This window comes from Ruegeria sp. BB1 (assembly GCF_056539465.1).
Window position 1 is genome coordinate 1 of the sequence record NZ_JBQFVB010000001.1, and the last position, 56,387, is coordinate 56,387.

Annotated in this window: 53 protein-coding genes and 1 pseudogene (1 of these 54 running past the window's edge); 20 read left to right on the forward strand and 34 right to left on the reverse strand. The window is 58.8% G+C overall.

The window, feature by feature from the left end:
- Window positions 1-307 (reverse strand): annotated as a pseudogene (gene glyA / locus ACR0AL_RS00005) (serine hydroxymethyltransferase); the annotation flags it as partial.
- A 168-nt stretch (window positions 308-475) separates the two neighbouring features.
- Here glyA and ACR0AL_RS00010 point away from each other — a divergent pair.
- Window positions 476-1,237 (forward strand): NAD kinase, encoded by a 762-nt coding sequence (locus tag ACR0AL_RS00010; protein WP_254438711.1) that lies wholly within the window; start codon window positions 476-478, stop codon window positions 1,235-1,237.
- A 258-nt stretch (window positions 1,238-1,495) separates the two neighbouring features.
- Here the strand turns inward: ACR0AL_RS00010 and ACR0AL_RS00015 are convergent, their stop codons facing one another.
- The 3 genes from ACR0AL_RS00015 to ACR0AL_RS00025 all read right to left on the reverse strand — a co-directional run bounded on the left by ACR0AL_RS00015 (window position 1,496) and on the right by ACR0AL_RS00025 (window position 7,626).
- The gene (locus ACR0AL_RS00015) at window positions 1,496-2,935 is read right to left on the reverse strand and encodes an amidase family protein (protein WP_480647204.1); all 1,440 of its coding nucleotides are present in this window, start codon (window positions 2,933-2,935) and stop codon (window positions 1,496-1,498) included.
- A gap of 94 nt (window positions 2,936-3,029) precedes the next feature.
- Window positions 3,030-4,919 carry a propionate-CoA ligase PrpE gene (gene prpE / locus ACR0AL_RS00020; protein WP_480661514.1) on the reverse strand — a complete coding sequence of 630 codons (1,890 nt, stop codon included), beginning with the start codon at window positions 4,917-4,919 and terminating at the stop codon, window positions 3,030-3,032.
- A 433-nt stretch (window positions 4,920-5,352) separates the two neighbouring features.
- Complete coding sequence (locus ACR0AL_RS00025) at window positions 5,353-7,626, reverse strand: NADP-dependent malic enzyme (RefSeq protein ID WP_480661516.1); 2,274 nt, start codon at window positions 7,624-7,626, stop codon at window positions 5,353-5,355.
- Between the two features lie 180 nt (window positions 7,627-7,806).
- On the opposite strand from ACR0AL_RS00025, the gene ACR0AL_RS00030 reads away from it, so the two are divergent.
- The 7 genes from ACR0AL_RS00030 to upp all read left to right on the forward strand — a co-directional run bounded on the left by ACR0AL_RS00030 (window position 7,807) and on the right by upp (window position 14,200).
- Window positions 7,807-8,505, forward strand: a complete 699-nt coding sequence (locus ACR0AL_RS00030; protein WP_480661518.1) for a hypothetical protein — start codon at window positions 7,807-7,809, stop codon at window positions 8,503-8,505.
- Window positions 8,474-9,571: a cupin domain-containing protein gene (locus tag ACR0AL_RS00035; protein ID WP_480647198.1), complete on the forward strand. Its 1,098-nt coding sequence runs from the start codon at window positions 8,474-8,476 to the stop codon at window positions 9,569-9,571. Before ACR0AL_RS00030 ends, ACR0AL_RS00035 begins: the two co-directional genes overlap by 32 nt.
- Window positions 9,572-9,675: 104 nt before the next feature.
- On the forward strand, window positions 9,676-10,068 hold the full coding sequence (locus tag ACR0AL_RS00040; protein ID WP_170349317.1) for a cytidine deaminase: 393 nt from the start codon (window positions 9,676-9,678) through the stop codon (window positions 10,066-10,068).
- A 4-nt stretch (window positions 10,069-10,072) separates the two neighbouring features.
- Window positions 10,073-11,380 (forward strand): thymidine phosphorylase, encoded by a 1,308-nt coding sequence (locus ACR0AL_RS00045; protein WP_480662523.1) that lies wholly within the window; start codon window positions 10,073-10,075, stop codon window positions 11,378-11,380.
- Window positions 11,377-12,588 (forward strand): phosphopentomutase, encoded by a 1,212-nt coding sequence (locus ACR0AL_RS00050; protein WP_480661520.1) that lies wholly within the window; start codon window positions 11,377-11,379, stop codon window positions 12,586-12,588. Before ACR0AL_RS00045 ends, ACR0AL_RS00050 begins: the two co-directional genes overlap by 4 nt.
- Complete coding sequence (locus ACR0AL_RS00055; protein WP_480661522.1) at window positions 12,585-13,571, forward strand: adenosine deaminase; 987 nt, start codon at window positions 12,585-12,587, stop codon at window positions 13,569-13,571. Before ACR0AL_RS00050 ends, ACR0AL_RS00055 begins: the two co-directional genes overlap by 4 nt.
- A complete protein-coding gene (upp, locus tag ACR0AL_RS00060) occupies window positions 13,568-14,200 on the forward strand; it encodes a uracil phosphoribosyltransferase (RefSeq protein WP_170349314.1) in 633 nt (210 codons plus the stop codon). Before ACR0AL_RS00055 ends, upp begins: the two co-directional genes overlap by 4 nt.
- Before the next feature lies 1 nt (window position 14,201).
- Here the strand turns inward: upp and ACR0AL_RS00065 are convergent, their stop codons facing one another.
- Window positions 14,202-15,218 carry a hypothetical protein gene (locus ACR0AL_RS00065; RefSeq protein ID WP_480661524.1) on the reverse strand — a complete coding sequence of 339 codons (1,017 nt, stop codon included), beginning with the start codon at window positions 15,216-15,218 and terminating at the stop codon, window positions 14,202-14,204.
- Between the two features lie 150 nt (window positions 15,219-15,368).
- Between ACR0AL_RS00065 and ACR0AL_RS00070 the strand changes: the two genes are divergently transcribed.
- From ACR0AL_RS00070 to ACR0AL_RS00080, 3 genes are all read left to right on the forward strand, one after another.
- Window positions 15,369-16,295 carry a DMT family transporter gene (locus tag ACR0AL_RS00070; protein ID WP_480661526.1) on the forward strand — a complete coding sequence of 309 codons (927 nt, stop codon included), beginning with the start codon at window positions 15,369-15,371 and terminating at the stop codon, window positions 16,293-16,295.
- A complete protein-coding gene (locus ACR0AL_RS00075) occupies window positions 16,292-16,954 on the forward strand; it encodes a sulfotransferase family 2 domain-containing protein (RefSeq protein ID WP_480661528.1) in 663 nt (220 codons plus the stop codon). Before ACR0AL_RS00070 ends, ACR0AL_RS00075 begins: the two co-directional genes overlap by 4 nt.
- A 173-nt stretch (window positions 16,955-17,127) precedes the next feature.
- Window positions 17,128-17,886 carry a Hint domain-containing protein gene (locus ACR0AL_RS00080; protein ID WP_254437403.1) on the forward strand — a complete coding sequence of 253 codons (759 nt, stop codon included), beginning with the start codon at window positions 17,128-17,130 and terminating at the stop codon, window positions 17,884-17,886.
- A gap of 66 nt (window positions 17,887-17,952) precedes the next feature.
- On the opposite strand, the gene ACR0AL_RS00085 is transcribed toward ACR0AL_RS00080, so the two are convergent.
- From ACR0AL_RS00085 to ACR0AL_RS00120, 8 genes are all read right to left on the reverse strand, one after another.
- Window positions 17,953-20,154, reverse strand: a complete 2,202-nt coding sequence (locus tag ACR0AL_RS00085) for a 3-hydroxyacyl-CoA dehydrogenase NAD-binding domain-containing protein (protein ID WP_480661530.1) — start codon at window positions 20,152-20,154, stop codon at window positions 17,953-17,955.
- A complete protein-coding gene (locus ACR0AL_RS00090; protein WP_480647185.1) occupies window positions 20,147-20,635 on the reverse strand; it encodes a cupin domain-containing protein in 489 nt (162 codons plus the stop codon). The genes ACR0AL_RS00085 and ACR0AL_RS00090 overlap by 8 nt, the downstream gene beginning before the upstream one ends.
- Window positions 20,635-21,846, reverse strand: coding sequence for an acetyl-CoA C-acetyltransferase (locus ACR0AL_RS00095; RefSeq protein ID WP_170549710.1), 1,212 nt, complete (start codon window positions 21,844-21,846; stop codon window positions 20,635-20,637). The genes ACR0AL_RS00090 and ACR0AL_RS00095 overlap by 1 nt, the downstream gene beginning before the upstream one ends.
- 11 nt (window positions 21,847-21,857) lie before the next feature.
- Window positions 21,858-22,496 (reverse strand): glutathione S-transferase family protein, encoded by a 639-nt coding sequence (locus tag ACR0AL_RS00100; protein ID WP_170410522.1) that lies wholly within the window; start codon window positions 22,494-22,496, stop codon window positions 21,858-21,860.
- Window positions 22,497-22,773: 277 nt separating this feature from the next.
- Window positions 22,774-22,986 (reverse strand): hypothetical protein, encoded by a 213-nt coding sequence (locus ACR0AL_RS00105; RefSeq protein WP_170349301.1) that lies wholly within the window; start codon window positions 22,984-22,986, stop codon window positions 22,774-22,776.
- A 55-nt stretch (window positions 22,987-23,041) separates the two neighbouring features.
- Window positions 23,042-24,823: an acyl-CoA dehydrogenase C-terminal domain-containing protein gene (locus tag ACR0AL_RS00110; RefSeq protein WP_480661532.1), complete on the reverse strand. Its 1,782-nt coding sequence runs from the start codon at window positions 24,821-24,823 to the stop codon at window positions 23,042-23,044.
- 46 nt (window positions 24,824-24,869) lie between these two features.
- Window positions 24,870-25,271, reverse strand: coding sequence for a MerR family transcriptional regulator (locus ACR0AL_RS00115; RefSeq protein ID WP_170349298.1), 402 nt, complete (start codon window positions 25,269-25,271; stop codon window positions 24,870-24,872).
- A gap of 289 nt (window positions 25,272-25,560) precedes the next feature.
- Entirely contained in the window at window positions 25,561-25,929 is a 369-nt protein-coding gene (locus ACR0AL_RS00120; RefSeq protein WP_170349296.1) for a MerR family transcriptional regulator, read from the reverse strand.
- Between the two features lie 113 nt (window positions 25,930-26,042).
- Here ACR0AL_RS00120 and ACR0AL_RS00125 point away from each other — a divergent pair, with 113 nt between their 5' ends.
- The 3 genes from ACR0AL_RS00125 to ACR0AL_RS00135 are packed head-to-tail and all read left to right on the forward strand — an operon-like array spanning window position 26,043 to window position 28,303.
- Window positions 26,043-26,462, forward strand: coding sequence for a PaaI family thioesterase (locus ACR0AL_RS00125; RefSeq protein ID WP_480661534.1), 420 nt, complete (start codon window positions 26,043-26,045; stop codon window positions 26,460-26,462).
- Entirely contained in the window at window positions 26,462-26,980 is a 519-nt protein-coding gene (locus tag ACR0AL_RS00130) for a PaaI family thioesterase (RefSeq protein ID WP_170349293.1), read from the forward strand. The genes ACR0AL_RS00125 and ACR0AL_RS00130 overlap by 1 nt, the downstream gene beginning before the upstream one ends.
- Window positions 26,981-26,983: 3 nt before the next feature.
- A complete protein-coding gene (locus ACR0AL_RS00135) occupies window positions 26,984-28,303 on the forward strand; it encodes an MATE family efflux transporter (RefSeq protein WP_480661536.1) in 1,320 nt (439 codons plus the stop codon).
- Here ACR0AL_RS00135 and arsC read toward each other — a convergent pair.
- The 4 genes from arsC to ACR0AL_RS00155 are packed head-to-tail and all read right to left on the reverse strand — an operon-like array spanning window position 28,300 to window position 30,459.
- Entirely contained in the window at window positions 28,300-28,641 is a 342-nt protein-coding gene (gene arsC, locus ACR0AL_RS00140; RefSeq protein WP_480662525.1) for an arsenate reductase (glutaredoxin), read from the reverse strand. The genes ACR0AL_RS00135 and arsC overlap by 4 nt on opposite strands.
- The gene (locus tag ACR0AL_RS00145) at window positions 28,638-29,696 is read right to left on the reverse strand and encodes a quinone-dependent dihydroorotate dehydrogenase (protein ID WP_480661538.1); all 1,059 of its coding nucleotides are present in this window, start codon (window positions 29,694-29,696) and stop codon (window positions 28,638-28,640) included. Before ACR0AL_RS00145 ends, arsC begins: the two co-directional genes overlap by 4 nt.
- On the reverse strand, window positions 29,693-30,124 hold the full coding sequence (locus tag ACR0AL_RS00150) for a DUF1330 domain-containing protein (protein WP_170359255.1): 432 nt from the start codon (window positions 30,122-30,124) through the stop codon (window positions 29,693-29,695). The genes ACR0AL_RS00145 and ACR0AL_RS00150 overlap by 4 nt, the downstream gene beginning before the upstream one ends.
- Window positions 30,121-30,459 (reverse strand): DUF952 domain-containing protein, encoded by a 339-nt coding sequence (locus tag ACR0AL_RS00155; RefSeq protein WP_170517292.1) that lies wholly within the window; start codon window positions 30,457-30,459, stop codon window positions 30,121-30,123. The genes ACR0AL_RS00150 and ACR0AL_RS00155 overlap by 4 nt, the downstream gene beginning before the upstream one ends.
- Before the next feature lie 109 nt (window positions 30,460-30,568).
- Between ACR0AL_RS00155 and ACR0AL_RS00160 the strand changes: the two genes are divergently transcribed.
- Window positions 30,569-32,146, forward strand: coding sequence for a bifunctional metallophosphatase/5'-nucleotidase (locus ACR0AL_RS00160; RefSeq protein ID WP_480661540.1), 1,578 nt, complete (start codon window positions 30,569-30,571; stop codon window positions 32,144-32,146).
- Window positions 32,147-32,209: 63 nt separating this feature from the next.
- Here ACR0AL_RS00160 and ACR0AL_RS00165 read toward each other — a convergent pair whose 3' ends face one another.
- A complete protein-coding gene (locus ACR0AL_RS00165; RefSeq protein WP_480661542.1) occupies window positions 32,210-33,862 on the reverse strand; it encodes a tetratricopeptide repeat-containing sulfotransferase family protein in 1,653 nt (550 codons plus the stop codon).
- A gap of 55 nt (window positions 33,863-33,917) precedes the next feature.
- On the opposite strand from ACR0AL_RS00165, the gene ACR0AL_RS00170 reads away from it, so the two are divergent.
- Together ACR0AL_RS00170 and mnmH are read left to right on the forward strand one after the other, a co-directional pair.
- Complete coding sequence (locus ACR0AL_RS00170; RefSeq protein WP_480661544.1) at window positions 33,918-34,583, forward strand: SOS response-associated peptidase; 666 nt, start codon at window positions 33,918-33,920, stop codon at window positions 34,581-34,583.
- A 44-nt stretch (window positions 34,584-34,627) separates the two neighbouring features.
- Window positions 34,628-35,680 (forward strand): tRNA 2-selenouridine(34) synthase MnmH, encoded by a 1,053-nt coding sequence (gene mnmH, locus ACR0AL_RS00175; protein ID WP_480661546.1) that lies wholly within the window; start codon window positions 34,628-34,630, stop codon window positions 35,678-35,680.
- On the opposite strand, the gene selD is transcribed toward mnmH, so the two are convergent.
- The 7 genes from selD to ACR0AL_RS00210 are packed head-to-tail and all read right to left on the reverse strand — an operon-like array spanning window position 35,671 to window position 43,760.
- Complete coding sequence (gene selD / locus ACR0AL_RS00180; RefSeq protein WP_480661548.1) at window positions 35,671-37,830, reverse strand: selenide, water dikinase SelD; 2,160 nt, start codon at window positions 37,828-37,830, stop codon at window positions 35,671-35,673. The genes mnmH and selD overlap by 10 nt on opposite strands.
- A gap of 5 nt (window positions 37,831-37,835) precedes the next feature.
- A complete protein-coding gene (locus ACR0AL_RS00185) occupies window positions 37,836-38,219 on the reverse strand; it encodes a Na+/H+ antiporter subunit G (RefSeq protein WP_170349275.1) in 384 nt (127 codons plus the stop codon).
- A gap of 10 nt (window positions 38,220-38,229) precedes the next feature.
- Window positions 38,230-38,499 carry a K+/H+ antiporter subunit F gene (locus ACR0AL_RS00190; protein ID WP_058282485.1) on the reverse strand — a complete coding sequence of 90 codons (270 nt, stop codon included), beginning with the start codon at window positions 38,497-38,499 and terminating at the stop codon, window positions 38,230-38,232.
- Entirely contained in the window at window positions 38,496-38,993 is a 498-nt protein-coding gene (locus ACR0AL_RS00195) for a Na+/H+ antiporter subunit E (protein ID WP_170349274.1), read from the reverse strand. The genes ACR0AL_RS00190 and ACR0AL_RS00195 overlap by 4 nt, the downstream gene beginning before the upstream one ends.
- Window positions 38,993-40,537, reverse strand: a complete 1,545-nt coding sequence (locus tag ACR0AL_RS00200) for a monovalent cation/H+ antiporter subunit D (protein ID WP_170549680.1) — start codon at window positions 40,535-40,537, stop codon at window positions 38,993-38,995. The genes ACR0AL_RS00195 and ACR0AL_RS00200 overlap by 1 nt, the downstream gene beginning before the upstream one ends.
- A complete protein-coding gene (locus ACR0AL_RS00205; protein WP_170349272.1) occupies window positions 40,534-40,893 on the reverse strand; it encodes a Na+/H+ antiporter subunit C in 360 nt (119 codons plus the stop codon). The genes ACR0AL_RS00200 and ACR0AL_RS00205 overlap by 4 nt, the downstream gene beginning before the upstream one ends.
- On the reverse strand, window positions 40,893-43,760 hold the full coding sequence (locus tag ACR0AL_RS00210) for a monovalent cation/H+ antiporter subunit A (protein WP_425080346.1): 2,868 nt from the start codon (window positions 43,758-43,760) through the stop codon (window positions 40,893-40,895). Before ACR0AL_RS00210 ends, ACR0AL_RS00205 begins: the two co-directional genes overlap by 1 nt.
- Window positions 43,761-43,972: 212 nt before the next feature.
- Here ACR0AL_RS00210 and ACR0AL_RS00215 point away from each other — a divergent pair, with 212 nt between their 5' ends.
- The gene (locus ACR0AL_RS00215) at window positions 43,973-44,446 is read left to right on the forward strand and encodes a rhodanese-like domain-containing protein (RefSeq protein WP_170396413.1); all 474 of its coding nucleotides are present in this window, start codon (window positions 43,973-43,975) and stop codon (window positions 44,444-44,446) included.
- Window positions 44,443-45,258 (forward strand): CE1 family esterase, encoded by an 816-nt coding sequence (locus ACR0AL_RS00220; protein WP_480661551.1) that lies wholly within the window; start codon window positions 44,443-44,445, stop codon window positions 45,256-45,258. The genes ACR0AL_RS00215 and ACR0AL_RS00220 overlap by 4 nt, the downstream gene beginning before the upstream one ends.
- Here ACR0AL_RS00220 and mdoH read toward each other — a convergent pair whose 3' ends face one another.
- From mdoH to ACR0AL_RS00255, 7 genes are all read right to left on the reverse strand, one after another.
- Window positions 45,259-47,127, reverse strand: a complete 1,869-nt coding sequence (mdoH, locus tag ACR0AL_RS00225; protein WP_480647169.1) for a glucans biosynthesis glucosyltransferase MdoH — start codon at window positions 47,125-47,127, stop codon at window positions 45,259-45,261.
- Complete coding sequence (locus ACR0AL_RS00230; protein WP_226688252.1) at window positions 47,124-48,623, reverse strand: OpgD/OpgG family glucan biosynthesis protein; 1,500 nt, start codon at window positions 48,621-48,623, stop codon at window positions 47,124-47,126. The genes mdoH and ACR0AL_RS00230 overlap by 4 nt, the downstream gene beginning before the upstream one ends.
- A complete protein-coding gene (locus tag ACR0AL_RS00235) occupies window positions 48,620-49,837 on the reverse strand; it encodes an OpgC family protein (protein ID WP_170376005.1) in 1,218 nt (405 codons plus the stop codon). The genes ACR0AL_RS00230 and ACR0AL_RS00235 overlap by 4 nt, the downstream gene beginning before the upstream one ends.
- Before the next feature lie 32 nt (window positions 49,838-49,869).
- Window positions 49,870-51,240 carry a tetratricopeptide repeat protein gene (locus tag ACR0AL_RS00240; protein ID WP_170349265.1) on the reverse strand — a complete coding sequence of 457 codons (1,371 nt, stop codon included), beginning with the start codon at window positions 51,238-51,240 and terminating at the stop codon, window positions 49,870-49,872.
- 181 nt (window positions 51,241-51,421) lie between these two features.
- A complete protein-coding gene (locus tag ACR0AL_RS00245; RefSeq protein WP_480661553.1) occupies window positions 51,422-52,606 on the reverse strand; it encodes a CaiB/BaiF CoA transferase family protein in 1,185 nt (394 codons plus the stop codon).
- Window positions 52,593-54,212 carry a thiamine pyrophosphate-binding protein gene (locus ACR0AL_RS00250; RefSeq protein ID WP_170359226.1) on the reverse strand — a complete coding sequence of 540 codons (1,620 nt, stop codon included), beginning with the start codon at window positions 54,210-54,212 and terminating at the stop codon, window positions 52,593-52,595. Before ACR0AL_RS00250 ends, ACR0AL_RS00245 begins: the two co-directional genes overlap by 14 nt.
- Before the next feature lie 79 nt (window positions 54,213-54,291).
- Window positions 54,292-54,750 carry a DUF302 domain-containing protein gene (locus ACR0AL_RS00255; RefSeq protein WP_170376000.1) on the reverse strand — a complete coding sequence of 153 codons (459 nt, stop codon included), beginning with the start codon at window positions 54,748-54,750 and terminating at the stop codon, window positions 54,292-54,294.
- 141 nt (window positions 54,751-54,891) lie between these two features.
- Here ACR0AL_RS00255 and ACR0AL_RS00260 point away from each other — a divergent pair, with 141 nt between their 5' ends.
- Window positions 54,892-55,236 carry a DUF1636 family protein gene (locus ACR0AL_RS00260; protein ID WP_170349261.1) on the forward strand — a complete coding sequence of 115 codons (345 nt, stop codon included), beginning with the start codon at window positions 54,892-54,894 and terminating at the stop codon, window positions 55,234-55,236.
- Here the strand turns inward: ACR0AL_RS00260 and ACR0AL_RS00265 are convergent.
- Window positions 55,233-55,727 (reverse strand): hypothetical protein, encoded by a 495-nt coding sequence (locus ACR0AL_RS00265; protein WP_170349260.1) that lies wholly within the window; start codon window positions 55,725-55,727, stop codon window positions 55,233-55,235. The genes ACR0AL_RS00260 and ACR0AL_RS00265 overlap by 4 nt on opposite strands.
- 66 nt (window positions 55,728-55,793) lie before the next feature.
- Window positions 55,794-56,387 carry the 3' portion of a CbtA family protein gene (locus ACR0AL_RS00270; protein ID WP_170349259.1) on the reverse strand. It continues 105 nt past the right edge of the window, so 594 of the gene's 699 nt are visible here — the last part of the coding sequence; the start codon falls outside the window, past its right edge; the stop codon is at window positions 55,794-55,796.

Sequence of the window (56,387 nt, forward strand, 5' to 3'; positions counted from 1 at the left end):
TCGGCTGCACGTTGGCGAAGTCGCAGCCGAACAGCTGCTTGGCGCGGTCGATGGCCAGGTTTTCAGCGATATCAACGAATTGGCAGCCGCCATAGTAGCGCCGCCCGGGATAGCCTTCGGCGTATTTGTTGGTCATCACCGAGCCCTGCGCCTCCATCACGGCGGCAGAGACGATGTTCTCGGACGCAATCAGCTCGATCTCATCGCGCTGGCGGCCCAGCTCAGATGTGATCGAACCAAAAAGCTCAGGGTCACGGTCGGATAGGGATTGGGTGAAAAAACCGGTATCACGAAGATTAGCGTTCATGGGGGCTCCACAGGGCTGGGTAAGAATCTTGCGGATTTCCTATCGGAAACGATTCATATGCAAAAGCTGTAAAGCGACGATTTGGCCCGCTACGGCGTCAAGTCTGGCCTATTGGGGAAAGGTATGTTTGTTTCGGAACCAAATGTACAACACCGGAAACCGGAAAAGATGACAAAGAGAATCGCCTTTCTCGCAAGCGACGTCAAAGTGGCGCAATCTGCACGGGAAAGCCTTGTGAAACGGTATGGCAATGCAGCGCCCCGAGATGCGGATGTAGTGGTCGCGTTGGGGGGCGATGGATTCATGTTGCACACGCTGCACAACATGCAGCATCTGGACACGCCCGTTTATGGCATGAATCGCGGCACCATCGGGTTCTTGATGAATGAATTCCACAAGGACGACTTGTTGGACCGTTTGGCCGCGGCTGAAGAAGAGGTGATCAATCCGCTGGCGATGAAGGCCATGGATCAATCCGGCAAAATGCACGAAGCGCTTGCGATCAACGAGGTATCGCTGCTGCGGGCCGGTCCGCAGGCCGCGCGGTTGAAGATCAGTGTCGATGGTCGGGTGCGGATGGATGAGTTGGTCTGCGATGGGGCCTTGCTATCTACGCCCGCCGGATCAACGGCTTACAACTATTCGGCGCACGGGCCGATATTGCCTATTGGGTCGGATGTTCTGGCCTTGACGGCGATTGCCGCGTTCCGTCCACGCCGTTGGCGTGGGGCCCTGTTGCCCAAGATCGCGAAGGTTCGTTTCGACGTGCTGGACGCGGATAAACGTCCAGTCATGGCTGACGCGGATTCTGTTTCCTTTCCGGATATAGACTGGGTTGAGATTCGCTCGGAACCCACGATCCAACACCGTATTCTTTTCGATCCCGGGCACGGATTAGAAGAGCGTTTGATCTCGGAGCAGTTCACCTGATCTCTCAAAAGTGAACTTTTTCGAACTTGTGTGATCCAGTTCACAGGCGTTTGACTCACCCTTTGGTAATCTTAACTTGCCCGGAGAACACGCCAAGGTGGGAGTGAGTGGCCACCAGACGGCGTTTTCGAATGATTGCGCAGTTTTCGCGCCGGCGAGGGTAGGTGGTGCTACGCTCGTTGTCAGATTTCCGGGCTTATTTAAGCAAGCGGACCTCGGGTACAAGAACCCGGGGTCTATTTTTGTGATTGAGCGTATTCAAGTGCGCTCTTCCATATTTTGCCATAGCGGCAGGCACATATGACCCACGCGCGCTTCGATCGCGGCGGCGGCGTCAACTGCCATGTCCTCGCGCCACTGACGCGCAGCGATCTGGATATTGATCGGTTGCGGCCCTTGCGGCAATTCGGCCAGACGCGCGGGCACACTAGCGGCAGGAAGCCCCAGGAAGTTCATTGCGTAGGAATAGACCGCACAACCCAGAACCTCATGCACGCCTTCTGGCCCTTCGGTGTCCCGGTCAGGTTTGAAGAAGGGCTGCGGCAGGAAGGGTGACAGGACCAAAGGGTAATCCTGCATGAACAACGACCATTCCCGCGCATAGTGGCTGCGTTTTGCCATTACTTGCAGCAGTTCGGTGCCGAGAATGGGCGGAAACTCCTGAAAATAAACGTCAAAGATATTACGTATGGTTTCAGATCCGGCGGCCTCGATATCGCTTTTCAAAAGGGTCAAAACTTCGCCCATCAGCGCACGGTACCCGGTTCGGCCGCAGTCGAATACGTCCGGCGGCGAGACCTCTTCCACCTGATAGCCCGCGTCATTCAGCGCATCGCGCGCGGTGTCAAGGGCCCTGTCGACCTCGGGATGCAGCGCATAGCCAAAGGTGTCTTTGGTGAAGGCTACCTTGATAGGGCCATCCATCGGCGCACCGCGCCAAGGCATCGGGACGTGAAACGGATCACGCGGGTCTGCTGCAATCAGGCTGGGCATCGACAGGTGAAGGTCGGCAGCAGAGCGAGTGATCAGCCCTTGTACTGACATGGATTGCGCCAATAATCCGCGCTCGGTTTGTTGGCTTGGGTTCCAGGCAGGCACGCGGCCCAGGCCGGGCTTTACGGTAACTGCACCGTTGGCGGCGGCTGGAAACCGCAAGCTGCCGCCAATGTCGTTGCCATGCGCCAACGCCCCGATCCCGGCCATTACGGCAGCCCCTGCGCCCCCTGACGAGCCGCCGGGCGAGATGTGCCGACCCCAGGGGTTCTGCGTGCGCCCATGCAGCGGGTTGTCTGTGTCAGCGCGAAACGAGAACTCGGGCGTGTTGGTGCGCCCGATCACCACCGCCCCGGCGTTTTGCAGGTTACGGACAATCGGCGCATCATCAGGCGCAATCACGTCTTTCAAGGCCACAACGCCATTTGAGGTGGCATGGCCTTTTTGATCGACATTGATTTTTATTGTGACTGGCACCCCGTGCAGCGGACCGGTTTGTGCGCCCTGTGTCCGCTTCTGATCAAGGGCGCGTGCGCGCTCCAACGCCTCGGCGCTCAAGTCCTCGACCACTGCGTTCAGGCCGGGGTTGGCCTGATGCATTCTGTCAACGGAGCTTTGCACCGCGTCCTCGGCGCTCAGATCCCCACTGCGGGTCAGGGCGGTCAGGTCGGTGGCGGTCAGACGCCAGATGTCTGTATGTGTCATGGGGCCTCACTGTCTTGAGCAGACAGTAGGGGCCTTGTGTCCGGTTGCAAGGGAAAGCCGTGCAGCGGGCGACCAAAGGCCGCCCGAGGCTTGTCTACTGCGCAAAGCCGATGGATTTCAAAGCCACGGTGATTTCGTCCAGAATGGCCGGATCATCGATAGTTGCGGGCATTTTGAATTCCTTGCTGTCGGCAATCGACACCATAGTCCCGCGCAGAATTTTTCCGGATCGGGTCTTGGGCAGGCGATCCACCACAACGGCTTGTTTAAATGCAGCCACCGGGCCGATCTTTTCGCGCACCAGCTTGACCACATCCTGCACCACCTCGCCGTGGTCGCGATCGCAACCCGCGTTGAGACACAAGAAGCCTACTGGCATCTGACCCTTGAGTTGATCTGAAACACCGATCACTGCGCATTCGGCGACGTCAGGGTGGGCGGCCAGAACCTCTTCCATCCCGCCAGTAGACAGGCGGTGACCGGCCACGTTAATCACGTCATCGGTGCGCGCCATGATGTAGAGGTATCCTTCCTCATCAATCATGCCCGCATCGCCGGTTTCATAGTAGCCGGGGAATTGGTTGAGGTACGAGCTTTTGAACCGCTCTTTCGCATTCCACAGGGTTGGTAGCGTACCCGGGGGTAGCGGCAGCTTCACAGCAATCGCACCCAGTTCGCCGGGCTTCATCGGATGGCCACCTTCGTCCAGAATCTGCACGTCATAACCCGGCATCGGCTTGGCGGGAGACCCTAGCTTGACCGGCAATTCTTCGATCCCCAGCGGGTTTCCGGCAATAGTCCAGCCAGTTTCGGTTTGCCACCAGTGGTCGATCACCGGCACTTTCAGCGCGTCCTGTGCCCACTCGATCGTATCGGGGTCGGCGCGTTCACCGGCCAGAAACAAGGCGCGCAGGTTGGACAGGTCGTATTTTGCGATCAACTCACCCGAGGGATCCTCGCGCTTGACAGCGCGAATGGCGGTAGGGGCGGTGAAGAAGCTTTTGACCTTGTGTTCGGAAATCACCCGCCAGAAGGTGCCCGCATCGGGGGTGCCGACAGGTTTGCCTTCGAATACAATCGTGGTGTTGCCATGGATCAGCGGGGCATAGCAGATATAGGAGTGCCCCACGACCCAACCCACATCCGACGCCGCCCAAAAGACGTCTCCGGGGTCGACGTCATAGATGTTCTTCATCGTCCAGTTCAGTGCCACCAAATGACCGGCGGTGGGGCGCACCACACCCTTGGGTGCGCCGGTAGTGCCCGAGGTATAGAGGATATAGGCCGGATCGTTGCCATCCACAGGCACACATTCCGCAGGTTCGACCCCGTATTGGAAGCCATGCCAGTTAAAGTCACGCCCCTCGATCAGTTGCGCTACTTCCTGCTCACGCTGGAAGATCACGCAGAAATCGGGTTTGTGGCTGGCCATGTCGATAGCACCGTCCAGCAACGGTTTGTAGTGAACCACGCGGCCCGGCTCCATCCCGCAGGACGCGGCGATGATTGCCTTGGGCCTGGAGTCATCGATCCGAACCGCCAGCTCGTTGCTGGCAAAGCCGCCGAACACCACTGAATGCACGGCCCCCAAACGGGCGCAGGCCAGCATCGCCTCAAGCGCTTCGGGGATCATCGGCATGTAGATGATGACCCGGTCGCCTTTTTCGATACCCTTCGCCCGCAATGCCCCTGCCAACGTGGCCACGCGGTTGCGCAGCTCGACATATGAAATCTCGCGCTTGGTGTGGGTGATGGGACTGTCATAGATGATGGCCGTTTGCTCGCCTCGGCCACTTTCGACATGGCGGTCCACCGCATTCCAGCATGTGTTGACCTTGGCATCGCAGAACCATTCATAAAGCGGCGCGTTGTCGTCAAACAGAGCCTTGGTCGGTGGTTGAACCCAATCGATCCCCTTAGCGGCCTCCATCCAGAACCCTTCTGGGTCGTTCTTCCAGCTTTCATATACGTCCTGATAGGCCATGGCGCCCTCCTCCAACACAGCTTTTGGAATGTGTTAGGCATCCTTAGCAAACCGGGCAAGCCGTGCAGCAGATGGCGCGTCAGTTTATCGCAAAAATATTTGCAACTTCGGTCAAATTGCTATGCAAATTTTTGCAAAATGCGTGCTTTTGAAAGGTTTGTTGGCAGGCGCGCAGCGGTTTTGCAAATGTGCAAACTCTACCATGCAAATCATGCGCTACGCAGGAATCAACTTGGCTGGCGTTTTGACGGGGCATAGGGTCGTGCCCCTTGGGCCGTCTCTGGCAAGTACCTAGTATAAAAGACACGGCGACACAGCATCAAGCGACGCGATGGCATCTGCAACACTGGTCGCAATAGCATAACGTTTCCTGTGCACCGCGTAGCAATGACAGAGCTCTTTTGTCCTGTTCTACAGTTCGACCGGGGGCGAACTAGCCGTAATGCGTGACCGGAGTGCCGCCAATCGCGGCCATGTTCAGTAATCCACGCGCGGTGATGGACGGGGTCACGATATGTGCCTTGTTCCCCATGCCCATCAGAATCGGCCCGACCTCAAGCCCGTCGGCTTTCATCTTCAGAATATTGCGCACGCCACTGGCCGCATCCGCATGAGCAAATATCAACACGTTTGCGGCACCTTCCAGACGTGAGTTCGGGAAGATCCGGTCGCGCAGTTCCGGATCCAAAGCGGTGTCCAGGTTCATCTCGCCCTCATAGATGAAATCGCGGGGTTCGCTGTCCAGGATCGCAATGGCATCGCGCAGTCGCCTGCCGGACCCTTCGGCCTGATTGCCGAATTGCGATTGTGAGCAGAAGGCGATCTTGGGCTCGATTCCGAAACGGCGCACATGGCGGGCCGCGCCTATTGTGGTCTCGGCCAGTTCTTCAGGGGTGGGCAGTTGCCGCACATGGGTGTCTGCGATGAACAGGGGGCCATCTTCCAGGATCATCAGCGACAGGGCGCCATGGGGGCGCAAGTCGCCATCGTTGAGAACCTGCTCCACGTAGTTCAAATGCCAGCGGAATTCGCCGAACGTGCCGCAGATCATGCTGTCGGCTTCGTCGCGATGCACCATGATGGCCCCGATGGCCGTGTTGTTGGTGCGCATGATCGCCTTGGCCTGATCTGGGGTGACGCCGCGGCGTTGCATGATCTGGTGGTACGAGGACCAATAGTCGTAATAGCGCGGGTCGTCATGTGGGTTGACGATCTGAAAGTCTTGACCCGGACGTACCGCCAGCCCCAGCCGTTCACAACGGGTCTCGATCACTTCGGGGCGGCCAATCAGGATCGGGGTTTCGGTGGTTTCCTCAAGAATGGCCTGGGCCGCGCGCAGCACCCGCTCGTCCTCGCCCTCGGCAAAGACGATCCGGCGCGAGGCGACCGATGCGGCCTCAAAAACCGGGCGCATCAGCAAGGCGGATTTGAACACGGATTGGTTCAGGCGCTCTTTGTACGCCTCGAGATCGGCGATCGGGCGCTTGGCCACACCGCTTTCCATTGCGGCTTTGGCAACGGCCGAAGAGACCACACCAACAAGGCGGGGGTCAAAGGGCTTCGGGATCAGGTAATCCGGCCCGAATGTCAGTTGCTCACCCTTGTAAGCTGCGGCGGCTTCGGCGCTGGTGGTAGCGCGGGCCATTTCCGCGATACCCTCTACGCAGGCAATTTGCATCTCGTCATTGATCTCGGTCGCGCCTACATCCAAGGCACCGCGGAAGATGAATGGGAAACACAGAACATTGTTGACCTGATTGGGAAAGTCACTGCGCCCGGTGGCGATGATGGCATCCGGGGCCACCTCGCGCGCGGCTTGTGGCAAGATTTCCGGTGTCGGGTTCGCCAATGCGAAAATGATCGGGCGCTTGGCCATTTTTCCGACCATTTCCGGTTTTAGGACGTTGGGGCCGCTGAGGCCTAGGAACAGGTCGGCGTCACCGATCACGTCGTCCAGAGTGCGCAGGTCGGATTTTTGCGCGAATTGATCCTTATGCGGATTCATATCTTCGGGGCGGCCCTCATAGACCAGCCCATGAATGTCACACAGCCAGATGTTCTCGCGCTTTACGCCCAGTTTGACCAGCATGCTAAGGCACGCGATCCCTGCGGCTCCGCCGCCGGTCGAAACAACCTTGATGTCCTCGAATTTCTTCCCTGAAACGTGCAGGGCGTTTCTGGCTGCGGCGCCTACCACGATGGCGGTGCCGTGCTGATCGTCGTGAAAGACCGGAATGTTCATCCGCTCACGGCACAGCTTCTCGACGGTAAAGCAATCGGGTGCCTTGATGTCTTCCAGATTGATGGCGCCAAAGGTCGGTTCCAGCGCGCAAACGATATCGGCCAGCTTTTCAGGGTCGGGCTGATCGACCTCAATATCAAAACAGTCGATCCCGGCGAATTTCTTGAACAGAACGGCCTTGCCTTCCATCACCGGCTTGGATGCCAGCGCGCCGATATTGCCCAACCCCAGAACCGCTGTCCCGTTCGAGACGACCGCCACCAGATTGCCGCGTGCCGTATAGTGTTCGGCCTCAGCCGCGTCAGCCTTAATCTCAAGGCAGGCCTCGGCCACGCCAGGGGAATACGCGCGGGCCAGATCACGGCCGTTTGCCATGGGTTTTGTCGCCTTGATCTCCAACTTTCCGGGCTTTGGATAGGCATGGTAATCAAGCGCGGCCTGCCGCAGGCTGGGTGTGTCGGACATGGCGTCTCAGCTCCGTTTTCAAATATGATTTAGCCTTAAACTATTTTTTTCTGCTTGGCTACGTTGTGCAACTTAATTCGGCAAACAAGGCCGTTTTGTCGCTGTGGTTGCTTTCCGTGGCAAAAGACTTAAACTCCCGCGACTTTCGAACACACCCCCTTCTGGACCAAGAATAACAGCATGCGATCTAAAGAAAACGGCGAGGTTGATAAGACCCTATCGCTGAATACCGGCAAGTTTGGAACTGAACATTTCGCGTTTCGCGCGGCCCTTGTTCTGGCCGTGTTGGTATTGTGTGCGATTTCAGTTTGGCCGATGCAGGCCGAGGCATTCAACCAGGAAGGCGGTCTGATCGAAACGGGTTCGGCCGCGGCATTGCTGGTGGCTGGTATCGCCGCATTGGTACGGTATCGCGGGATCAGCCGGTTATACATCGGCGTGGTTCTGCTGCTGTTGGCGGAACGAGAGCTTGAGGCTGATATTTATGCCGTAGACAGTGTTCCGTACTTCATTCTGCACGGGATGGATGTTCTTCTGGATATGACGATTGTGCGTGTAATTCTGGTGGTTATCGTGCTGGGCGGGGTCGTCTGGCATGGGGTTCCAAATGGGTGGCGGGCACTAAAAGAACGGGCGCCATTTCTGCTGGTATTCTTTCTGGCGGGTATGTGTGCCGTCGTGGCGCAGGGCCTGGAAGAGGTCAGCAGCGCCTTGGGTGACCAGATGACGACCATCATGGCAACTCGCCTATTCGTGCTGGAAGAAACGCTGGAGATGTTCTTTTCGATTGGCATTTTGGCCGCCGTTCTGATCGGATGGCCAAAATCCAAACCCGATGGAACATCAGATGAGCAAATCCCAAACTCGGACATGCGCTGAAATCCGCCTGCCCACGCAGGAACTGCGCAACGACATCCCGTTTTATACAAAGGTTCTGGGGATGCGGATGGACATGATCTATCCCGCCGACGATCCGCGCACCGCCGTGTTTTCCGGCCACGGCCTGCGTGTGCGGATCGAAAAAGACGCGCCCGAGTCCCCCGGCACGTTGCGCATCCTGACAGACAACCCGGATGAATTTGCAGGTGGCCAGCGCAATCTGGTGGCCCCGAACGGCACACGGATCGAGATTGATGAGTTGAACCCGCCAATGGTCATGCCGGAAACGGTGCATTCTTTCGTGGTGCGCAGGCTCAAGGATCAGGCCCCGTGGATCATCGGGCGGGCCGGAATGCACTACCGTGATTTGGTGCCAGACCGGTTGGGCGGATCGATCATCGCCAGCCATATCCGCATTCCTGACGGCGGGCCAGTGCCGGACATGGTGCATTTTCACAAGGTCGGTTTTCAGCTGATTTTCTGCATCCACGGATGGGTGGATGTGGTTTATGAGGATCAAGGCGACAAGATGCGCCTGACCGCGGGCGATTGCTTTATCCAGCCGCCTGAAATCCGCCACCGCGTGCTTGAGGCCTCGGACAATGTGCAGGTGATCGAAATTGGTGTCCCCGCAGAACACGTCACCGAAATTGATCATGAAATGGACCTGCCCACGCCCCATTACCGCCCTGACCGGGAATGGCAGGGTCAACGGTTTGTCTTCAATCAGGCCGAAGGGGCCGAATGGGCCCCGTTCCGCCTGCCGGGTTTTATCTGCCGCGACACAACGATTGCCGAGAACACCAAAGGCGTTGCCGGGGTGCAGGTCGTGCGCAAGGGGCAGGGTGATCCGGTTTGGGCTGCACACAACACCGATATCCATTTTACCTTTGTCATGGGGGGCGAGGTCACGTTGGAGGGCGAAGGCCGTAATCCATATCGGCTGGAGCAGGGCGACGCCTTTGTCATCCCACCCGGCATGCGCACACGTCTGTCCGACCCGTCCGAGGATATTGAACTGCTTGAGGTCACCTTGCCCGGTACGTTCAACACAACGCTGGACTAAGAGTATTTTGGCCCAGGAATCTGCTGTCCGGGGCTTCAACTCCCCGGTCGGTTTCATTTAGGGTATGACTTTCTGACCAGATGATCAAAAATTGGGGAATCGCCATGACTTTGAAAGATGCAGCACTGTCTGTCCGGGAAAAAGCCTATGCGCCCTATTCCAATTTCAAGGTTGGCGCAGCGATCCGAGCAGCGTCGGGCCAGGTATTTGCAGGCTGTAACGTCGAAAACGTAGCCTATCCCGAAGGCACCTGCGCCGAGGCTGGTGCCATCGCTGCTATGGTCGCGGCAGGCGAACAGGAATTGACCGAAGTCTACGTGGTTGCCTCCTCGCCGCAGCCGGTACCGCCCTGTGGGGGGTGCCGACAGAAACTGGCCGAGTTCGGCAAGCGTGACGTCAAGGTGACCTTGGCCAGCGTCGATGGCGCCGAACTGGAAACCACCATCGGTGACCTTCTGCCGGGTGCATTTGACGCCTCGCACATGGCGGATGTCTGAGGCTATGGACGCCCGTTCGATCATTGCCAAGTTGCGCCGCGAACAAGTGCCCAGCGCGGAGGAACTGACCTGGTTCGCGCAGGGCCTTGCCGACGGTGGTGTTAGCGACGCGCAGGCCGGGGCCTTTGCCATGGCCGTCTGCATGGGTGGGCTGGGCGCGCAGGGCCGCGCCGATCTGACGGTGGCGATGCGGGACAGCGGAGACGTTCTAAGCTGGGATTTCGATGGCCCGGTAATCGACAAACACTCGACCGGAGGGGTCGGCGACAGCGTCAGTTTGGTGCTGGCCCCAGCGCTGGCCGAATTGGGGGCTTTTGTCCCGATGATCTCAGGCCGTGGGTTGGGTCATACCGGCGGTACGCTGGACAAGCTTGAGGCCATTCCGGGCGTCAGTACCCAGATCGGGCAGGATCGTCTGACCCAGATCCTGCGCGATACCGGTGCGGCCATTGTCGGCGCGACCGGGCAGATCGCGCCTGCTGACAAGCGGCTTTATGCGATCCGCGACGTAACGGCGACGGTGGAAAGCCTGGACCTGATCACCGCGTCGATCTTGTCCAAGAAACTGGCGGCGAGCCCCGAAGCTTTGGTGTTGGACGTCAAGGTGGGCAGCGGCGCGTTCATGAAAACGCTGGAAGACGCCCGCAAGCTGGCAAAGGCCCTGACGGAAACTGCAAATGCAGCAGGGTGCCGGACGTCGGCGGTGATTACGGACATGCACCAACCTTTGGCTCCGGCGCTGGGCAATGCGTTGGAGGTGGCCGAGGTGATGAATGTCCTGACCCACGACCATTACGCTCCATTGGCTGAAATTTCGGCGGAACTGGGCGGGGTTTTGCTGGCCGATGCAGGTATGTTTTCAACCGCCGATGAGGGGCGCGACAAGATCACTGGTGTGATCCGCGATGGCCGTGCGGCGGAACGGTTCGGCCGTATGATGGCCGCCGTGGGCGGGCCGCTACAGTTTGTAGACAACTGGTCACGCTACCTGCCCGAAGCAAGCGTGATCCTTGAAGTTCCGGCACCGGATGCGGGCTACATTGCGGCAATCGACGGTGAGGCGTTGGGCCTCGCCGTGGTCGCCTTGGGTGGTGGGCGGCAGGTCGAAGACGACGTCATCGACCCCGCGGTTGGCTTGTCGGGCATTGTTCGTCTGGGGGACAAGGTCGACAAAGGCACCCCCTTGGCCGTGATCCACGCAGCCCGCGAAGACGCGGCACGACAGGCGGCCGACACGGTCCTGCGGGCCATCACGATGGGCAAAGACACCGCCATGACCCCAACGCTTGTGCATGAAAGGATCAGGCCGTGACCCGTGCCTTTCTGGTGGTGATGGACTCGGTGGGCATCGGCGGCGCGCCGGATGCGGACCGCTTTTTTAACGGAGAAACCCCCGATACCGGGGCCAACACGCTGGCCCATATAACTCAGGCCTGTGCTGACGGACGGGCAGAAGACGGTCGCACAGGGCCATTGCACCTGCCCAATCTGGATGCGCTGGGCTTGGGGGCCGCGACGCGCCTAGCCTCGGGTGCAGAAACGCCCGGATTGCAGGTCACTCCCGCAGGTCTATGGGGCTGCGCACGTGAACATTCTCTGGGTAAGGATACGCCCTCGGGTCATTGGGAGCTGGCCGGGTTGCCGGTGCCGTGGGATTGGCACTATTTCCCGGATACAACGCCGTCATTCCCGTCTGATTTAGCGCGTGCCGCCGCCGTGGCCGCCGGAACCGGCGGCATTCTAGGTGATTGTCATGCATCTGGCACGGCGATTATCGCCGAACTGGGGGCCGAGCATATGCGGACCGGTTGGCCGATCTGCTACACCTCGGCCGACAGCGTGTTTCAAATCGCGGCGCACGAGGAAAGCTTTGGTCTCGACCGCTTGTTAGGCATGTGTAAAGCGTTGGCCCCACGTCTGCATGAAATGAAGGTGGGTCGCGTTATCGCGCGACCCTTCGTCGGATCGCCAGAAGACGGGTTCACCCGCACCACTAACCGCAAGGATTTCGCCATCCTACCACCCGCGCCGGTTCTGACCAACTGGGCACAAGATGCCGGTCGGCGCGTGCATGCGGTGGGTAAGATAGGTGATATTTTCTCGATGCAGGGGATCGACACTTTACATAAGGGCTCGGATGCCGAGTTGATGGGGCATTTGTCCGATCTGGTTGATGACGCCGAAGAGGGCAGCCTGACTTTCGCCAATTTCGTCGAGTTCGACAGCCTCTATGGCCACCGTCGCGACATCAGCGGGTATGCCCGCGCGCTTGAATGGTTCGACCGTGAGATTGGTGTGATCCTGCAAAAGCTGCGCCCGGGCGATCTAATGCTGCTAACCGCTGACCACGGTAACGATCCCAGTTGGATCGGCACGGACCACACACGCGAACAAGTGCCTGTTCTGATCGCAGAGCAAGGTGCAGGCCAGATTGGTGCGATCAATTTCGCCGACGTCGCCGCCAGCATCGCACACCACCTGAATATTCCGGCACAGGGGCCAGGGAAGAGTTTTCTATGACCGTCGCAGACTTGCCAAAGATCGAGCTACACCTGCATCACGAAGGCGCGGCCCCGCCCGCCTTTATCCGCCAGTTGGCGCATGAAAAGCGCATTGACCTGAGCGGAATTTTCAAACCGGACGGTAGCTATGACTTCCGCGATTTCGCCCATTTTCTCAGCGTCTATGAGGCCGCTTGCGAAGTATTGAAAACCCCCGAGGATTTCCGCCGTCTCACCCTCGCGATCCTCGAAGAAAGTGCGGCGAATGGTGTAGTGTATTCCGAAACCTTCCTAAGTCCTGATTTCTGCGGTGGCGGGGATTTGGATGCTTGGCGCGATTACCTGAGTGCTATTCAGGACGCGGCGGACGAGGCTGAGCGCAAGTTCGACATCACCTTGCGTGGCGTCGTCACCTGTGTCCGCCATTTTGGGCCGGAGCAGGCCAAGATCAGCGCCCATTGCGCTGCAGAAACCGCCGGAGATTGGATTACGGGTTTCGGCATGGGCGGTAATGAGTCTATTGGCACGCAGAGCGATTACAAATGGGCCTTTGACTGCGCGCGCGAGGCCGGGTTGCGCCTGACCACCCACGCCGGAGAGTTCGGCGGTCCCAAAAGCGTGCGCGATGCGATCCGCGATCTGGGGGTGGAACGGATCGGTCACGGTGTCCGTGCCATCGAAGACCCGGACCTGATCCGCGAGTTGGTCGACCGTGAAATCACGCTCGAGGTTTGCCCCGGATCAAATGTGGTTCTGGGCTTGTTTCCCAATTTCGACGTCCACCCGATTGCGAAACTGCGCGATGCAGGCGTCAAAGTCACCGTTTCCACCGATGACCCGCCGTTTTTCCATACCACCATGCGGCGTGAATATGAGATGCTGGGCAAAGCCTTCGGTTGGGAGGCCGAGGACTTTGCCGCCCTGAACGACACGGCCCTTGCGGCTGCCTTTTGCGATGATGACACCCGCGCGCGGGTCAAGAAAAGACTGGAGAGATCATGAGCGAACACCTGACCGTCGTTGACCATCCGCTGGTGCAGCACAAACTGACGCTCATGCGGGACAAGGGCACGTCCACTGCCGTGTTCCGCCAATTGCTGCGTGAGATCACATTGCTGCTGGCCTATGAGGTCACGCGCGAGCTGAAGTTGACCACACGCCACATCGAAACCCCGATGGAGGAGATGGACGCCCCCATTCTGGCCGGCAAGAAACTGGCGCTGGTGTCGATCCTGCGCGCCGGGAACGGGATGCTGGACGGGGTGTTGGAATTGATTCCCTCGGCCCGCGTTGGGTTTGTTGGTCTCTACCGGGATGAGGAAACGCTGAAACCGGTACAGTACTACTTCAAAGCCCCCGAAGGGCTGAAGGACCGTCTGGTCATCGCCGTTGACCCGATGCTGGCTACCGGCAACAGCTCGGCCGCAGCGATTGATCTGCTGAAAGAGGCCGGGGCCACCGATATCCGGTTTCTGTGCCTGCTGGCCGCACCCGAAGGCGTGGAGCGCATGAAAGAAGCCCACCCGGATGTCAAAATCGTCACCGCGGCATTGGATCGGGAATTGAATTCAAAAGGCTATATCATGCCTGGTCTCGGCGATGCGGGTGACCGGATGTTTGGCACCAAGTAAGCTATTCTCCGCAGATATTTTGCAACCGGACCCAATCGCGGTCCGGCAGTACCTGTTGCAAGGGGCGGCCCGCCATCGGGTCGGCCTCGATCAGGCCCAGAACCGTCTCACCCGTGACATCCACGGCATAGGCGTATGGTGTCGACGGTAGCGCGGCCTGGGCGAACACTTCTAACAGATCATCCTCGGGCAGGGACGGGCGCGGTTCGGACAGAACCTGTTCGGTGTAAGCGTCGATATTCGCCGGCGTCAGCTCTCCGGTCGTCAACAAGCGGAAAGCCGTTGTGGCGCCGGTGCTGTCCAGCAGATCATCCAACGGGTCCTGCGCTTGCGTGCGGGCACGTTCGGCGATGACGTAGCCAGCTGCGACCGATGGGTCCTCGTGATCTTCGACCAGCGCCCGGTTCAGCAAAACGATCCCACCCGGCAGGCTAAGGCTTGTCTGCACGCCTGCGGGCAGAATGACGATTTTCCGAACGCCGGTGCGCGCGGCCAACTGATCAAGCGCTGCCTGCGCATCTTCGGACGTACAGGCCCGCCCCGAGACCCGCTCGATCCGCTGCAGGATGGTATTCCCGATATCCGCGCGTTTGATGTCAGGCACAACCGAGACGACATGGTTTTGCAGCGCAGCCGGCATCCACAGCAGCAACAGCGCGGCAACGGCGGCCACCACACCCGCAACACTGAGCCAACGCAACCGGCCGGGATGCGGTCGCGCCCGGTCGATGGCGCGCTGCAGGCGGTCGATGGCCTCGATCATCGTGGTCTCAGTTTCCTCCAGCTCCAGCGTTTCGTCCGGGTCACCGTCGGGGTTGAACAGGGCCGGAAAATCGCCGGGGTTCTGGCGCACCAACGCGGCCAGGGACCAATGAGTCAGCGCCTGTTCGTTGAAGTCCGAGATCGTCAGCGTGGCCTCACCAATCGACACCACCACCTCGCGCCGCTGCACATCGGGCGAGGGACGCCACAGACCGGTCGCTTCGATCCGCTGGTACTGTTTAAGTGCTGTCTTCAAGGTGAGGAATGCTCGTACTTATTTTGTTTCAGCTTAGCATGGTAAAATCCAAAGGCGCAAACCTGTTGCGCGCCGATTTGTAATTGTGCTGTATATCGCGACGCGCGGCAGATCAGAGTGTCACGCACCACTTTGCTACTGGGGTGCAAAATGCAGGCAGATACTCAGACCTCACCGATATTGGCCTCGGTCCTGATGATCAGCGCCATGGCGATCCTTGGGGTCATCGACAACGTGGTGATCTTATTGGCCGAAACGATCGGCCTGTGGCAGTTCCACCTGATCCGCGCCCTGATGATGCTGCCTCTGATCGTCGTCCTGTCTTTGTTGGGAATGGGCAGCTTGCGCCCGCGGCGGTTGGGGCCAGTTATTCTGCGCAGTGTTCTAATTACACTGGCTATGCTGTTCTATTTTGCCTCACTGGCGCTGATGCCGATTGCGCAGGCACTGGCGGGCCTGTTCACATCCCCAATTTTTGTGATGTTGATCTCGGCACTGGCAATGGGGCAAAGGATCGGCCCCTGGCGCATTCTGGCAGTTGTGATCGGGTTCTCGGGGACCTTGTGCGTATTGCAACTCAACCCTTATGAGTTTGACGCCAAGACGCTGCTACCAGTGGCCGGAGGGTTATTTTATGCCCTCAGTTCCCTCGTCACACGCAGCCACTGCGCACAGGAAAGCACAGTCGCCCTGTTGGCGGCCATGATTATCACGCTTGGGCTTGCTGGGGCGATTGGGTTGGCTGTGTTCTCGGTCGTGCCACATTCCTTCCCCGACGGGTTCGTGACACGCGGCATGGTCTGGCAGATGCAACCCGCGTTGATCTGGGTCGTCATACAGGCGGTCGGCTCAACCATTGCAGTCTTCATGTTGATCAAGTCCTATCAGATCGGCGAGACCTCTTATGTAGCTGTGTTCGAATATTCGGTGATGATTTTCGGCCCGCTATTCGCCTGGGTGGCACTGAATCAGACGATTGGTGTCATGCAAATTTTGGGGATTGGCTTGATCGCGGCAGCGGGTGCGTTGCTGGGCTGGCGCTCAAAGCGCGCGGCCGCGGTGGGAGAGGCAGCGTGATCATCTCGCGCGGGCGCGGCTATGTGTTCGTTCATATTCCCAAAACCGGCGGCACGTCTTTGGCGCAGGCGCTGGAGGCACGGGCGATGAAGGATGACATCCTGATTGGGGATACGCCCAAAGCTGTGAGGCGCCGCAATCGGGCCAAGGCGCTGAAGGGCAGGGGACGGTTATGGAAACATTCGACCCTGACCGATATTGACGGAGTTCTGTCGGTCCCTGAATTGCAGGCTCTGACCACTTTCACCATGGTGCGCAACCCGTGGGATCGGATCGTCAGCTATTTTCACTGGCTGCGCGCGCAAGGCTTTGACCACCCGGCGGTTTCGCTGGCAAAGGCTCTGACTTTTGACCAGTTTGTCTTGCACCCCGATACGACGCAGTCATTCCGGCGGAACCCGGCGCGGCACTATATGACCCGTGCGGATGGAGTCGAACAATGCCGGTTCTACATTCGGCTGGAATACTTCGATCAGGACGCGGCCCCATTGTTCGACCATTTGGGTTTTCACCTAAGCTTACCCAGGCTCAATCGATCCGAGCGATTGGAAGATTACCGCGAGTATTATTCGGATCAGACCGCCAATGCTGTGGCCGAGGCCTGTGCTGAAGACATCGCTAGATTCGGCTATGCATTTGATGCAATTGGCCGCGCATAGTTTCCAATTCGAGCCCAATTTTGTTAATTTTCGCGGTGTTGTTTGGGTGTAGGTCGTATATCGACCCCGAAATGGCCCAAATCTGGCCGTAATATGTCAAAAATAAGTCATCCTACTTAATCCTGTGTTAATCATCGAACGTAGTTGTAGTGAGTAAAGAGTGGGTTCGGTTCTTGTTGAAAGTAGAGAGTGTCATTGATTTTGCAGAGCGTTCTGAGTACCAGGGCACCGCTGAACCGCAGGCCGCGTTGAACGCACGCCGGGGCGGTCTGGTACATGGAACCAAGGTTGCAACCAAAGGTGGATGGAAGCTGGTAGAAGAGCTTCAGGTTGGAGACCTCATTCGTACATTGGACAATGGTTTCAAGGCGATAAATCGCATTGCGACGGATTGCATTACGGTGCCGCCCGATGAAACCAATGCCGATAGCATGCCGGTGCGCATACCTTCACATGCGGCCTATAATGGTCGGCCGGTCTGGCTGATGCCGGAACAGGGCGTGGCGTTGGATAACACCAAGCTGGACCATGATCCGATCGCGCTGCCGGTCAGCCTGCCTGTTGTTTCGGCAAGGTTGCTGAGCGGCATGTTTCGCATCACTTCGAATGTGCCTGCGTCCTGTTTCGATATCAGCACCCTGTTCTTCGATCAGGATGAGGTGATCTATATCGAGGGCGGCTTCCGGGCCTTCTGCCCCTCGGGGCGTTTTGGATCACGTAATGTCCCTGGTAGGGCGTCATATAAGGTTGTCTCGGCCGAGGCCGCTGCGGATTTGATCTATCTGACCGGAAGACGCCGCGATATTGCCGTTCTGGCCAATTCACTGGGCTCGCTGCCTGCACCGATTTTTGATCACCCGATTGTACCGACCAGACCGGCCAGAGGCGCACGTCGTCCTGGGCGCCCGGGACGGCCCGTCATGATGATCTGACAGGGAAGCTGTATCTGAGACTGCAAAGTAACGCTGGCGCATGGGGGCATGCGCCAGCGTTTTTCTTTAGGCGGCTTTTGCTTCGGGGTTGAAGCGGCCGTAGAAGGATTGGCCTTTCTCAGCCATCTCACGCAGCAGCGGTGGGCAGGCGAAACGTTCGCCATAGGCCTCGGCCAACTGATCACAGCGCTCGGCCGCGTACGGCGTGCCGATGATGTCCAACCAGCTGAGCGGACCACCCGACCAAGGCGCAAAGCCCCAACCAAGGATCGCGCCCACGTCACCTTCGCGAATGTCTTCCAAAACACCTTCTTCCAGCGCGCGGACCGCTTCCAGAACTTGTGCGAACATCAGACGTTCCTGCACTTCGATCAGGTCAGGCTGATCCTCGGCATGCGGGTATTTCTCTTGCAAGCCTTTCCAGTATTCGACGCGCTTACCCTTGTCGTCATAGTCGAAGAAGCCTGCATTTGCCTTGCGACCCAGACGGCCCTGTTCTTCCATCCAGAAGATCAGATCGTCCGAGGGGCTTTCCGGGTAGACATCGCCCATCGCCGCCCTGGTCGCGCGGGCAATCTTGGCCCCCAGATCGATCGAGGTCTCGTCGGTCAGCTGGATTGGCCCCACCGGGAAGCCCAACTGACGTGCGGCATTGTCGATCAGCACAGGGTTTACACCCTCAGCGATCATCCGAACCCCTTCGTTGATGTAGGGAATGATGCACCGGTTGGCATAGAAGAAGCGCGCATCGTTGACCACGATCGGTGTCTTCCTGATCTGGCGCACATAATCCAGCGCCTTGGCCACCGCGCGATCCCCGGTTTCCTTGCCCTTGATGATTTCGACCAGGAACATCTTCTCGACCGGTGAGAAGAAGTGGATACCGATGAACTGTTCAGGCCGCGAGGATGCTTTGGCCAGATCGGTGATCGGCAGAGTCGAGGTGTTCGAGGCAAAGATGCAATCCTCGGGGATGATCGCCTCGACCTTCTGGGTCATCTCGGCCTTCACGCCCGGGTCTTCGAAGACAGCTTCGATGATCAGATCGCAGCCCTTCAGGTGATCAAGATCCGGGGTCGCGGTGATGCGATCCAGCATGGCCTCTTTCTTTTCAACCGTGACCTTGCCGCGCTTCATACCCTTGTCCAGATAGCTCTCGGTATAGGCCTTGCCCTTGTCAGCGGCTTCCTGATCGCGGTCGACCAGAACCACTTTCATACCTGCCTGAGCGCTGACCAGTGCGATACCAGCCCCCATCATACCAGCGCCCAGAACACCGACCTTTTTGACGCGCTGATCGGGCACATCCTTGGGACGCACCGCGCCTTTCTCCAATGCCTCTTTGTTCAGGAACAGCGACCGGATCATTGCCGACGATGACGGGTTCATCAGGATCGAAGTGAACCACCGCGCCTCGATCCGCAGGGCGGTGTCGAAATCGACCAGTGCACCTTCGTAGATCGAACTCAGCAATGCTTTGGCTGCCGGGAAAGCACCCTGAGTCTTGCCGTTCACCATGGCGTTGGCACCGACGAAGGTCATGAACCCGGCAGGGTGATAGGGCGCACCGCCGGGCATCTTGTAACCCTTGGCATCCCACGGCTTTACCAGATCGGCGTCTTTTGCGTTCAGAACCCACTCTTTTGCGGCAGCTACCGGATCGTCAGCCACGGCGTCGATCAACTGCGCGCCCTTGGCTTTGGCCGGGTCCATCATCTTGCCTTCCAGCAGGACAGGGGCCGACGCCATCGCGCCAACCATGCGGCTAAAGCGCGTGGTGCCGCCGCCGCCGGGGAAGATGCCCAGCAGAATCTCGGGCAGGCCGATCTTGGCCTTGGGGTTGCTGGTCATAACGCGGTGGTGACAGGCCAGTGCGATCTCGGTCCCGATCCCGGCGCAGGTGCCGTTGATGGCGCAGACCACCGGTTTGCCGCCCTTTTTCGTCTTGGGGTCCATGCCCGCCAGTTCCAGCTTGCGCAGGATGTGGTGGCCGCCCATGACAAAGTCGAACAGGGCTTGCGCCGGTTCATCGCCTGCTTCCTCACGGATGGTGGCCAACGTGCTCAGGTCCATGCCGCCAGCAAATGAGCCTTCCTTGCCGCTTGTGATAACGACGCCTTTGACCTCATCATCTTCCAGCGCCTGATCGACCAGTGCGCTGACCAGTTCGAATGCCTCGCGGGTCATGACGTTCATGGATTTGCCCTGAGCGTCCCAGGTAATGAAGGCGACGCCGTCCGCGTCTTTGGTCAGAGTGAAATCAGTCATTGTCATCTCCAATCTGGTCAGCCGTCAGCGGGCTGCCATCCTTGCGGGTGAAGGCGAAGCCGTTTTCGTCATCCTTCACCATCATGTCTATGTCGCTGTAATAGCCGGTCTCGGTCGGGGTCCGTGTGCCCACGACCAGAAAGGTCATGGGCGCATCGGTTTTGTTCACAAGGTGGTGGCCATTGGCCTCACCTGCAGGCCAAGCGGCGCAATCGCCTGGCTGCAAGTCATGCTCGCCATCGTCGTCGATCAGTGTGCAACTGCCACTGAGGATGATGGCAAACTCGTCCTGCTCCATATGGTAATGGCGCAGTGAGGACATGCCCTGCGGTTCCAGCCGCACTATGTTAACGCCGTATTGGGTCAGCCCGCCCGCATCGCCCACACGCTGCACAAAACGACCGGCGGTCGCCTGCGCCAGTTTGCCGGGATAAGACGAGCCCCCCTTGAACGGGATCTGTGAGAGGTCCAGCTTGGGCATTAGACCCGCTCGATAATGGTTGCCGCACCCATGCCGGATGCAATGCAGAGCGTGGCCAGACCGGTTTCTTTGTCCTGACGCTCCAACTCATCCAGCAACGTGCCGATGATCATTGCACCGGTCGCGCCCAGCGGGTGACCCATCGCGATTGAGCCGCCGTTTGGATTAACCAGAGCAGGGTCAACGTCAAATGCCTGCTGGAACCTCAACACGACCGAAGCGAAGGCTTCGTTCACTTCGAACAGGTCCAGATCGCTAATCTGCATGCCATTGTCGGCCAAAATCTTCTCGGTCACCGGAACCGGGCCGGTCAGCATGATGGTCGGATCGGTACCGATCTTGGCAGTTGCCTTAATGCGGGCACGCGGCTTGAGGCCGTATTTCTCACCAAACTCCTTGTTGCCGATCAGTACGGCGGCAGCACCATCCACGATGCCCGAGCTGTTGCCCGCGTGGTGGATATGATTGATCCGCTCAAGATGCGGGTATTTGATCATCGCGACCTTGTCGAAGCCCGGCATCTGCTCACCCATCATCGCGAACGAGGGGTTCAGCGCGCCAAGGCTCTGCATGTCGGTACCGGGGCGCATGTACTCGTCGCGGTCCAGAATGGTCAGGCCGTTCTGATCCTTGATGGTGATGACCGATTTCTCGAACCGGTTGTCTTCCCAAGCGGCCGCAGCGCGTTTCTGAGATTCAACGGCCAGCGCATCGGCGTCATCACGGCTGAACCCATACTCGGTTGCGATAATATCGGCCGAGATACCCTGCGGCACAAAATAGGTATCCATCGCCAACGTTGGATCAACGGCAATCGCGGCACCATCGCTGCCCATTGCCACACGGCCCATCATTTCTACGCCGCCTGCGATATAGGCTTGGCCGGCGCCGCCTTTGACCTGGTTTGCCGCCAAATTTACGGCTTCCATCCCCGAGGCACAGAAACGGTTGATCGCCAAGCCGGGAATCGATTGATCCAGATCGGAGGCCAGCACGGCCGATCGCGCTAAACAGCCGCCCTGTTCCATCACCTGCGTGACGTTGCCCCAGATCACGTCCTCGACGGCGTGACCTTCCAGGTTGTTACGCTCTTTCATCGCGTTCAGGGTCAGGGCGGACAGGCGCACTGAGGTTACCTCGTGCAGGCTGCCATCCTTGCGGCCTTTGCCGCGCGGGGTGCGCAGGGCATCATAAATGTAAGCTTCGGTCATGGGTCTTCTCCTCAAGCTCGATCCGACGGTTTGCCGGGCATCAGGTCATAGGGGTGTTTCCAACCGGGCTGCTCGCTAAGGCGCGTCAGCCAGGCATCGATATGGGGCCAATCGGCGCGGTCAAAGCCGAATGGTTCGGGGTAATAGAGGTAGCCGCAGCAGCTGATGTCGGCGTTGGTCACGCCATCACCGACGATCCAGTCACGGTCGTCCAAATGGTCGTTCAGGATTTGATAGGCCGCCTTCAACCGCCCTTGGTTAAAGGCGATAACATCCGGGTTGCGGTGCTGTTCAGGCAAGAAGTTGATCAGAAAGCGGGTTAGCCCGGCCATCGAACTGAGCTTGTGATTGTCCCACAGAACCCAACGGAAAATCTCGTAATTCTCGTCGCGATCCTTGCCGCCGAACTTGCCAGATTTCTCGGTCACATAGGCCTGAATGGCACCGGATTGCGTGGTGCGGAAATCGCCATCGATCAGAACGGGTGCTTCGCCCATCTCGTTGACGTCGGCACGGTATTCGGATGTGCGGGTCTGGCCGTTGAAGAAATCGACAAAGACAGGCTCCCAGTCCAGTCCCGACATCTCAAGCGCCAGCGCGGCCTTGTAGGAATTTCCGCTTTCGCCGAAACAGTGCAGTTTGATAGTCATGCGATCACCCCTCCCGTGGTGTGCGTGGTCAGGTTGGATTCGAGTATTTTTGAAAAGATGAAGACTTCGCGTTCACTGTTTATCAACCTTGTTCCTTTGATATGGCCGAGCGGTACAGGCTGAAGAGCCGATGACCGTAAAAGGTGAAGTCGTCCCTGTCCTGAAGGTGAGTGCGCCCGGTGGCAGGGACGCATCACATTTTCATCTTTTCAAAAATACTCCCGCCGGAGGCGCCCAACCTCGAGTTGAGCGCGAGCAAATATCTGTTGCGCCTTGATCATCGCTTGCGCGCCTCAAGCTCAGAATTGAATTCGCGCAACCTTCGGGTCAGCTTGTCCTCATTGATCACACTGTTGAAATTCTCGAACAGAAAGGATAACGCCTCACCTTCGTCCAACCCGGCCTCGCGCGCAAAGCCGCGCAGTTTGCGATAGCTGTCCTCGGTCATAGCGACCGGAAAGCGGCGGGTCAGGCGAAAACGTTTTGGCATTGTCTCTCTTTCGAAAGTCCGGCCTCGGGGGTAGGACCCCAAGGCCGGGTTATGTTCAGAAGTTGGCGGCCTCCAGCGCCATGACCGTTTCCGCGCCGGTCTGGATGCGCGCCAGATGCATGCCCGTGGCGGGCAGGCGGCGCGCCATGTAGAATCGACCAGTGTTGAGCTTGGTCTCGTAGAACTCTTTGTCCGACGCACCACCATCCAGCGCGTCCTGCGCCGCCTTGGCCATTTGCGCCCACATCAGGCCCAGGCAGACATGGCCGAACATGTGCATGAAGTCGTACGAACCGGACAAAGCGTTATTGGGGTTCTTCATCCCTTCCTGCATAAAATACATGCCGGCAGCCTGAAGGTCTTTGGACGCGGCCTTCAGCGGTTCGATGAAGGCCTTATCATAAGCCTCATCCTTGCCGCCGTTTTCCTTGCAGAAGGATTTGACCATCTCGAAAAACGCCATGACGTGCTTGCCGCTGTCCTGCGCCAGCTTACGACCGACCAGGTCCAGCGCCTGAACGCCATTGGCACCTTCGTAGATCATCGCGATGCGGGCGTCGCGAGTGTATTGCGACATACCCCATTCTTCGATGTAACCGTGGCCGCCATAGACCTGCTGCGCCTGAACGGTCATGTCGTAGCCTTCATCCGTCAGGAAGCCCTTGATAACCGGCGTCAACAGCGAGATCAGCCCGTCCGCGTCCTTGTCACCCGACCGGTGCGCCTTGTCGATCATCGTCGCGCCCCACAGGATGAACGCGCGGGCCCCTTCGGTGAAGCTTTTCTGATCCATCAGATTGCGGCGAATATCGGGATGAACGATCAGCGGATCGGCGGGACCGTCCGGGTTCTTCACCCCGGTCACATCGCGACCCTGCAGGCGGTCCTTGGCGTATTCCAAGGCGTTCTGGAACGCAGCCTCGGCCTGAGACAGACCCTGCATGCCGACACCCAAACGCGCCTCGTTCATCATGGTGAACATGGCGCGCATGCCCTTGTGTTCTTCGCCCAGCAACCAGCCGGTGGCCTCGTCATAGTTCATGACACAGGTCGAGTTGCCGTGGATGCCCATCTTCTCTTCGATCTTGCCGACCGAGACGCCGTTGCGCTCACCCAGTGACCCGTCTTCGTTCACGATGAACTTGGGCACGATGAACAGCGACACGCCCTTGATACCCTCGGGACCGCCGGGAATCTTGGCCAGCACCAGATGGATGATGTTGTCGGCCATGTCGTGATCGCCGGCCGAAATAAAGATTTTCTGGCCGGAAATCTTATAACTGCCATCGCCCTGCGGTTCTGCTTTGGTGCGCATCAGGCCCAGATCGGTGCCGCAATGCGGTTCGGTCAGGTTCATGGTGCCGGTCCATTCGCAGCTGACCATGTTGGGCAGGTACTTGTTCTTCTGCTCGTCCGAGCCATGCGCCAGAATGGCCGAGGCCGCGCCATGGGTCAGGCCCTGATACATCGTAAAGGCCTGGTTCGCGCCCGAGAACATCTCGCCCACAGCCGTGCCGATGACGTAGGGCATGTTCTGACCGCCATACTCTTCGGGCATGTCGAGGCCGGTCCAGCCGCCTTCTTTCATCTGCTCGAACGCGTCCTTGAAGCCCGTGGGCGTGTACACGATGCCATTTTCCAACCGACACCCTTCAGTGTCACCCACCACGTTCAGCGGATGCAATACGTTGGTTGCGACCTTGCCGGCCTCTTCCAGAACGGCACCGGTGAATTCGGCTTCCAATTCGCTGTACCCCGGAATATCCGAGTCTGAGATTTTCAGAACATCGTGCAGAATGAACTGAGTGTCTTTTGTAGGCGCGTTATAGACGGGCATTTGAAGCTCCCTTAAATTCAGATGTCCGGGGATTGGGCCGCCAGAGTTACTCGGCGGCTTTGTTCTCGTTCTTCATCGAGGCGATGACTTTTTCGCCCCAGCGCAGCTGTTCTTTCAGATCGTCAATGGCTTGCGTCAGCTCTTCGCGGCGGGCTTCCATATCTGCCAGACGTTCCCGTGCGATTTCAAACGTACGGGTCATCTGGGTCATTTGCTGGTCGCCCACATGGTACAGGTCCAGTAGCTGCCGGATCTCTTCCAGGCTAAAGCCAAAGCGCTTGCCGCGCAGGATCAGTTTCAGGCGCGCCCGGTCACGTTTGGTGAACAGACGTTTCTGGCCCTCGCGGATCGGAAACAAAAGTTCCTTGGCCTCGTAAAATCGCAAAGTGCGCGGCGTGACATCATATGTCTCGCACATTTCACGGATGGTCATCAGATCTTCGGTCATGGTTTCAGCACTCTTGTCACTGGCGTCTATCAAAGTCAGTTGCGCAGTTGATGCGCACGTTACAACACGTAGATGACGTTCACGTAATGCAAACGCTACGTCACTATGAAAGTTGACGTAGCATCCTCTCGCGTCAAGGTGCGGATAACGCCCAATTGAAAACGTTACGTAACGGAATTTAGCTGTGGGGCGGGGGCTGACGCCTAACGGTCAGACAGTAATTCTGACGCAGCGCTGCGCTTGCAGAATGTTCTAACGGTTAAAAGTGGCCAGTTGATCCTGTCGAAGATCAACCCAGAGATTTAGCGGTCTGGTCGCGTAGGCGCTGCAGTTCTTCCATCGCCTCGTCCAGTTGCTGACGCTGTTTTTGCAGTTCAGGCATCTGCCGGTCGGCCAGTTTTATAAACTCGGCCATTTGCGCCTGATCCCCCTGATCTTCATAGATCAGCAGCCACTGGCGAATCTCTTCCAGCGAGAATCCAAACAGGCGCCCACGCATGATCAGTTTCATCCGCGCGCATTCCCGCGGCCCATAATAACGCGAGCGGCCTTCGCGTTCCGGCTGCAGCAGTTCGATATATTCGTAATAACGCAAAGTGCGCTTGGTTACGTCGAACTCTTCGCACATCTCGTTTAATGACAAACGGTTGTCAGTCATTTGTTGTCTCCTCAGCAGCAAACTAGGGCGTCGTGGCGGCAAGCGCAACAGGCGGTCTTGCTCTTTTGCAAAGCGCAGGCTCATAAAGGACGGAATCCAAAGGACACGCATACATGGTCGACAAAGTAGAGATTGCCCGCCAGTTCATTGAGGCGATTCCGCATGCCAACGCACTTGGTCTTAAATTGACGACCATCAGCGATGGCGAGGCTGAAATTTCAATGCCGTATAATGCGGATCTGATCGGAGACCCCAGAACTGGCGTTATCCATGGCGGCGCTGTGTTTGCCGCCCTGGATACATGCTGTGGGGCGGCCGTTATGTCCCATCCGTGCGCTCCGGGCGGGACGGCCACAATTGACCTGAGAATTGACTATATGCGCGCGGCGACGCCGGGGCAGAGCATTACGGCGCGTGCGACCTGCTATCACATTACGCGCAATGTTGCTTTTGTTCGGGCGACCGCGATGGACGACGATCAAGAACGCCCGGTCGCAACAGCGGCAGGCGCCTTTACGGTGGAGGGATTGTAATGGTGCGTCCCCGACCCGAACCCATGCAGGTGGTCAAGCAACGTCGCGACGCGGCCCTGAAGGCGATTGTCGACGGAGTCCCTTACATCCGCTTTCTCAATATCACCTTCGACCGACGCGGCGATGAGCTGACTGGGGTGCTGAACTTTGACGACAAGCTGATCGGAAATCCATTGCTGCCCGCGCTGCATGGCGGGGTTACAGCCGCATTTCTTGAGGTGACGGCCGTCATCACGCTGAGTTGGGAACACTTCTTTCCCCGCATCGAAAGCGGTGAGATCGAGGCCGAAGATTTGTTCAAAGCCGATGCGGTGAGATTTCCAAAAACCGTTGATTTCACGGTTGACTACTTACGCTCTGGCCTGCCGCGGGATGCTTATGCGCGCGCCTTTGTCAGCCGATCTGGCAGGCGCTATGCCTCGGTCCGGGTCGAGGCCTGGCAGGACAATCACGCACGACCCATCGCGCAGGCCACGGGGCATTTCCTGATGCCGCAGCCGAAAGCGGAAAGAGAGTAACCCGTGACGCAGCACGTCTCGGCACCCCTGACACATACGCGGGTGTTGAAAATCGCCGTTCCGATTGTGCTGTCGAATGCCACGGTTCCGATACTTGGCGCTGTGGATACCGGTGTGGTCGGTCAGATGGGGTTGGCTGCGCCCATCGGGGCCGTCGGTATGGGCGCGGTTATCCTGTCCGCGATCTATTGGATCTTTGGCTTTCTGCGCATGGGCACGACCGGTCTGGCGGCGCAGGCACGCGGGGCAGGGGATACGGCGGAAACCGGTGCGCTATTGATGCGCGGGCTGCTGTTGGGCGGCGCGGCGGGGCTGTTCTTTATTCTCACGCAAGTCGGGCTGTTCTGGGGGGCGTTTGCCCTGTCACCCGCCAGCCCCGAGGTTGAGGCGTTGACGCAGGATTACCTGCAAATCCGCATTTGGGGTGCCCCGGCAACCATCGCGCTTTTTGCCGTTACGGGTTGGCTGATCGCAATAGAGCAGACACGGGGCGTGTTCCTCCTGCAGGTCTGGATGAACGGGTTGAACATCTTGCTGGACTTGTGGTTCGTGCTTGGGTTGGGCTGGGGCGTCGAAGGTGTGGCCATTGCTACCCTGATCGCGGAATGGACCGGGCTGGCGCTGGGCCTGTATCTGTGCCGCGAAGCGTTCACAGGGAATCAATGGCGCGACTGGCCACGTATTTTCGACGCAGCGCGATTGCGCCGGATGATGCAGGTGAACGCTGACATCATGATCCGATCTGTTCTGCTGACGGGCGCGTTCACGACATTTCTGTTCGTTGGGTCCGATCTGGGAGACGTTAACCTGGCTGCCAATCAGGTCTTGCTGCAATTTCTTGAGATCACCGCATTTGCCTTGGACGGCTTCGCCTTTTCCGCCGAGGCTCTGGTCGGCAGTGCCGTGGGCGCGCGGAACCGGTCTCAGGTCCGGCGGGCGTCAATCATGGCGTCCCAATGGGGCGTAGGTGGGGCGTTCCTGCTGGGGGCTGTGTTCTATTTGGCTGGGCCTGCGTTGATCGATCTGATGTCAACCTCGGCCGAGGTGCGCGCGGCGGCGCGAGACTATCTGATCTGGGCCGCGCTGGCCCCGGCAATCGGGGTGGCCAGCTGGATGTTCGACGGCATCTATATCGGGGCCACCTGGACCCGTGCGATGCGCAACGCGATGGTTCAATCAGTTGCGATCTATGTGGCGGCCCTGTTCCTACTGGTGCCGGCCTTTGGTAACCACGGCTTGTGGGCCGCGCTGATGGTTCTGAACATCGCGCGCGGCGTCACCATGGGCTGGCGTTATCCCAGGCTGGAGGCACAGGTGGCCTAGATCAACGTCAACAGGTTCTCGGGCGGGCGCCCGATGACAGCCTTGTCACCTGCGATTGCCAGAGGGCGCTCGATCAAGATGGGGTTCTCTGCCATTGCGGTGATCAATTCATTAGCAGGGGTTGCTTTGGTCAGACCCAGTTCTTTAAACTGTTTCTCACCCGTGCGCATCATGTCTATGGCGTTGACGCCGAGTTTGCCCAGCACCGTACGCAGCTCATCGGTCGAGGGTGCGTTTTCCAGGTATTTCCGAACCTCGACCTGCGCGCCATTCTCTTCCAGCAGAGCCAGCCCGGCGCGGGATTTCGAACAGCGCGGGTTGTGCCAATATGAAATCAAAGCCAATCCTTTCGTTTACTTCCAACTGCTTGCGCGACGTTGTTGAATCCATCTCGTTCCAGCAATTTATCGAGACCTTGCGCGATATCTGCGGCCAGAGAAATACCGCCATACACCAACGCGGTATAAAGTTGCACGGCGGATGCCCCGGCGCAGATCTTGGCATACGCCTGTTCCGCGCTGCTGATACCGCCCACGCCAATCAGCGGGATTTTGCCCTCGGTCAGCTGGCTCAGCTGTGCCAGAACACGGGTCGAATTTTCGAATAAGGGCGCGCCGGACAGGCCGCCGGTTTGGCCCTTATGCCCACTGCGCAGCCCATCGCGGGACAATGTAGTGTTGGTTGCAATCACCGCGTCAACGCCTGTTTCCTTCGCCACATCGGCGATGTCCTGCAATTCGGCCTCGGTCAGGTCAGGGGCAATTTTCAGGAAAATGGGTAAAGGCCGGGACAGACCGTTGCGAGTTTCGATCACGCCGCCCAGCAATGCGCCAAGCGCGGCCTTGCCCTGCAGGTCCCGCAGTTTCTCGGTGTTGGGGGATGAGACATTGACCGTGGCGAAATCCAGATGCTCGGCGCAATGGGCCAACACTTTGGCAAAATCGCCGGGGCGGTCGTCACTGTCCTTGTTCGCGCCCAGGTTCAGCCCGATGATCGCATTCTTGGGGCGGTCGGCCAGACGGCGCGCCATGACCTCCATGCCTTCGTTGTTGAAGCCAAAGCGGTTGATGGCGGCCTTATCCTCAGTCAGGCGGAACAAGCGAGGTTTGGGGTTGCCGGGCTGCGGGCGTGGTGTAACAGCGCCCACTTCGATAAAGCCAAAGCCTGTGCGTGAGAGGGGGGTCAAAACCTCTCCATTCTTGTCAAACCCCGCAGCCAGACCCACCGGGTTGGGCAGGTCCAGTCCAGCTACGTGAGTTTTCAGCCGCGGCGATGTGACCGGCCCGGGCATCGGGGCAAGCCCGGCCTTCAACGCCTTGATCGACATGCCATGGGCGGCTTCAGGGTCCATCTTGTGCAGGACCGCCAGCCCCAGTTTCTCGGTCAGTTTCATCCGAAAGTCTCTCCACCTTTGGCCGGGGCGCAGCGGATCAGGCGCGAAGTTGCAACCGCAGCCTGCCTGTGAATAACCGCAGCCTGATAATCCGGGTCGGTCACCATTTCCAAAAACGCATGTGCAGTCGGATAGCGGGCGATAAATACCTCATCCCAATCTTCGTCCTGCGGGCCGATCAGAGTGGTCTGAAACGCGCCGCGCCACAGGATCGACGCCCCAAGGCGCGCGATAATCGGGGCAGTTTCTGCGCCGTAATTTCGATAAGCCTGCGCGCCGGTCAGCCCGGCATCCGCCAGTTCGTGGCCCGTCGGGTATTCTGCCAAGTCGCGAAACTTGACCAGATTCAACATCTCGATCGGATGATCACGGTCCAACGCCTTGAACGCTTCAAACTGGGTGCGGTCAGGGTCGACGAAAGACCTCATTCCATCCCCTCGGGGAATTGGTGGGCTTGCCCGTCAAAGGGCAGGGGGCGCGACCAGACGACATCTGTCATGCGGATCTGCCGGTAAAGATGCGGGAACAAGGCGTCTCCGCGCGAGACCTCCCATTTCAGATCATCGCCCATGGCATCGGCATCGCAGGCCAACAAGGTCAAGCCTTCGACACCGGCAAAGTGCTTGGCTGCGGTCTCAGCCGCCTGTTGGGCGGTCGAGAAATGGACATATCCGTCAGACACATCAATCGGTGCGCCATCCGAGGCACCCTGATCCTGCAGTGCGGCCCATTCCTCGGCCCTGAATATCTTGTAAATCAGCATGAGGTGGTGATGCCCCGCGTGACGGGCAGAATCAAGACGGATTTCCCCCTTTGACTCTTCTTGTTGGCGGGCGCACCATCACGCCAAACAAAAAACAAGGAGTATGAAGATGTTCACCCGCTTTTTGGCGTCTGCTGCAGTTCTGGGCCTAACCGCAGGTATGGCCGCAGCCGATTATAAATTGACGATTCTGCATACCAACGATTTCCACGCGCGTTTTGAGCCGATCAACAAATACGACAGCGCTTGTGATGAGGACGATCGGGCAGAGGGCAAGTGTTTCGGCGGTTCGGCCCGGTTGGTCACTGCGGTAAATGACGCGCGCGCGCGGGCCGAAAACTCGATCCTGGTCGATGGCGGGGATCAGTTTCAAGGTTCGTTGTTTTACACATACTACAAGGGCAAGGTCGCAGCCGAGTTCATGAACAAACTGGGGTATGACGCGATGACCGTGGGCAACCACGAATTCGACGATGGCCCCGAAGTGCTGCGCGGCTTCATCGACTCGGTGGAATTTCCGGTTTTGATGTCGAACGCGGATATTGCCGACGAAGAGTTGCTGATCGACAAGATCAAGAAATCGACTGTCATCGAAGTGGGCGGGGAAAAGATCGGCCTGATTGGCCTGACGCCCGAAGATACGCATGACCTTGCTTCGCCGGGCCCGAATATTACCTTCTCGGACCCTGCCCCAGCCGTGCAGGCAGAAGTGGACCGGTTGGCCGCAGAGGGTGTGAACAAAATCATCGTTCTCAGCCATTCCGGCTATGGTGTTGATCAACGCGTAGCGCAGGAAACCAGCGGGGTGGACGTAATTGTCGGTGGTCATTCGAACACTTACCTGTCGAACGTGTCCGACAAGGCAGCGGGTCCGTACCCGACCGTGGTCAATGGTGTCCAGATCGTCCAGGCCTATGCTTATGGTAAGTTTCTGGGTGAGTTGAACGTAACCTTCGACGATGACGGCAACGTGCTTGAGGCGGTTGGCGAGCCATTGATCATGGACAATACCGTGACCGAGGATCAGTCCGCGTTGGACCGTATCGCCGAACTGGCCGTGCCGCTGGACGAAATCCGCAATAAGGTAGTGGCGAATGCAGCAGACGCCATCGAGGGGGACCGTTCTGTCTGTCGTGTGCAGGAATGTGAGATGGGCAACCTGGTCGCCGACGCCATGCTGGCGCGTGTGGCCGATCAAGGCGTGCAGATTGCGATTGCCAACTCAGGCGGGCTGCGGGCCTCAATCGACCCGGGCGAAGTAACCATGGGCGAGGTGCTGACGGTGCTACCATTCCAGAATACCCTGTCTACCTTCGAGATCAGTGGTCAGGGGGTGATCGATGCGCTGGAGAACGGCGTAAGCCAGGTCGAAGATGTAAAGGGCCGCTTTCCGCAGGTTGCGGGTCTGACATTCATCTGGGATCCAATGGTTGCGCCGAACGAAGGGCGCGTGTCCGAGGTCATGGTTGCCGAGGGTGATGGTTTTGCGCCAATTGACCCGGCAGCGACATATCTGGTTGTGACCAACAATTATGTCCGCAACGGCGGCGACGGGTACAACATGTTCGAAGGCGACGACAAGAATGCCTATGACTTTGGTCCGGACCTGGCAGATGTCACGGCTGAGTACTTGGCTGAAAATGCGCCCTATCAGCCTTATCTGGACGGCCGTATCAAGCAGAAGTAACTCTGCGACATAGCAAAGAAAAAGGTCGCATCCCTGATGCGGCCTTTCGTGTTTCGGGCGCACTCAGCCCAAATCGTATTCGGGCCAGAGCGCGGGATCGAACCCGTCAAGCATGGGGCGTAGATGTTCGGACACGCTCTGCCATCCACCAATGGATTTGGTCGAGATCTTATTGCGGACCTGATCGATACTGGCCGTTCTGACCTGCTTGGTGTTTTTCTCGGGATGCATCATGGTTTCGTTCCATTCGATATCGCAGAACGCAGCAACCTGTTGGCTGTAGGTTTTCGGATCGGCCACTAATTTTTCATAAGGAACGGTCAGTATGCGGTCACCGAACACGGTATCCCAATGTGCCATATAGCGGCGGTACATATTCGCCGAATGAGCAATGGCTGTCAGGTTCGACGCATAACGCATCCCACCAGCCGGGAACCGCCGGATCCATTTCGACAACCCCACATCACGGGGGTCACGTAGCATGTTGATGATCTTTGCATTGGGGAAGGCGGCCAACAAGAAACCAACAAGCTGATAGTTGTGTGGCATCTTGTCAACGAACGCGACCGATCCGTCAGGAATCGGTGGCATCAGTTCGCGGAATTGCTGCGCAAATTCAGTGGCTTTTTCAGCGTCAAAACGCTGATTGCCCAATTGGAATTCATGCGACAGGTCAGACGCCAACGTCAACTCACCACACCCGGCGATATCGGGCGCCGAACTTAGCATCATCTCCATCAACGTGGTGCCCGAACGGGGCTGACCCAGAACGAAGATCGGAACCGGCCCATCGCTTGATCCGGCTGCGGGTAAATCGGTTCCAATGGGGAACAGACCGGTGATCTGGTTCAGCTTTTTCTCTTCCTCAGCGGCGTCGTACGGGTTGCTATCGTGTTGTACCTTGTTGGCTCGCACAAATTGAGGCATGGCGGCATTTAGATCGTCAATTACCGAGATCAGGTGTGCCTTGGCGAACTCCAACTCTTGATAGTCTTCGTCCCTGTTGGCGATTGCGGTCTCGACCGCCTCCATCAGTTTCGGGCCGTCATCCTTGGAGGTTACAAGGGACAACTGCAGCAAAGCGCTCATGTTTTCGGGATCTGTATCCAGAATACGCTGCAAGATTTCCTTTGACCCGTTTTTGTCACCACTTTGGTGCAGGTTCACGGCCTTTGCGAAAGCAATCTTTATGTTTTCCGGTTCCAACTCAAAGGCGCGAGAAACATCGCGCGAGTGGTCCTCGACAAATCCAATTTTCGAATAGGCACGGGCCCGTTTGCCCAGAAGGTTCACATCGTCGGGCTCGGCTTGCAGCTTCTTGCTCGCATGTTCAATGACCAGGCGCCAGTTACTGCCTTTCAGGTGAATCTCATCCAGGACGCGGTTCAGTTCTTTGTTGTTTGGGAACTGTTCCAGCTTTTGTTCAGTATATTCCAGCGCCCTGGGGATCTGTCCGGTCTGCATAAGCGCATTTGCCAGGTTTTCCACGAATTGAGGGTCGTCTGGCTTTATTCGTGACGCTTCGACGAAATGCGGAATAGATTTCTTGTATTGCTTCATTTCGGTCAGCACAAAGCCCGAGATGGCGTGGAAATCAGAATCCTTGGGGAATTTCTTAACGCCCAACTGTGCCTTCTTCAGCGCCTGTTGCAGCTTGCCTGCTTCCAAAGCAGCCACCGCCTTGCCTTTGAGGGTATTCGCTGTTTGATTTTGCATGTGACCCCGTGACACCCTGTGCCTGTATGAAACGATTATTGATGGTTCTTTACCCATGTGCGGACGGTTTGCAATAACCCTTCCAAATGACGCAATGGCGCAGCTGTTTTCAGCACGGCCTGCAAACACGTTGCCTGCTGTGCCGAACTTCAATGTTTGCCCGACAAATCAAGTGCATGTGGTGCGCGTTGGCGAAGGCGGACGCCAGTTGGATTCGCTGCGCTGGGGGTTCCTGCCGCATTGGTACAAGACCGAAACCGCCGGTCCGTTGCTGATCAATGCGCGTGCCGAAACTCTGGCCGAAAAGCCTGCATTTCGCGCCGCCTGCCGCGAACGACGCTGCCTGATCGTGGCAACAGGGTTCTATGAATGGACCAAAACTGAACAGGGAACACGTCTGCCATGGTACATCCACCGCAAAGATGGCGCACCGATTGCATTTGCCGGGGTCTGGCAGGATTGGGGCATTGAGGGTACGCAGCAGGGCACTTGCGCCATCGTAACAACACCGGCAAATCGCCACCTCAGCGCCATTCATCATCGGATGCCACTGATCCTTGAGCCTGATGATTGGCCTTTGTGGTTAGGGGAGGCGGGGAAAGGCGCGGCACGTTTGATGCAACCCGGGGCCGAGGGAGTCTTGGAGTTCTACCGCGTTGATCCAGCAGTAAATTCGAACCGGGCCAGCGGGCCGGGCCTGATTGAACCTGTCCCGGCGTGACTGGGCGCCTTTTCATTTCAAGGTTCGCAGGATAGACCGTTGGCATGGCTCTGAAATTTTCTGATCTACCCGGCCTGTATGCGCATGATTTTGACACTGTGATCGACGTGCGCAGCCCTGCTGAATTTGCAGAGGATCATCTGCCGGGCGCCATCAACCTGCCGGTGCTTAACAATGAAGAACGCGCTCAGGTGGGTACGATCTATGTGCAGGAAAGTCCGTTTCTGGCCCGCAAGCTTGGCGCAGCGCTGGTGTTTCGGAACGCGGCAAATCACATCGAACACAGCCTGTCGCACCACGAGGGCAGTTGGAAACCATTGGTCTATTGCTGGCGTGGCGGACAGAGATCAGGGTCGTTCACTTGGATGTTGCAACAGATCGGTTGGCGGGCCGAAGTGGTCGATGGCGGATACCGAACCTATCGCCGATTGGTGAATCGCTACCTCTATGACAATCCATTGCCGCACCGGTTGGTGGCCCTCGATGGATATACGGGCACAGCCAAGACTGACCTGCTGCTGCATTTGAAGGCGCGCGGCGTTCAGGTTCTGGACCTCGAAGACATAGCCAACCACCGGGGATCTTTGCTAGGTGAAATGCCGGGCGGGCAGCCCAGCCAGAAAGCCTTCGAGTCCGCTCTATCCGCCGCATTGTGCGGCTTGGACCCAGCGCGCCCGGTGGTTGTCGAGGCTGAACCCTCCAAGATCGGGTCGCTGATCCTGCCGCCAAGCTTGTGGACTGCGTTGCGGACGGCACCGCGGATTCAGGTGTCCGCTTCCCTTGAGGCGCGTACCGCGTATCTGGTTAAGGCTTACGACGATATCCTCTCGGATACCGAGCGCTTGCGCGATCGCCTGTCTCCGCTACGGTTCCATCGAGGACACGATGTGGTGGATGGATGGCTAGCGCTGATCGATGCGGGGGATAAACGGGCGCTGACGCGGGCGTTGATGGAACAGCATTATGACCCGGCCTATGCCAAATCCTCCAAAACACGCGCCGCCAAGATTATCGCGCAAATCGACGTGGCGGCGCTGGACGATGCGGGCCTGAACGCCGCAGCCGCTCGGGTTGAAGAAATTCTGGATCAGCTCTGAAGCCGCAAACCCGGAGTGTCAGTCAGATGCCCGATGATGACCGCCGGATAGCACGCGTGCCTTAGCTGTTCGCACAATTCGTGCGCCTGATCGGATGCGACGGCGGCCAGTAGTCCCCCAGCAGTTTGCGGGTCAAACAGCAGGTCGGCCTTGTCCGAGGATGGAATGCCCGGAACGATTGCGCGGTTGTCCTCGAAGATTGTCGACCGGACACCTTGAGCGGCCAATTCCAGCGCGCCAGTCATCAGAGGGATCGTGTCCAGATCCAAGACTGCACCACAATCCGAGGCTTCGCACATGCCCATCAGATGTCCGGCCAGTCCAAATCCGGTTACATCCGTCATCGCATGTGCCCCGGCCAGAATGCGCGATGCTGCGCCTTGCGGCTGAACCATTTGCCGCAAGGCATCGGCCACCCAACTGCCATCAGCTTGCCCCGCCATTTCAGCGGTCATCAACACCCCGCTGCCCAGGGGTTTTGTCAGGATCAATGCATCCCCAGGACGTGCCCCGGACAAAGTGATCGGGTCATTGTCGCACAGTCCGGTCAGAGTGAAGCCGATGGTCATCTCATCCCCGAGTGAGCTGTGACCGCCCACGATTTCTGCCCCGGCGTCGCGGATGACCTCGGTGGCCGTCGTCATGATCTCGGACAAGGTGCGGTGCTGCAATTGCGGGGACATACGCGGCAGGATGATCGTTGCCGTCGCCGCCTGTGGGTTGGCCCCCATGGCCCAGATATCCCCCAGTGCGTGAACAGCGGCGATGCGCGTCATCAGCATTGGGTCATCCGTGAAGCCGCGCAGGTGGTCCGAGGTCATCACTTGCCGCGCTCCGCCGGTTGTCAGCAGGGCGGCATCGTCCCCGGGCAAGGGGGTGATGTCGTCCCGGTTCGGCTTTGGCAGGCCACTCAGAACTGTTTGCAACGCGCCGCGTCCAACCTTGGCCCCACAGCCGCCGCACATGGGTTTTTCCCCCAGGGCTTCTTGCATGCCCGCTGCATGGTGGCGCGGTAGGGCGGGGCGTGCCATCTGGGGCAGGTTGCGGAATTTATTCATGAAGCTCTGGTCGATATGGTTCTTCCATCGCCACATCACTGGCCCGCTGAACGAGGTTCCAAGACGTTCGGCCAGTGCCGATTTACCACCCAAAGAGATCAGTTTTAGGTAGTCTTTCTGCGGCTGATATCGCCGCATCTTCCCGGCCCCCAGAGCGACCCGCAGATTGTTGAACAGGACCGGAGCCTCTCGGACCGCATAGACACCGGCCTTGGGACGAGGGTTATCGGCAAGATGGGCGCAATCTCCGGCGGCAAAGATCGCCGGATCGCTGGATTGCAGATGGGCGTCCACGCGGATGTAGCCGTCATGCAGATCAAGGCCCGTCTGGTTGATCCAGTCATAGGGGCGGGCACCGGCAGCCCCGGTTATAAATTCGGCGGGAACCTTGCGGCCATCCTCTAGCAGAACATGATCCTGTTCGATGCGTGAAATCGCGGCATGCTCGATCAGCTCAATCCCCAGATCGGCCACCGCCTTACGAATGGTCGCGCCCGGCTTGGTCCCCGTCGCCGCCAAGGCCCGGGCATTGTCGATCAGTGTCACCTGCGCTGTGCGGGTTTTGGCGCGAAGGGCATGAGCCATGGCCATAACCAGTTCTACCCCCGCGACCCCACCGCCGATCACGGCGACTGAGGCGGGGCCGCTGCCATCCAGATACTCCGCCCACCTGGAGGCAAACGGTCCCAGCGGCTTGGCGGGAACTGCATGGTCAGCAAATCCGGGCAGGGCCGGCATGTCCGAGGTGATCCCCACATTGACCGACGCCACATCGAAGGCCACGGGTGGTCGCCCAGGCACGTGTATCTGACGCCGGTCGATGTCGATACCATCAACCGGGCCCAGGATCACGCGCGCACCGGCAAATCGGGCAAGGCGCACCAAATCAATGTCCAGCTCCCAACGCTGGTAATGTCCGGCGACGAAGCCTGGTAGCATACCGGAATAGGGGGCATTGGCACCGGGGTTGATCACGGTCACCCGCGCACCGGGCAAAGGGTTCATGCCCCATTTCCGCAGTACAAGCGCGTGGGTATGCCCGCCGCCTATCAGAACCAGATCACGGGTCAGGGGCAGCGGGGGGTGATGCATGGAATTCAGGTCTTTGTGTGGTCTGGTACGTCTTCGACCTGCTCAACCGCGTGAGTGGCCCAAAGCTCATCCTCACCTGCGTCAGGCAGATCATCGGGCTTTTCATGGCGATGAATATGCCATTTGGCAATGAACAGGGCCGTGATCGGCGCAGTCAGGAACAGGAAAAGGGTGATCAGCAGCTCGTGCAGGGAAATATGCTGCTCGATCACTGCCGAATGAAAGATCGACGCCAGCAGCACACCACCCACACCTAACGTCGTCGCTTTGGTTGGGGCATGAAGACGCGACATCGGGTCCTTCAACTTTATCATCCCATACGAGCCGACAAAACCGAATATGCCGGATACGATCAGAAAGAAGGCGACTAGAAACTCGATTATGAACATTGGGGCGCCCTCACTCGATGATATTGCCGCGCAGCATAAAGCGCGCATAGGCTACGGTTGAGACAAAACCCAGCATGGCGATGATCATGGCGGCCTCGAAAAAGATCTCGGTCCCCAGAGCCAGCCCGTAAAGAATCATTAGCGCAATTGTGTTAATGACCATCGTGTCCAGCGCCAGAACACGTGTGCCCACACCCTCGGCCGAGATGATACGATACAGGCACAGCATGATGGCCGCCCCGAAACAGGCGAAGGCAAACCAGATCGCAATCTCGATCATTCGAAAATCTCCTTCAGACGGCGCTCATAGCGCTGTTTGATCTGGTCGCGCACCTCATCCACGTTGGGCGCATCCAGGCAGTGAACCAGCAGGTTGTGGCCTTGTGCCGACAGATCGCAACTGACTGTTCCTGGGGTCATGGTGATGGTTCCGGCCAATACAGTGATCGCTTCGGGGGTGCGCAGTTCAAGTGGGATACAGACCCAGTTGGGCTGTCGGTCGGCATCGCGTTTGAACAGGATGATACGGGCCACGGTGATATTGGCCATCACGATATCCCACAGCACCACCAGCATATACTCGATGATCATCGGCCAGTTGCGTAGTTTGGGTCTGTCGGGCCAGTAGGGCTGAGTAATGAAGGGAATGATAATCCCAAGCAGCAATCCGAACACCAGAGAGTTCAGCGAAGGCGAATTCGCCAGAAGCATCCACACCAGCGTTAGCAGGATCGTCAGATGCGGGTGGGGGAAAATTCGATGCAGAAGTCTCATTATTCCTCTCCCCCCAGAACGGCTGAGATGTAGTTTTCGGGTGTGAACAACTGTTCGGCTGTTTTGCCAGCGTAAGTCAGGGCAGGGCCCGCGAACAAGGTCAGCATCACAAGCCCCATGACCATGCCAAAAATGGCGGTGAAGGCCAGTCCGGGGTTTGGTTCGGGTGCGGGCAGGGCTGGTGCTTCCTCGTCATCTTCCACCTCGGGCGCCGGGTTGTGTTGTGCGTCATGGCTTTTCCAGAAGATCAGCGTGCCTGCGCGCGCCAACCCGACGATCGTGACGAACGACCCGATCAGGATCACGGCCCAGATTGCGTTTGCATCCGGTGCGTCGCGCGCCGTATCCAGCACTAGGAGCTTGCCGATGAAACCCGACAGTGGGGGCATTCCCGCCATCGCGATTGCCCCAACAAAGAACAGGGCCGAGACCAGCCCGCTTTGCGCCATCGGGGCCGTTGGCGCGATGGCCCCGCCCCGGCGTTCCATCACTAGGTCAGCCACCAAGAACATGAGCGCCGTGGCAAGGGTCGAATGAAAGATGTAGTACAGCGCGGCAGTTGTGGCCGTTTCGGTAAACAGTGAAATTGCGATCAACAATGTGCCCATTGATGCGATGGCACAAAAGGCCGTCATCCGTGCGATGTGCTGCGAGCCCAGAATACCAATGGCACCCACGGCCAGCGTCAGAAGCGCGGCAGGTTGCAGCCAGTCGCCCAGCAATCCTTGCGTTACAGCCACATCGGGCCCAAAGACCAGCGTATCGACGCGCAGGATTGAATAGGCACCCACCTTGGTCATGATCGCAAACAGTGCGGCGACGGGCAAAGGTGCATTGGCGTAACTGGCAGGCAACCAGAAATGCAGTGGCAAGACGGCCGCCTTGATACAAAAGACCAACAGCAACAAAACCGCTCCAACCCGCAATAGGGCGGTATCCTCGGGCGGAATTTCGGCGACTCGAACAGCCAGATCGGCCATGTTAAGCGTTCCGGTCACGGCATAAAGCGTGCCGAGCGCAAACAGGAACAAGGTCGAGCCCAACAGGTTATAGGCCACATATTGCACCCCGGCCTTCAGCCGGACCGACCCGCCCCCATGCGTCATCAAGCCGTAGGAAGCGATCAGCAACACCTCGAAGAAAACGAACAGGTTGAAGGCATCGCCCGTCAGGAAGGCACCGCAGACGCCCATGAGCTGAAAGTGGAACAGCGCGTGAAAGTGTTTGCCCCTGTCGTCCCACCCGGACGCAATAGCGTATAGCACAATGGGCAAGGCGAGCAGGGCGGTCAGCAAGACCATCATCGCAGACAGGCGGTCTAGCACCAGCACGATGCCGAAGGGCGCAGGCCAATCGCCCAGCTCATAGACCAGAATATCGCCACCTGCGGCCTGCGCGGTGATGGTCAGGGCAATCCCCAGCAACGCCACTACACCGGCGACCGAGAAGATGCGCTGCAGGTCCAGGTGATATCGCAGGACCATGATGATGAACGGGGCCAGGATCGCGGGCAGGACGATCGGCGCTACGATCCAGTGGTTCATGCGTCTTCTCCCGCGCCGTCGACGCTGTCTTGTGCGGTCATGTCGATATGGTCATCCTTCGACGACAGATAAGCGGACAGCGCGATCATCACGATCACCGCCGTCATACCAAAGGAAATCACGATGGCCGTCAGCACCAGCGCTTGTGGCAACGGGTCGGTATAAGGAACCTCTTCGTATTTGTTCAGAACCGCAGGCGCATCCAGCGCCAGCCGCCCGGTGGCGAACAGGAACACGTTCACCGCGTAGGTGATCAGCGACAGCCCCAGAATGACAGGGAATGTGCGGCGGCGCAGGATCAGGAAAATCCCGGCGGCGGTCATGATGCCTACGGCTGAGGCTACGAGCGCTTCCATCAGGCCTGCTCCTTCTTATCTTCGTCTTTCGAATCGTCCCGTAGCGGGTTGATATCCATCGGGAACTCTTGCGCCATACCCGGCTGCCACGCGAACCGCGACAGGCTGTCCAGCGCCAGCATCACCGCACCCAGCACGGCCAGAAACACGCCGGTGTCAAACAGGATGGCGGTGGCCCATTCGAACTCTTCCAGGGGTGGCCAATGGAGATAGCCGAAGTCGCTGGTCAGGAACGGGCGTTCGTTGAACCATGCTCCGATCCCGGTGGCGGCAGCGATCAGAACACCCCAGCCGATGGTGCCGTGATAATAGAACCGCTGTCGTTCGATGGCCCATGTGTAGCCACTGGCCATGTATTGCATCAGGAAGGCAATCGCGACGATCAGACCGGCAATGAACCCGCCCCCCGGCTGGTTATGGCCGCGGAAAAAGATATAGGCGCCAACCATCAGGGCAATCGGCATCATCACGCGGGTGGCCACAACCATCATCAGTGGATGTGAATCGCCCGATTGCGGCCAGTGCGGCTTGCGGTTCAGCAGATAGCTGCGAACGTTAGTGCCCAGAACGGCCTCGGTCAGGGCAAAGATGATCAGGGCGGCGATGCCCAGAACGATGATCTCGCCAAATGTATCAAAGCCCCGGAAGTCCACCAGGATCACATTGACCACGTTGGTACCGCCACCGCCTTTGTACGAATTGGCCAAGTGGAACTCGGAAATCGTGGGAAAGGCAAAATCCCGCAGCATCAGCGCATAGATCAGTGCGCCGGTGCCAAGGCCGGCCACCACTGAGATCGCCGCATCCCGCCAGCGTCGCGCCGCGCTGCTGTCCCACGGTGTATCCGTGGGCAGGAAGTTCAGCGACAGGAGCAACAGGATCATCGTCACCACCTCGACCGAGATCTGCGTCAGTGCCAGATCCGGGGCCGAAAGATAGTTGAACGCCATCGAAACGATCAGGCCTACGACGCCGATCAGCACCAGCGACAGCAGACGATTGCGGTGGAACCACATGATCGCCAGCGTCGCGCCCACCAGGCAAGTCCAGCCGATGAATGGAATGATCTGAATGGGCAGGGGCTCGCGCGTTTCGGGGCCTATCGTGCCGGTTGAATAGGCGTAGTAGCCAAGCCCGACGGTGAACGCGACAAGGATGATGGCGTACCGGCTGATCACACCATTATGCAATGTGTCGGTGATCCAGCGGCTGAGTGCAGTAAACGCGCCGATGACAGCCTCGAAGATGACCTTCGCTTCGGGGCGGGGCAGGGCGTTCCACAGCTGTTCGCCACGACGGTGTAGAGCCAGCAGGAACAGACCGCCTAATGTGGCTACGGCCGACATGTAAAGCGCGGGCGTAAAGCCATGCCAGAGCTTCAGTGAGTAGTAGGGCAGCTTCTCTCCACCGATTACGGCGCTGGATACAACCGCGACCAGAGGCCCAACGAGCGCGGCCGAATACAGCCCGATCAGCACAACCAGCACCACCAGGAAGGCCGGAGCCAGCCACATACCGACAGGCGGATCATGCGGGTGGTGCGGATAATCGTTGCGCTGCGGGCCAAGGAAGACATGCCCGACAAAGCGGAAGGAATAGGCAGCCGAGAACAGTGCCGCCAGCAGCGCCAGACCCGGTACCAGATAGTGCGAGTGCAGCCAGGTGGTGTGGACTGTCTCCTCAAGCATCATTTCTTTGGACAGGAAGCCATTCAGCGGAGGCAGACCGGCCATGGACAGCGCGGCAATCGTTCCGATGGTAAATGTAATCGGCATCAACTGACGCAACCCGCCCAGACGTTTGATGTCTCGGGTTCCGGTTTCGTGGTCCACGATCCCGGCGGTCATGAACAGAGCACATTTGAAGGTGGCGTGATTGATAATGTGGAATATCGCCGCCACAGCTGCAATCTTGGTGCCAAAGCCCAGCAGCATCGTCACCAAACCCAGATGCGAAACGGTCGAAAACGCCAGCAGTGCCTTAAGATCGTCTTTGAACAAGGCAATGCAGGCCCCGATCAACATGGTCACCAGACCTGTGGTCGCCACGATATAGAACCACGCATCCGTCCCCGCCAGAACCGGCCACATCCGGGCCATCAGGAACAGTCCGGCCTTCACCATTGTTGCTGAATGCAGATAGGCTGAAACAGGCGTTGGTGCGGCCATCGCATGTGGCAGCCAGAAATGGAACGGAAACTGCGCTGACTTGGTAAAACAGCCCAACAGTATCAGGACCAGCGCGGGCATGTAATACGGTGAGGCTTGGATCAGCTCTTTGTTCTGCAGGATGACGCTTAGGTCATATGAGCCCACGATATTGCCCAGAATCAGCATCCCCGCGATCATCGCCAACCCGCCACCGCCGGTTACGGCCAGCGCCATGCGCGCGCCCTGACGTCCCTCGGGCAGGTGTTTCCAATAGCCGATCAGAAGGAATGAACTTAGTGATGTAAGCTCCCAGAAAATAAGTAAAAGAAGGATGTTGTCGGACAGGACGATCCCAACCATCGCGCCCTGAAACAACAAAAGGTAGGTATAGAACTGCCCCATTGGATCTTCGCGCGACAGATAGAACCTCGCATAGAGGATGATCAGCAAGCCGATCCCCAGGATCAGCAGGGCAAACAGAAACCCAAGACCGTCCAGCATGAAATTCGCGTTCAGTCCCAGTGCCGGTATCCAGTCGAACCGCGCCGTGACAACCTCTCCGCGCATGACCGACGGGATGTGAATCAACAGCCCCATAAGCGCCAGAAAGGTGGTCAGCCCGGCGGCTGATGCTGCTGCGTTTCGTCCTGCCCGGATCAGAAGGGCTGGGAATACAGCTCCGAGGAAGGGAAGGGCCGCGATGAGGAATAGGGACAAGTGCGATACTCCGATCTGGGCGGTCAAATGTAGTACTGGTTTTTAAGGATAATTTTCTAACTGTCCAGCTATTGCAAGTTTTACCCGCAGTCCTAGCGCCATCGATTGGGGTGCGAAACAATGACGCGATCTTGATCTGCCGGTTGAAATTCAACGCGGATTCGAAATTCGGGCTGTGATAAGCACATCCCATCGGATCAGGAGGGAGCTGCGTGGCAGACAAAGCAAACCGAACACGCCGATGGGTTCTGTTGGGCGGTGGTGCCGCCATTGTTGCTGGCTTTGCTGTTCGGGAATATCGCTTGATCCCGCAAGATTATGCGGGTGACAGGCTGAGTGTTCAGGACGCGCATCAGCAAGCGGTGTCTGGGGATGTGTTGTTGGTCGACATTCGCACGCCGCGGGAATGGCAGACCACGGGCGTTGGCCAGGGGGCGCATCCGTTGGATATGCGCCGCGATGATTTCGAACAGGCGCTGGCACAGCTGACCGGCGGTGATCGGAACGCGCCTGTTGCATTGATTTGCGCGCGTGGGGTCAGGTCGGCTCGGCTGAGCAACAGATTGACCGAGGCAGGGTTCACAAACATCATTGACGTACCAGAGGGTATGCTGGGGTCCGCCGCAGGGCCGGGATGGGTACGGGCCGGTTTGCCGGTTGAACACAATACAGGAGAGACAGGATGATCCGGGCATTCACCTTGGCAGCGGGTTTGATATTCGCCGGGCAGGCGGGGTTGGCGGCCTGTGCCGATCAGGAAAGCGTGTGTGAGACGGCCTCGGGTGGGTACCACATCGAATTGCCCGAGGCGGATAACCCACCGTTGGTTGTCTTTCTGCATGGCTATGGGGGTTCGGCAACCGGTACTTTGAAAAACCGCAGCATGGTCGAGCCTTTGCTGGCGCGCGGTTATGCAGTCATGGCCCCCGAAGGGTCAGAACGAAATGGCCGCCAAAGCTGGAACTTCTTTCCCGGTTGGGAAGGGCGGGACGAAACCGCCTTTCTGACCGAAGCGGTACAGGATGCCTCGGACCGTTTCGATGTGGATGCGGATCGCGTGGTTCTGGGCGGTTTCTCGGCCGGGGCGTTCATGGTGTATTACCTGGCCTGCGCGGCACCCGATACGTTTTCGGCCTATGTACCGGTATCTGGCGGTTTCTGGCGACCGCATCCCGAAAGCTGCGAAGGCCCGGTACGGATGTTCCACACCCACGGCTGGACCGACAATGTGGTGCCGTTAGAAGGACGCATTCTGGGCGGTGGCCGGTTCCATCAAGGCGATATCTTTGCCGGGCTGGAAATCTGGCGGGTTGCCAATGAATGCGTCGATACCAAGCCCAGCGGTTTTTCAACCACCGGTCAGTTCATGCGACGCAGATGGAGCGGGTGTGCCGAAGGCGGCATGCTGGAATTCGCGCTGTTTCCCGGTGGCCACTCAGTGCCCAAGGGTTGGGCGGACATGATGGTGGACTGGTACGAAGGCCTGCCGGGCGGCTAATCACTCGGCAGGGGTCATGACCGTCTTACCCTCGATCAGGCGCTTCAGTTCGTTCCGATGACGCCGGGCGGATCGCGTGATGGCGGGTTCGTGAAAATCCTCTTTCATCCCGACCATGCGCCGCGCGGTACCAGCCGACACACCGCTGAGTGCGGACAGGGGGATCGCCAGCGCAAGGCTGACGGCAATCGGGGCTAGCCAGATCGACACCAGACCGGACAGGATACCCACACTCAATGCGATGCCGCTAATGGTTTCCAGCATGTGGCACAGGACCAGCGTTTGCAGGCTATAGCTGCCACCATCCCGCGCCTGCGGGGACCAACCTTTTTGCAGACCAAGCGCCGTGCGGAATACTGCGATCATCTGTTGCACCATCAGGATCGGAGCGTAAAGGATCGACAGGATGACCTCGGCCAGAAACGACGTCAGGAATTTGGAACCGCCGCCGAAATCCGCATAGCGCACTCCGCTGAGGGGCAGCGCCAGAACGCCCAGCACCTTGGGGGCCAGCAACATCGCATACATCACCAGAATGATCAGCACATGGCGGGTTTCCGACATCTCGGGCCATTGCGGGAACAGCGGGTTGTCGGGGCTGAAATAATGCAGGACCGAGGCATCCTCGCCCTGACCGATCAGCGCCCACATCACCAGCAAGGCGAACCACAGCGGCGACATTAGATAGCCCACCGCCCCGTGGAACATGTGGAACCGCGACACTGCCCGGAACCCGGCAGACCCCAGCAGCTTCAGGTGCTGCAGGTTGCCCTGGCACCAGCGACGGTCGCGTAGCGCATGGTCGATCAGTGTGGGCGGTGTTTCCTCGTACGAGCCGCGGATGCGCGGCAGGAACCGCACGCCCCAACCGGCGCGACGCATCAGACCGGCCTCGACGAAATCGTGGCTCATGATCAGTTTTTCCTGACCATTCAGGCTGAGCAGTTTCGGTAGACCAGCGCAATTGGCGAAGGCCTTGGTGCGGATAATCGCGTTGTGACCCCAATAGTTGCCCTCTTGTCCACACCAGCGCGCCAGACCTTCGGCGAATGCAATGCCATACACGCCGTTGGCAAACTGCTGCATCCGGGCAAAGACCGATTGCGCGCCGATCAGTTGCGGATAACTTTGGATCAGGCCCGCGCCAAAATCGCGCGCCAGTGAATCCGTCAGGCGCAGGATGGCACGGCCCGTCATCAGACTGTCGGCATCCAGCACCAACATCGCATCCCAATCCGCGCCCCAACGGCTGACCCAGTCGGCGATGTTACCGACCTTGCGGTCCGTGTTTTCTTCGCGGCGGCGGTAATACAGTTCCAGACCCGGGGCCAGCGTCGTTCGCAGCGCCTCGATACTGGCCTGTTCCTGTGCTGCGATCTCGGGGTCGCGGGTGTCTGACAGGATGAACATGGCATAGTAGTGTTGACCACCACGAGCGCGCAAATCCTCGAGCATCGTGCGGGCATTGCCCAGCACGTTCCAAGGCACCTCGTTATAAACCGGCATCAACAGCGCCACGCGCAAGGGCTGTGGACGGCCCTCGCGTTTGGGCTGTTCCTGCCGCGACAGGGAAACCATACCTAGCAGCACGGTGCAGACGGTGAAGGAAATCCAGAAGAAGTTGAACGAGATCAGCGACAGCAGGATGGCTTCGATCAGGTTGATCCCTTCGGCCCCAAACCAGTCGCTCATTACCCACAGCAGGCCTAAAGTCGCGGCCATCGCAGGCGAAAACGCCAAGGCGCGCCAAAACCCGACCGAGGGGCGCTGACCCTCGGGCACTTGCGCGTCACGGAAGCCCGCGCTGAAATCTTGCGCGGGCATGGCCAGCGGTGCCTCGGGCGGCATGATATGCAAATCTTCGGTCATACGGTCCAACGGTAGAGCCAGACCTCAGAGGCAGGCTGTTTGTCTTTCAGCAACTGCGCGCGCAGTTCCACGTGGTTCCTGTCACCCGGCTGGAAGGAAAAGGCCAGTCGCAGCCCGCCGGTATCGGGGTTGCTTTGCAGCACGCCCTCGGACGTTTCGGCGTGGGGTGAGTTGACGAAGATCGTCATCGCCTCGGGGTCTTCGAACAGCTCAGAGGGTTCAAAGTCGATGACGGCTAGGCGCCCTTCGCCAAAGGTGTTTTCACCCATGGCGGTGTTGATCACGCGCGGCATCGGCGTACGCTGCGGCTCGTCCCCCCAGATCAGACGGTAGGACAGGTCGACCTGGCTGCCCGCTGCGTATGGCTCCATCGGACGCCAATAGGCGACGATGTTGTCATAGATCTCCTGATCTGCCGGAATCTCAACCAGCGTTACAGTACCTTTGCCCCAGTCGCCCTTCGGTTCGACCCAAAGGCCGGGGCGTTTGTGGTAATTCGCCTCAAGATCCGCGTAGTCCGAGAACTCGCGTTTCCGCTGCATCAGGCCGAACCCGCGCGGGTTCATGTCAACGAAGGACGAAATCTGCAGACGCGTCGGGTTTGCCAACGGTCGCCACAAAACTTCTCCGGCACCGTTGCGGATCAGCAGACCGTCGCTGTCGTGGACGGCGGGGCGGAAATCGTCGAACCGGCTGTGATTGGTCTGGTCGAACAAGAACATCGAAGTGCCCGGCGCGATTCCGACATGTGTTAGCTCTTCGCGCGGGAACAGGGTGGCCTCGATATCCATGACGCAGTCTGCGCCTGCGGTGACGTTGAACCGATAGGCACCTGTCACGCTGGGGCTGTCCATCAGCGCGTGAACCACCATGTCACGCTGGCCAGGTTTTGGGCGCTCCAGCCAGAAGCGGATGAATTCGGGGAATTCCTCACCATCCGGATCGCCGGTTTTCAGTGCCAGACCACGGGCGGAGAGGCCGTAAACCTCGTGCAGGCCGATGGCGCGGAAATAGCTGGCACCCTGCCAGACGCAGAACTCGTCGGTTTTGCCGGGGCGATGCATCTCGGTGCGTAGGCGCAAACCGGAAAAGCCCAGCGTGTCGTCGATCGGTAGTTCAGGCACATCCTCGGATTTGTCGAACATGCTCAGATCAAACGCGACCGGCGTTGCGAAACCATCCTCGACCGTCGACACCTTGACGGTGCGCGGGAAGTATAAGCCGGGTGTGAAGAAATCGACGTTAAAGGGCGTCTCGGTTTCAAACCACAGCGCCCGGTCCAGGCGGAACCGGATCGAGCGGTATTGCTGATAGGTCAGGTCCTGCCATTCCTGGGGCACCATTTCGCGTTCCGCATAGGGGCGGCTGGCAAGATCCCGGGCCATCGCGATGACGTCATTGCGGTCAAAGGGGGTTTCCCCGCCGGTGGCAAATGTGGCAGGCGCAAAGGCAAGCGCCGAAGTCGAGGCCAGAAATGCACGACGTGTAAAATTCATTTCTTTGACTTCCAAGGTTGTGATTTGAACCAAGCGGCCATGTATGCCACCCCGATGATCATCGCAAAGCCAATCATGTTAGCGATGAACACACTGGCAACATCCCGCCCACTCAGGTCCAGTCCGACGCCGATAAGCCGTGCTGCTGCCATGGAAAAAACGAATACCGCCAGCGATTGCTGCCCGACTTTGGTGATCACGGTCAGCAGGAATTGCCAAATTTTGGCCGCCGCGCCGTGACCGGTGGCGATCAGGCGATGGCCGTGTTCTCCCGCAACGACCCAGCCCAGATAAGCCAGCGACAGGAAGTGCAGATACCGGAACAGGCCAAAATCGGTCTTGTCGCGGAACTCTTTAGTAACGGGCCAAACTTTTCGGATTTCGTCGGCCAGATCGGGGGCTGCTGCGTTGATCCAGGTGAACACTTTCCATGAGCCAAACGGCATCGAGAAGATCAGGAACAGCGCCGCTGCCCAGATCAGCGTTTTCGAGACCGGGGGGGCGGGAATCCAGCCGCGCATGAATGCAAAGCCGGTGAAGAACAGCAATTGCCAACCGAAGGGGTTGAAGAACCACTGTCGATCCGACCACGGCTCGGCCGGCAAGTCCAGAACGTCGGTCTGCGCCACGAGCCACAGCGTGACTGAGGCCAAGGCAACCGCCCAGAACCCAATCCGCGACAGGCCCATGACCAGCGGCATCATCGCCAGAACCACCAGATACATCGGCAGGATATCGAAGTAATTAGGCACGTAGGTCAGGGTGAACAGCCCGACAATCTGCGGCGCAGGATCGTTAAAGAAATGCTGCAGATTCAGCGAAGAGATATAGTTTTTCTCGAACAATCCACTTTCATTCAGCGCGGCCATGGACATGGCGACAAAGAAGAAGAGTGCGATATGTGCCCAGTAGACCTGCCAGATGCGGAACGCCACGCGGGCGGTACCCAACCACCAGCCCTTGCGCAGAAAGGCCCCGCCGAAGGCGATGGCCGAAGCCATGCCGGAACAGAACACGAAGATCTCGGTCGCATCGGAAAAGCCGAACCGCGCGGGGATCCATTTGGCCCAGGGGTCATTGGGGATATGTGCGATCAGGATGATGAACATCGCGATGCCGCGGTAAAAATCCAGGCGCGGATCACGCACACGGGCAGGGGCGGCCGCCGAGGCGGCCACAGGCGCAAAATCAGAAGCGGGCGATGCAGTCGCCATACGTGTTCTGTCCTTCTTGGTCTTTGTTTTTGTTATTCAGCCGGGACGCTTTGTGCGTCTCCGTTGTCGCGGGCCGCGTCGATCAATGCGCGGCGCGCAAGTGCGTAATTGTCCTCGCCTCCGGCCCGTTTGGCGCGGCGATCGTCCAAGATGCGCTCGACAGCATCCAGACGGCCCGCGCGCAGGCCCGAATCAATGGTGATGCGCTCGAATACATCACGTTGGGCGTGGCTGCCACCTACCAGTTGCATGCCATTGCGCGCGCTCGACAAAAAGTCGAATGCGGCGGCGTACTGCCCCTCACCAAAAGCCTCAAGCCCTTTGGAGGCTGCAATACCCGGGTCGGACATGCGGACCGGAGTATCGCCTTGATTGCGTTGCGCGTCTTTCTGGATGCGCTGCAACATTTTGCTGGTCGCTTCGTTGCGGTTATCACCAGTCAATGCCAGCAGATAGTGAAGGTCTGCGAAGACCACGCAGCCATCCTCGGTCCGGGCCGCGCTGAGATCGGCCAGCTCTTCCCAGCGATTGCCTACGTCGACGCCTTCCAGCTCTAGGCGCGACAGCAGTGAGGTCGCGTTCGAGATATCGCGGTAATCGTCCGTTTTGTCCTGGCGAACGTGGGTATCGTACAGCTCCATCACCTGGTCGACCTGACCCAGGTCCAGATGCATCAGTGCCTTGTGCCACCAGACGTGATAGCGGAAGTTGTTGCAATGGGTCCAAGCGTCCTCGCGTCCGGCCAACCAGTCCAGACCCAATTGCGCATTGCCCTGCATCTCGTGCACGTGGGCCACCGCATGCAGACCCCAGGCATCATCCGAAACCATCCAAAGGGCTTGGCGTCCGGCAATCTCGGCCTTTTGGTATTCGCCCGTTTCCTCCAACGCGAAAGCGTGACAGCCCAGAAGATAGCCACGTCCTGGGTGATCCGGTTCATAAGCGGCCAAGACCCGCTCGATTGACCGGCGCATACCGGTCGGGTCACCTAGAACGAACCGGGTTGCGTGGCTGAGTTTCATCGCCAGAGTATCCTGCGGATGGGAGCGCAGAATCTGCTCAAATTTTTGAATCGCCTGCGAGGGCAGATCTTCCAGATACAGGCCAAGCGCCTCGACATACATGCGCTCACGTTCAGAGATCGGTTGCCGTTCCATCGCGGCTTTGGCCTCTGACAGGGCCTCGACCGCGACCGCCGTCATCTCACGCCGGCCCAGCAGAACCATGAACAGCCCCTTGATGGCGTGACCCAGGGCAAAGTCGGGCTCAAGCTCCAGCACCTTGCCCAGATGTTGCGGAGTAATGGCCGCATGCGCCATGAACCCAAGCAGAACACCGTTCCACGCCTCGACGCTTGCCGAATGGCTGAGGGTGTTCATCTGTCCGAAAACATCCTGTTTCATGCGATTGGTCCGATCCAATTTTAATTTTCTACACTATTCGATGTAGCAGAGACTCTGACGGCGTCGTATCAGTATCGCCTCTGCTCTCGAATTGGTGAAAAGCCGTGTGTGTAAAACGTGAAAAAAACCGCCGATTCAACGGCATGTTTCAGCAACATGCCGCCGAAACGGACACAGTGTTTCAATCTTCGAATGGATTTTTGGCGTTCAAAACGGCCTGAGTGTCCGCCCCGAATTCGGGCGGGGCAGCGCGATAGGTGACCGGAGTGCGTGACAATTTCAGCGGATTCCCGATCAGCTGCACCGGCCCTGGTGCTGCCTGCATGGCGATCTGCATTTGTCGAGCCGCGACCTGATCCGAGGCAAAAACCTGATCCAAAGTCCGCACCGGGCCGACGGGTACTTTGCGGTCTTCCAGCTCGGCGATGACGGTGGCAGTGTCATGGGCTTGAACCGCCCGGCGCAGAACTGCGTTCAAAGCGTCGCGATTTTCCAGGCGCGCCGGGTTGGTGGCAAAGCGCGGATCATCGGCCAGCTCGGGCCGCCCGATAAAGTCGCAGAAACGGCGGAACTGTCCGTCATTGCCCACGGCCAGAATCACATGGCCATCCGAGGTTTCGTAAACGTCATAAGGCACAATGTTGGGATGCCCGTTGCCCCGCCGTTGCGGAACATTGCCCGAGGTCAGGTAATTGACGCCCTCGTTGATCAACCAGGCAACTTGTGAGTCGACCAATGCCAGGTCGATCTGCTGGCCTTCGCCGGTTTGATCCCGGTGGCGCAGAGCGGCTAGAATGCCAACGCAGGCATACATTCCGCACATCACATCAGCGATGCCAACACCCACCTTCATTGGTGCGCCTTCGGGGTCGCCGGTCAGCGACATGATCCCGCCATAACCTTGCGCCATCAGGTCATAGCCGGGCTTGGACGCATTCGGCCCGGTCTGGCCATAGCCCGAGATCGAGCAATAGACGAGGCTCGGGAACTCCGGCGATAGCGTGGCGTAATCCAGCCCGTATTTCGCCAGCCCGCCGGGTTTGAAATTCTCGATCAGGATATCGGCATGCGATGCCAGCCGTTTGATTTCAGCCTGGCCTTCGGGCGTAGTGATGTCGATGGCGACGGATTTCTTGTTGCGGTTGGCCGACATAAAATACGCACTCAGATCCGAGCGGTTGCCCTGAGCGTCTTCAACGTAAGGAGGGCCCCATTGCCGGGTATCATCGCCGCCACTGGCCGGGTTTTCGATCTTGATTACGTTGGCGCCCAAATCGCCCAGCAGCTGCGTACAGGTTGGCCCAGCCAGAATGCGGCTGAGATCCAGCACCTTGACGCCTTTCAGCGGTCCCTCAGATCCGGCCATCATATCCTCCACGCTCGATTTCTGCAGCGATGACGGTAAAGCGGTCGGCTTTGACCGCCTGTTCCAGCGCCGACCGCAGTTCTGCGCGGTTGCGGACGGTATGTCCATAGCCACCAAAGGCTTGCCCCATGGCGGCAAAGTCGTGGCGGTCGAAATCCACGCCCATATTGCCCATCTGACGCTGGCGCTGTTTCAACTCGATCAGCGCAAGACTGGCGTCGACAAAGACCAGAAAAATCGGATTGCAGCCCATCTCGGCTGCGGTCGACAGCTCTCCGGCAACCATCAGAAAACCAGCATCGCCCGAGAAACTGATGACCGGGCGGTCAGGCTCAGCCAGTTTCAGGCCAATGGCCATCGGTACGGCGCAGCCCATGGTACACAGGGCCGAGGATTGGATCAGCCCGCGTTCTTCGTGGCACTCCCACATCTGGCTCAGCAGGATACGATGCGCGCCGCTGTCGGCGGTGGCCAGTGTATCAGCGGGCAGGGCGGCGCGAGATTCGGCGATCACGGCCGCCGGGCCCCAGTCATCATCCGCGGGGAAGGCCTGCGCCAGTGCGGCTTTAACCTGCGCGGGTTCACCACCCGGCCACGTCGCGCGGGCGGGGTTCCCCTTGGCGATGGCTTCTAGCGTGGCGCCCGTGTGGGCGACCAGATTCAACCCGGCTTGATGCATGTAATGATCGTTGACGACGGCCGAGATATCGATGACGCGCTTTTCCTCGGGGTCCCAGATCTCGCGCCAGCCAGGGCGCATTTCGATCGGGTCATACCCCAGACACAACACCAGATCGGATTGTTTGACCAACGGCACCAGATGCTTGTCGGCCAAGGGCGACAAACCTGCGCCGCCCAGGCACAATGGATGATCCTCGGGCACGACGCCCTTAGCTTTGTACGTGGTCACGAAGGGGATGTTGAAATGTTCCAGAAACGCCTGCACCACATTGCGCGAGTCGTCATAAAGCACGTCCAGACCCACGATCGCGATGGGGCGTTCGGCCTCGGTCACCCAGCGGCGGGCTTTCTCAACACAGTTCCCTTCGGGCGCGACCGCAGCGGGTTTGACCAGACGGCGGCGTTTGCTCCCGGATACACGCGTGTCCGCGACCGAGATCGGCACGTCGATATGAACCGGACCGGGGCGGGGCTGTGTGGCCAGCGAAACCGCTCTGTCAGCAACCACGTCTGCGCCCTGGGCCGTCAGCGTGAACGTGCCCTTGGTGATCGAGCGGTAAACCTGCGCGTGATCCATCACCTGATGAGTATAGGTCAGTGCCTCATCCGCATCGACACAGCCGGTCAGAACGATCATCGGCACCCGGTCTTGCAGCGCGTTGGCAACAACGTTGATTCCATTCATCGCGCCGGGGCCCAGAGTGGCCACCAGAATGGCAGGTGCGCCATCACGGTGGTGGACAGCCTCTGCCATGAAGCCGGCGGCGTTTTCGTGTTTGGTCAGGTGAAAGGTGATCCCAACCTGTTCCAGAGCATCCACCAGTGTCAGAACCTCTCCGCCTGGCATGCCAAAAGCGTGGCGGCATCCGGCCTCGTATAGTCTTTGGGCCAAAAGGTCAGCCGCGCGGGGGGAGAGGTCCTGCATTCGTTATGCTCCGAAGTTTTCGTTGCTCAGCAGATTGCGGAGGACGTAGCCAGACGCAAGCAGGTTCACGTCAGTGTGACTATTTGGCTGCGGTTTCCGCCACTGACTGAAACTTTGTGTCAAGTTCTTGGGCAATATCGCGCAAAGGCTCTCCGCCCTCGTACACATAGGGGGCAAAGACAAAGCTGGGCGTTTTGTAGGACAGGGTGGCGGTGCCGTCGTCGTTTTCGGTCACGTAAAAACGAATCGGCGCTTCGATCATTGCACTGACAGAGGTTTCCAGAACGCGCACGGCATAGTCGTTGTTGAAGGCACCGATCACCAGATTGCCGGGTATAGTGATGCCACGGGCCGCAGCCGCCTTGGTCGGACCAGCCTGCGTGACCACGATCAACCCGTTTTCCTTCACCGCAGCCTTCGTATCCGCGACCAGTTCTTCATAGCTTTTGACGGTTGGATACACTGCCCAACCCGACAATGGTTCCTCGGCCCGAACAGGCAGGGCGAGAAGACAGAGCAAACCCAAAAGCGTGCGCATGACGGTGCCTCGTTCAATGTGACTGTCTGAGTGATGCCAGAAATCCGAGTTCCGCGCACGCACATTTCCGTGCGTATTCAGGATTGCGCCGACGTCTAGAAAGCCGCAGAAACATGCAAACCATCAAACACGAGGCCACACGTGGACCCGATACGCCTATTGATTTGCAGCAGTTGTGCGGGAACGCGTGACCGAGTGGCCGAGAGGCAGGCCGTGGATGACGCGCTGGTGCGTGCAGGGCTGAATGGCCGGGTCGTCATCTCGGATCACGCCTGTTTCAGTGGCTGCGCTGAGCCGACCGCATTGGCATTGCAGGCCGCAGGACGGGCGTCTTACGTGTTTTCGGGGGTCGATATCGTTACCGATGCCGAAGACATCGTCGCGACCTGCAAAGCCTATTTGGACAGTCCCGCAGGTTGGATCGAAGACGCCCGACCCTGCGGGCGACTTCGGATGTGTTTGCGCGCGCGGATACCGGCGCTTTAATCGACCTGAACGGTCACGGCAGCGCTGACCGGTACGTTGTCGACCGTCAGTGCGCTGTGGCTGTTTGCGTTCAGCGAAACCGAAACCTCGACCTCTCCCTTCGGAAGGTCGGGGATGTGTATCCAGTTGCCGTAGAGCCGGGCCAGTTTCTCGCCATTGATGTAAACATGCGCGTGGCCTTCGCCGTCTACGTCGGCTGTTGACGCGTTTTCTGGGGCAAACCGGAAATTCTGCGGCATGACGTGCAGGTTCCACCCGGCCATCGGGTCCTGGGTCAGCGCGATTGCAACGCTGGGGGCGTCCGCCCCTGCGGGCAGGTTTACCGTGGTCGAATGGTCATGGGCCATCGCTTCGGCATGCGCGCCGCCGTGATGGGACGGATCGCCATGATCGTGGCCGTCAAACGTGGCGCCATTGGCTGCCGCCAGCACAAAACCAGCACCACCACCGAACACAAGGCCGATTGCAAAAAGGGCAAGTGAGCGTGCCATTTTTCTTTCCTTTTGGGCAAAAAGAAACGCGCCGGGCAGAACCCGGCGCGTCATTACATAAGAGGATCAGGCCGCTGCTTCGACGCGTTTGCCTTCGCTTTGCCAGAAATACCCGGCAAAGGCGCCAACCAGAACCCAGGCCACCAGACCAATGCCAAAGGCGCGAGCGGCGAACAGAGCGCCGATCTCGGTCGGGACGGGGCCGGTGAACACATCCGGTTCGGGCGCACCGATCAGATGGGGTGCCAGCAACAGGGCTGCTGCGATCACATAGCTGATCAGGTTGCCGCCAAACGCAATCAACCACAGCGCAACAAGCGCAGCACCAACAGTGGCAAACCACCAGACCTGTCGGGCATAGACGTCAGCTGCCGCTACACCAGGCACCTCTGGTGCCAGGGTAAAGCCAGGCGCCAGATGAAAGGCGATGAACCCAGCCAGACCCCAAAGCACGCCGGTGCGGCCATCAATCGTGTGGCCCTGGCCTTCGGCCACGGACATCAGAGCAACCATCAGCAGCGCGTAACCGGTATAGGTCAGCATGGTGAAAATGACGCTCAGCGCGTCACGGGTCAGTTCCGAGAACATGCCCGGCAATTCGGGATGCGCCGAAACGGATTCGGCTCCGAAGTGCACCAACTCACCGGATTCGTACAGCTC

What these genes read in the sequence shown, in the direction of transcription:
- ACR0AL_RS00010 (WP_254438711.1), top strand. Translation starts at nt 476, where the DNA reads ATGACAAAGAGAATCGCCTTTCTCGCAAGCGACGTCAAAGTGGCGCAA.
- ACR0AL_RS00015 (WP_480647204.1), bottom strand. Translation starts at nt 2,935, where the DNA reads ATGACACATACAGACATCTGGCGTCTGACCGCCACCGACCTGACCGCC.
- prpE (WP_480661514.1), bottom strand. Translation starts at nt 4,919, where the DNA reads ATGGCCTATCAGGACGTATATGAAAGCTGGAAGAACGACCCAGAAGGG.
- ACR0AL_RS00025 (WP_480661516.1), bottom strand. Translation starts at nt 7,626, where the DNA reads ATGTCCGACACACCCAGCCTGCGGCAGGCCGCGCTTGATTACCATGCC.
- ACR0AL_RS00030 (WP_480661518.1), top strand. Translation starts at nt 7,807, where the DNA reads ATGCGATCTAAAGAAAACGGCGAGGTTGATAAGACCCTATCGCTGAAT.
- ACR0AL_RS00035 (WP_480647198.1), top strand. Translation starts at nt 8,474, where the DNA reads ATGAGCAAATCCCAAACTCGGACATGCGCTGAAATCCGCCTGCCCACG.
- ACR0AL_RS00040 (WP_170349317.1), top strand. Translation starts at nt 9,676, where the DNA reads ATGACTTTGAAAGATGCAGCACTGTCTGTCCGGGAAAAAGCCTATGCG.
- ACR0AL_RS00045 (WP_480662523.1), top strand. Translation starts at nt 10,073, where the DNA reads ATGGACGCCCGTTCGATCATTGCCAAGTTGCGCCGCGAACAAGTGCCC.
- ACR0AL_RS00055 (WP_480661522.1), top strand. Translation starts at nt 12,585, where the DNA reads ATGACCGTCGCAGACTTGCCAAAGATCGAGCTACACCTGCATCACGAA.
- upp (WP_170349314.1), top strand. Translation starts at nt 13,568, where the DNA reads ATGAGCGAACACCTGACCGTCGTTGACCATCCGCTGGTGCAGCACAAA.
- ACR0AL_RS00070 (WP_480661526.1), top strand. Translation starts at nt 15,369, where the DNA reads ATGCAGGCAGATACTCAGACCTCACCGATATTGGCCTCGGTCCTGATG.
- ACR0AL_RS00085 (WP_480661530.1), bottom strand. Translation starts at nt 20,154, where the DNA reads ATGACTGATTTCACTCTGACCAAAGACGCGGACGGCGTCGCCTTCATT.
- ACR0AL_RS00090 (WP_480647185.1), bottom strand. Translation starts at nt 20,635, where the DNA reads ATGCCCAAGCTGGACCTCTCACAGATCCCGTTCAAGGGGGGCTCGTCT.
- ACR0AL_RS00095 (WP_170549710.1), bottom strand. Translation starts at nt 21,846, where the DNA reads ATGACCGAAGCTTACATTTATGATGCCCTGCGCACCCCGCGCGGCAAA.
- ACR0AL_RS00100 (WP_170410522.1), bottom strand. Translation starts at nt 22,496, where the DNA reads ATGACTATCAAACTGCACTGTTTCGGCGAAAGCGGAAATTCCTACAAG.
- ACR0AL_RS00105 (WP_170349301.1), bottom strand. Translation starts at nt 22,986, where the DNA reads ATGCCAAAACGTTTTCGCCTGACCCGCCGCTTTCCGGTCGCTATGACC.
- ACR0AL_RS00110 (WP_480661532.1), bottom strand. Translation starts at nt 24,823, where the DNA reads ATGCCCGTCTATAACGCGCCTACAAAAGACACTCAGTTCATTCTGCAC.
- ACR0AL_RS00115 (WP_170349298.1), bottom strand. Translation starts at nt 25,271, where the DNA reads ATGACCGAAGATCTGATGACCATCCGTGAAATGTGCGAGACATATGAT.
- ACR0AL_RS00120 (WP_170349296.1), bottom strand. Translation starts at nt 25,929, where the DNA reads ATGACTGACAACCGTTTGTCATTAAACGAGATGTGCGAAGAGTTCGAC.
- ACR0AL_RS00125 (WP_480661534.1), top strand. Translation starts at nt 26,043, where the DNA reads ATGGTCGACAAAGTAGAGATTGCCCGCCAGTTCATTGAGGCGATTCCG.
- ACR0AL_RS00130 (WP_170349293.1), top strand. Translation starts at nt 26,462, where the DNA reads ATGGTGCGTCCCCGACCCGAACCCATGCAGGTGGTCAAGCAACGTCGC.
- ACR0AL_RS00145 (WP_480661538.1), bottom strand. Translation starts at nt 29,696, where the DNA reads ATGAAACTGACCGAGAAACTGGGGCTGGCGGTCCTGCACAAGATGGAC.
- ACR0AL_RS00150 (WP_170359255.1), bottom strand. Translation starts at nt 30,124, where the DNA reads ATGAGGTCTTTCGTCGACCCTGACCGCACCCAGTTTGAAGCGTTCAAG.
- ACR0AL_RS00155 (WP_170517292.1), bottom strand. Translation starts at nt 30,459, where the DNA reads ATGCTGATTTACAAGATATTCAGGGCCGAGGAATGGGCCGCACTGCAG.
- ACR0AL_RS00160 (WP_480661540.1), top strand. Translation starts at nt 30,569, where the DNA reads ATGTTCACCCGCTTTTTGGCGTCTGCTGCAGTTCTGGGCCTAACCGCA.
- ACR0AL_RS00165 (WP_480661542.1), bottom strand. Translation starts at nt 33,862, where the DNA reads ATGCAAAATCAAACAGCGAATACCCTCAAAGGCAAGGCGGTGGCTGCT.
- ACR0AL_RS00170 (WP_480661544.1), top strand. Translation starts at nt 33,918, where the DNA reads ATGTGCGGACGGTTTGCAATAACCCTTCCAAATGACGCAATGGCGCAG.
- mnmH (WP_480661546.1), top strand. Translation starts at nt 34,628, where the DNA reads ATGGCTCTGAAATTTTCTGATCTACCCGGCCTGTATGCGCATGATTTT.
- selD (WP_480661548.1), bottom strand. Translation starts at nt 37,830, where the DNA reads ATGCATCACCCCCCGCTGCCCCTGACCCGTGATCTGGTTCTGATAGGC.
- ACR0AL_RS00185 (WP_170349275.1), bottom strand. Translation starts at nt 38,219, where the DNA reads ATGTTCATAATCGAGTTTCTAGTCGCCTTCTTTCTGATCGTATCCGGC.
- ACR0AL_RS00190 (WP_058282485.1), bottom strand. Translation starts at nt 38,499, where the DNA reads ATGATCGAGATTGCGATCTGGTTTGCCTTCGCCTGTTTCGGGGCGGCC.
- ACR0AL_RS00195 (WP_170349274.1), bottom strand. Translation starts at nt 38,993, where the DNA reads ATGAGACTTCTGCATCGAATTTTCCCCCACCCGCATCTGACGATCCTG.
- ACR0AL_RS00200 (WP_170549680.1), bottom strand. Translation starts at nt 40,537, where the DNA reads ATGAACCACTGGATCGTAGCGCCGATCGTCCTGCCCGCGATCCTGGCC.
- ACR0AL_RS00205 (WP_170349272.1), bottom strand. Translation starts at nt 40,893, where the DNA reads ATGGAAGCGCTCGTAGCCTCAGCCGTAGGCATCATGACCGCCGCCGGG.
- ACR0AL_RS00220 (WP_480661551.1), top strand. Translation starts at nt 44,443, where the DNA reads ATGATCCGGGCATTCACCTTGGCAGCGGGTTTGATATTCGCCGGGCAG.
- mdoH (WP_480647169.1), bottom strand. Translation starts at nt 47,127, where the DNA reads ATGACCGAAGATTTGCATATCATGCCGCCCGAGGCACCGCTGGCCATG.
- ACR0AL_RS00230 (WP_226688252.1), bottom strand. Translation starts at nt 48,623, where the DNA reads ATGAATTTTACACGTCGTGCATTTCTGGCCTCGACTTCGGCGCTTGCC.
- ACR0AL_RS00235 (WP_170376005.1), bottom strand. Translation starts at nt 49,837, where the DNA reads ATGGCGACTGCATCGCCCGCTTCTGATTTTGCGCCTGTGGCCGCCTCG.
- ACR0AL_RS00240 (WP_170349265.1), bottom strand. Translation starts at nt 51,240, where the DNA reads ATGAAACAGGATGTTTTCGGACAGATGAACACCCTCAGCCATTCGGCA.
- ACR0AL_RS00245 (WP_480661553.1), bottom strand. Translation starts at nt 52,606, where the DNA reads ATGGCCGGATCTGAGGGACCGCTGAAAGGCGTCAAGGTGCTGGATCTC.
- ACR0AL_RS00250 (WP_170359226.1), bottom strand. Translation starts at nt 54,212, where the DNA reads ATGCAGGACCTCTCCCCCCGCGCGGCTGACCTTTTGGCCCAAAGACTA.
- ACR0AL_RS00255 (WP_170376000.1), bottom strand. Translation starts at nt 54,750, where the DNA reads ATGCGCACGCTTTTGGGTTTGCTCTGTCTTCTCGCCCTGCCTGTTCGG.
- ACR0AL_RS00265 (WP_170349260.1), bottom strand. Translation starts at nt 55,727, where the DNA reads ATGGCACGCTCACTTGCCCTTTTTGCAATCGGCCTTGTGTTCGGTGGT.